This is a genomic window from Pseudomonas sp. HMSC065H01, from assembly GCF_001815235.1.
GTDB lineage: Bacteria > Pseudomonadota > Gammaproteobacteria > Pseudomonadales > Pseudomonadaceae > Pseudomonas > Pseudomonas aeruginosa.
Genome location: NZ_KV819873.1, coordinates 1 through 43,521 on the forward strand (window position 1 = coordinate 1; position 43,521 = coordinate 43,521).

Sequence of the window (43,521 nt, forward strand, 5' to 3'; positions counted from 1 at the left end):
CGCGCCTGCGACTGGCGGCCAGCCTCGGTCGCTTGGGGCTTCAAATGATCTGAAGCCGGATTACAGATATTTTCAAGAAGAGTCGAACTGTCCCTTTGCTCTCCTAACGCGCTGGCGACCAGAACCCAGAGACCTCTGTCCCCCACGAAAAAGCCCGGCTCGATGGCCGGGCTCTTTCGCTGCGGGTCGTCCTCAATCGGCGACGTGGATCACCACCCGGCCGCGCTTCGGACAGGTTTCCATGTAGCGGTGCGCCTCGACCACCTGGTCGAACTCGAATACCCGGTCGACCACCGGCTTGAGCAGGCGATCGCGGGTCAGTTGCTCGATGTGCGCGAGGGCCTTGCTCACCGACTCGTCGTTGCGTTCCAGGCCCATCTCCGGATGACCGGTGAAATCCATCAGGCAGTGGCGGTAGAACTGCAGGTGCTTCTTGAACGCAGCGCAGGCCGGGAACGCCGACTCGTTGCCGCCGTTGCAGCCATACAGCACCAGCTTGCCGCGGGTGGCGGAGACATCGCCGAGCAGGGTCATCTGCGGGCCGCCCAATTCGTCGAGGATGACATTGACGCCCTTGCCCTCGGTGAAGCGCTCGACTTCCAGGACCAGGTCCTGCTCGTCGGTCACCACCACCTTGTCGGCGCCCTGCTCGCGGAGGAACTCGCGCTCCTCGGCGGACTTGGTGGAAGCGATCACCCGCGCGCCGAGAGCCTTGGCCAACTGGATCGAGACCGGTCCGTACATGCGCGCCGCCTCGGTGATCAGCACGGTCTGCCCGGCCTTCAACCCGGCCAGGTCGACCAGGCCGAAATAGGCCACCAGCAGGCCGGTGTAGTAGACGCTGGCCTCCACCGGGGTGAGTACCTCGGGGTAGACCGCCAGGGCCGCGCGTGGCATCAGCACCACGTCGCCATAGGCCGGATAATGATCGGGGGTATGGGCGGGGAAACTGGCCACGCGGGAACCCAGCGGCAGGTCGCCGACGCCGGCGCCGACCGCCAGCACCTCGCCGGCCAGTTCGAAGCCGAGACCGGACGGCAGCGCAGCCTGCTCCGGGGCCAGGTTCTGACGCCAGAGCACATCCTTCCAGCTCACGCCGATCGCCTGGACACGCACCAGGACTTCCCCTGCGGCCGGCGCCGGGGTCGGCAGCTCTTCGCATTTGAGGACCTCTGGCGGGCCAAACTGATGAAAACGGATCACTCGGGACATCGCAAACCTCTGCAGTGCATCACGGGGTGAATAACCTCATGGGTTGTGACTGTATCCGCCCATGCCTGACAAAACCACCCGTCGTTATTGATAATGGCTATGCCTGTCAGTGATCCTATGCCCCTCCGGCACCTCGCCAGGCCCCGCCCCGTCTCGCACGCAAGGCTTGACGGCGAGCCCCCGCGGTTGCAGCCTCTAGCCCCTGGAAACGAGGAACGCCATGAACCGAAACGACCTGCGCCGCGTCGATCTGAACCTGCTGATCGTGTTCGAGACTCTGATGCACGAACGCAGCGTGACCCGCGCCGCAGAGAAACTGTTCCTCGGCCAGCCGGCCATCAGCGCCGCGCTGTCGCGCCTGCGCACGCTGTTCGACGACCCGCTGTTCGTCCGTACCGGACGCAGCATGGAGCCCACCGCGCGAGCCCAGGAAATCTTCGCCCACCTGTCGCCGGCGCTGGACTCCATCTCCACCGCCATGAGCCGCGCCAGCGAGTTCGATCCGGCGACCAGCACCGCGGTGTTCCGCATCGGCCTTTCCGACGACGTCGAGTTCGGCCTGTTGCCGCCCCTGCTCCGCCGCCTGCGCGCGGAGGCGCCGGGGATCGTCCTCGTCGTGCGCCGCGCCAACTATCTATTGATGCCGAACCTGCTGGCCTCGGGGGAGATCTCGGTGGGCGTCAGCTACACCGACGAACTGCCGGCCAACGCCAAGCGCAAGACCGTGCGCCGCAGCAAGCCGAAGATCCTCCGCGCCGACTCCGCGCCCGGCCAACTGACCCTCGACGACTACTGCGCGCGACCGCACGCGCTGGTGTCCTTCGCCGGCGACCTCAGCGGCTTCGTCGACGAGGAACTGGAGAAATTCGGCCGCAAGCGCAAGGTGGTCCTGGCGGTGCCGCAGTTCAACGGCCTCGGCACCCTCCTGGCCGGCACCGACATCATCGCCACCGTGCCCGACTACGCCGCCCAGGCGCTGATCGCCGCCGGCGGCCTACGCGCCGAGGACCCACCGTTCGAGACCCGGGCCTTCGAACTGTCGATGGCTTGGCGCGGCGCCCAGGACAACGATCCGGCCGAACGCTGGCTGCGCTCGCGGATCAGCATGTTCATCGGCGATCCGGACAGTCTCTGAGCCCTCCGGCAGCTACCCGCACGAGGCGTCGCAACGGGAAAATCGATCGCGCGCCGCGGGTGTGCGGCTTATTCCATCGAAAGCACTGTCCATAACCATCGACTGTTACAGAAAACGAAAAACCATGTATCACTGTTCGTGATAATCAAAATCTCGTCGTTCGATTAGTTCCCTGCCGGAGCAGCCCGCAGACTTCGCCAATCCCGAAAAACCGACTGGCGGAGTCAAGCATGGAACAGTCATCCCACTTCTCCTGGCGCTACCCCCTCGCACTCGCGGCCGTACTGGTCCTGAGCGCCTGCGGCAAGGCCCCGGAAACCACCCAAGGCATGGCGGCGCCCAAGGTCAGCGTCGCCGAAGTCATCGAACAACCGCTGAACGAGTGGGACGAATTCACCGGCCGCCTGGAGGCCCCGGAGTCGGTGGAGCTGCGCCCGCGGGTGTCGGGCTACATCGACCGCGTGGCCTTCCATGAAGGCGCACTGGTGAAGAAAGGCGACCTGCTGTTCCAGATCGACCCGCGCCCGTTCGAGGCCGAGGTCAAGCGCCTCGAAGCCCAGCTGCAACAGGCCCGCGCGGCCCAGGCGCGGAGCGTCAACGAAGCCCAGCGCGGCGAACGCCTGCGCGCCAGCAACGCGATCTCCGCGGAACTCGCCGACGCCCGCACCACCGCCGCCCAGGAAGCCAAGGCGGCGGTCGCCGCGACCCAGGCGCAACTGGACGCGGCGCGCCTGAACCTGAGCTTCACCCGGATCACCGCGCCGATCGACGGTCGCGTCAGCCGCGCCGAGGTCACCGCCGGCAACCTGGTCAACTCCGGGGAAACCCTGCTCACCACCCTGGTCAGCACCGACAAGGTCTACGCCTACTTCGACGCCGACGAACGCGTGTTCCTCAAGTACGTCGAGCTGGCCCGCCAGGCCGGTCGCGACACGCGCAGCGAGAGCCCGGTCTACCTCGGCCTGAGCAGCGAGGACGGCAACCCGCACCTGGGCCGGCTGGACTTCCTCGACAACCAGGTCAACCCGCGTACCGGCACCATCCGCGGCCGCGCCGTGTTCGACAACGCCAAGGGCGAGTTCACCCCGGGCCTCTACGTGCGCCTGAAGCTGGTCGGCAGCAAGACCTACGCCGCCACCCTGATCAAGGACGAAGCGGTCGGCACCGACCTGGGCAAGAAGTTCGTGCTGGTCCTGGATGGCGACAACAAGACCGTCTACCGCACCGTCGAGATGGGACCGAAGCTGGAGGGCCTGCGCATCGTCCGCAGCGGCCTGAGCAAGGGCGACCGGATCGTCGTGAATGGCCTGCAGCGGGTCCGCCCGGGCATGCAGGTGGATCCGCAGAAGGTCGAGATGGCCAGCGCCGACACCCTGGCCACCCTCGCGCGCCTGCGGCAGTCGGTCGGCGACAGCGAACCACCGAAGGTGGCGGCGTCCAAGGACAACGCCACTCGCAACGAGCCGCGCGGCTGAGCGCGGCGATAGGAAGAACCGATGAATTTCTCCCAATTCTTCATCCAGCGGCCGATCTTCGCCGCGGTGCTGTCGCTGCTGATCCTGATTGGCGGCGCCATCTCCCTGTTCCAGCTACCCATCAGCGAATACCCGGAAGTGGTGCCGCCGACCGTCGTGGTCCGCGCCAACTTCCCCGGCGCCAACCCGAAAGTCATCGGCGAGACCGTCGCCTCTCCCCTTGAACAGGCGATCACCGGGGTGGAGAACATGCTCTACATGTCCTCCCAGTCGACCTCCGACGGCAAGCTGACCCTGACCATCACCTTCGCCCTCGGCACCGACCTGGACAACGCCCAGGTGCAGGTGCAGAACCGCGTCACCCGGACCGAGCCGAAGCTCCCGGAAGAAGTGACCCGGCTCGGCATCACCGTCGACAAGGCCTCGCCCGACCTGACCATGGTCGTGCACCTGACCTCGCCGGATAACCGCTACGACATGCTCTACCTGTCGAACTACGCGGTGCTCAACGTGAAGGACGAACTGGCCCGCCTCGACGGCGTCGGCGACGTCCAGTTGTTCGGCCTCGGTGACTATTCGCTGCGCGTCTGGCTGGATCCGAACAAGGTCGCCTCGCGCAACCTCACCGCCACCGACGTGGTCAACGCCATCCGCGAGCAGAACCGCCAGGTCGCCGCCGGCACCCTGGGCGCGCCGCCGGCGCCGAGCGACACCAGCTTCCAGTTGTCGATCAACACCCAGGGTCGCCTGGTCACCGAGGAAGAGTTCGAGAACATCATCATCCGCGCCGGCGCCAACGGCGAGATCACCCGTCTGCGCGACATCGCCCGGGTCGAGCTGGGCTCCAACCAGTACGCCCTGCGTTCGCTGCTGAACAACAAGCCGGCGGTGGCGATCCCGATCTTCCAGCGTCCCGGCTCGAACGCCATCGAGATCTCCAACCTGGTGCGGGAGAAGATGGCCGAGCTGAAGCACAGCTTCCCGCAGGGCATGGACTACTCCATCGTCTACGACCCGACCATCTTCGTCCGCGGCTCCATCGAGGCGGTGGTGCACACCCTGTTCGAAGCCCTGGTGCTGGTGGTGCTGGTGGTGATCCTGTTCCTGCAGACCTGGCGCGCCTCGATCATCCCGCTGGCCGCGGTGCCGGTGTCGCTGATCGGCACCTTCGCGGTGATGCACATGCTCGGCTTCTCGCTCAACGCGCTGTCGCTGTTCGGCCTGGTGCTGGCCATCGGCATCGTGGTGGACGACGCCATCGTGGTGGTGGAGAACGTCGAGCGCAACATCGGCCTCGGCCTCAAGCCGGTGGAAGCCACCAAGCGTGCCATGCGCGAAGTGACCGGGCCGATCATCGCCACGGCGCTGGTGCTCTGCGCGGTGTTCATCCCGACCGCGTTCATCTCCGGCCTCACCGGGCAGTTCTACCGCCAGTTCGCCCTGACCATCGCGATCTCCACGGTGATCTCGGCGTTCAACTCGCTGACCCTGTCGCCAGCGCTGGCGGCGGTCCTGCTCAAGGGCCACCACGAGCCGAAGGACCGCTTCTCGGTGTTCCTCGACAAGCTCCTCGGCAGTTGGCTGTTCCGTCCGTTCAACCGTTTCTTCGACCGCGCCAGCCATGGCTACGTCGGCACGGTGAACCGGGTCCTGCGCGGCAGCTCGATCGCCCTGCTGGTCTACGGCGGGCTGATGGTGCTGACCTACTTCGGCTTCTCCAGCACGCCGACCGGTTTCGTCCCGCAGCAGGACAAGCAGTACCTGGTGGCCTTCGCCCAGTTGCCCGACGCGGCCAGCCTGGACCGTACCGAGGCGGTGATCAAGCAGATGTCCGAGATCGCCCTGGCGCAGCCCGGCGTGGCGGACTCGGTGGCCTTCCCCGGCCTGTCGATCAACGGCTTCACCAACAGCCCGAACAGCGGCATCGTGTTCACCCCGCTGAAGCCGTTCGACGAGCGCAAGGACCCGAGCCAGTCGGCCGGTGCCATCGCCGCCGCGCTGAACGCCAAGTACGCCGACATCCAGGACGCCTACATCGCGATCTTCCCGCCGCCGCCGGTACAGGGGCTGGGGACCATCGGCGGCTTCCGCCTGCAGATCGAGGACCGTGGCAACCAGGGCTACGAGGAGCTGTTCAAGCAGACCCAGAACATCATCACCAAGGCCCGTGCGCTGCCTGAGCTGGAACCCAGCTCGGTGTTCTCCAGCTACCAGGTCAACGTGCCGCAGATCGACGCCGACATCGACCGCGAGAAGGCCAAGACCCACGGCGTGGCGATCAGCGACATCTTCGACACCCTGCAGGTCTACCTCGGCTCGCTGTACGCGAACGACTTCAACCGCTTCGGCCGTACCTATCAGGTCAACGTCCAGGCCGAGCAGCAGTTCCGCCTCGAACCCGAGCAGATCGGCCAGCTGAAGGTGCGCAACAACCTCGGCGAGATGGTCCCGCTGGCGTCCTTCATCAAGGTCAGCGACACCTCCGGTCCGGACCGTGTGATGCACTACAACGGCTTCATCACCGCCGAACTCAACGGCGCCCCGGCCGCGGGCTACAGCTCCGGCCAGGCGCAGGCGGCGATCGAGAAGCTGCTGAAGGAGGAACTGCCCAACGGCATGACCTACGAGTGGACCGAGCTGACCTACCAGCAGATCCTCGCCGGCAATACCGCGCTGTTCGTCTTCCCGCTCTGCGTGCTGCTGGCCTTCCTCGTGCTGGCCGCCCAGTACGAGAGCTGGAGCCTGCCGCTGGCGGTGATCCTGATCGTGCCGATGACCCTGCTGTCGGCGATCACCGGGGTGATCCTGGCCGGCAGCGACAACAACATCTTTACCCAGATCGGCCTGATCGTTCTGGTGGGGCTGGCGTGCAAGAACGCGATCCTGATCGTCGAGTTCGCCAAGGACAAGCAGGAGGAAGGCATGGACCGCGTCGCCGCGGTGCTGGAAGCCTGCCGCCTGCGCCTGCGGCCGATCCTGATGACGTCCATCGCCTTCATCATGGGCGTGGTGCCGCTGGTGATCTCCACCGGCGCCGGCGCCGAGATGCGCCATGCGATGGGCGTGGCGGTGTTCTCCGGGATGATCGGGGTGACCTTCTTCGGCCTGCTGCTGACGCCGGTGTTCTACGTCCTCATCCGCCGCTTCGTGGAGAACCGCGAAGCGCGCCGCGCCGCCAACGACAAAGGCCTGCCAGAGGTGCATGCATGATTCACGCGCAGTCGATCCGGAGCGGGCTCGCGTCCGCCCTGGGTCTGTTCAGTCTGCTGGCGCTCAGCGCCTGCACGGTGGGTCCGGACTACCGGACCCCCGACACCGCGGCGGCGAAGATCGACGCCACGGCGAGCAAGCCCTACGACCGCAGCCGCTTCGAAAGCCTGTGGTGGAAACAGTTCGACGATCCGACCCTGAACCAGTTGGTCGAACAGTCGCTGAGCGGCAACCGCGACCTGCGCGTGGCCTTCGCCCGCCTGCGCGCCGCCCGCGCCCTGCGCGACGACGTGGCCAACGATCGCTTCCCGGTGGTCACCAGCCGCGCCAGCGCCGACATCGGCAAGGGCCAGCAACCGGGAGTGACCGAGGACCGGGTCAACAGCGAGCGCTACGACCTTGGCCTGGATAGCGCCTGGGAGCTTGACCTGTTCGGGCGCATCCGCCGTCAGCTGGAGTCCAGCGACGCCCTCAGCGAAGCAGCCGAGGCCGACCTGCAGCAACTGCAGGTCAGCCTGATCGCCGAGCTGGTGGACGCCTACGGCCAGCTGCGCGGCGCGCAACTGCGCGAGAAGATTGCCCTGAGCAACCTGGAGAACCAGAAGGAGTCGCGCCAGCTCACCGAGCAACTGCGCGACGCCGGGGTCGGTGCCGAACTCGACGTACTGCGCGCCGATGCGCGCCTGGCGGCCACCGCCGCCAGCGTGCCGCAACTGCAGGCGGAAGCCGAGCGCGCCAGGCACCGTATCGCCACCCTCCTCGGCCAACGGCCGGAAGAGTTGACAGTGGACCTTTCGCCGCGCGACCTGCCGGCGATCACCAAGGCCCTGCCGATCGGCGATCCCGGCGAACTGCTGCGCCGCCGGCCGGACATCCGCGCCGCCGAACGGCGCCTGGCCGCCAGCACCGCCGACGTCGGCGTGGCCACCGCCGACCTGTTCCCGCGGGTCAGCCTCAGCGGCTTCCTCGGCTTCACCGCCGGGCGGGGCTCGCAGATCGGCTCAAGCGCCGCCCGCGCCTGGAGCGTCGGCCCGAGCATCAGTTGGGCCGCCTTCGACCTCGGCAGCGTGCGTGCCCGCCTGCGAGGCGCCAAGGCCGACGCCGACGCCGCGCTGGCCAGCTACGAACAGCAGGTGCTGCTGGCCCTGGAAGAATCGGCGAATGCCTTCAGCGACTATGGCAAGCGCCAGGAGCGCCTGGTCTCGCTGGTCCGCCAGTCGGAAGCCAGCCGCGCCGCCGCGCAACAGGCGGCGATCCGCTACCGCGAAGGCACCACCGATTTCCTGGTGCTGCTGGACGCCGAACGCGAGCAACTCTCCGCCGAAGATGCCCAGGCCCAGGCCGAGGTCGAGCTGTACCGCGGCATCGTGGCGATCTACCGCTCCCTCGGCGGTGGCTGGCAACCCAGCGCCTGAACCGGCTATCCCCCGGCCGATGGAAATCGGCCACTCCAGCCCCGCGATTGCAGCTCCTGGTCGCGGGGCTTTTTTATGCGCAGCGCGGGGGCTCGGTCGAGCCCCACGTCGTTTCTCGGCGATGGCGTAGAGGCTCGGCGGCCATTGCCGCGGGCTATTCCCGCCGCTCCGGCTGCGCGGAGTGGATATACAGGGTGTAGGTATCCGCCGGCCGGGGCGCGCCCGCCAGGTCGAGGGCATGACCGATGGCGCCGCGATGGTAGGTGCCATGGTTGACGATATGGAAGAGGATCTCCTGGCGCGTCATGCCGCCGTCGCGGCCATCGGCGAAGCGGAAGCGCAGCCATTCGCCGCGACGCTCCAGCGGCAGCTCGGCGACATAGCCGGCGAACCAGGCGGCCGAATCTTCCAGCCGGCGACGCAGGACGTCGTAGCCAGGCACCACCTCGCTGTTGGTCTGTTGGTGGGGCGCCGGCTCGCCCAGCAGGCGCGCCCTGAACAGTTCCTCGACGATCGCCATGTGATTGAGCTGTTGCAAGGCGAAGGCCAGCGAGGCCGGGAACGCCTCGGCGTCGATCCGGGCGATGGCATCGAGGGTGCGGCGGTCGGACCAGGCCTTGTAATTGAAGGACTCGACCAGCAGGTCGACTTGCAGGGTGGGTCGGGACATGTGGCGGGCTTCCGTGTCCATTCGCTGAGGGAGCCGGATCATAGCCCGGAGACAGCGCTCAGCGCTCGCCCTGCAACCCTTCCAGGCGTGCATCGCAGAGGTCGCGCAGGCGGTCGCGGAGGGTGCGCCCGGCGCTGTCCAGCTCGGGCCGCGCGTAGAGCGCCAGCTCCAGGCCAGCGATGGGCGGGAAGCCGGACTGCGCGCCAAGCAGGCGATGCTCGGGCCCGACGCAGCCCAGCGGCAGCAGGCTGACCCCCAGTCCGGCGCCGACCGCGGCCACCAGGCTGGCCAGGCTGGCGCTGGAATAGCCGATGCGCCAGCGACGCCCGATGCTCTCCAGGGCATGGATCATCTCCTGGCGATACAGCGCGCCGACCGGGAACACCACCAGCGGCACCGGCTCCTCCGGCGAACCCTCGCCGAACGGCCGCGCGGCGCTGCCGAACCAGCCCAGCGGCTCGGCCCAGCGTGCATGGCAGTCGCTGTCGGCCCCCCACTGCTTGACCAGCAGCAGGTCCAGCTCGCCGCTGCGATAGAGGCGCAGCAGGTGATGGCTGAGACCGCTCTCGACCTCCAGGCGCAGTCGCGGACGCTCTTCGGTGAAGCGCGTCAGCACCGGCATCAGCACTTCACCGGCGAGGTCTTCCGGCACGCCGAGGCGCAGCACGCCGTCGCCATGGGCCGGGCTGAGGGCCTCGCTGGCCTCGTCCGAGAGCCGCAGCAGGCGCCGCGCGTAGCCAAGCAGACGCTCGCCTTCCTCGGTCGGCAAAACCTGCCGCTGGCTGCGGTCGAGCAGGCGGCAACCGAGGTTCTGTTCGAGGCGGATGACCTGCTGGCTGACGGTGGACTGGGTCAGGTGCAGGTGTTCGCCGGCGCGGGTGAAGTTGCCGGTGTCGACAACGCTGACGAAGGTACGGAGCAGGACCAGATCGAGCATGCACACTCCCACTGAAAGGCATTACATCATTTAATTTCAGCATACATGACATCGACGCCATACTTTTCGCCAACGCCTATCGGAGCCCATCGACATGTCCCTGGCCAATCTATGCAGGAGCGGAGCCATGCTGGTCTGCGCAGCATTCAGCGGAGGCGCCGGCGCGAGCGACGCCGGAGCATTGCTCGAAGCCGCGCGTCGCGGCGATACCGCGCAGGTCGCCAGCCTGCTCGAACGCAAGGTCGAGGTCGACGCGCCCAGCGCCGACGGTAGCACCCCGCTGCTGCTGGCCACCGCCAACGACCACCTGGCGGTGGCGCGCCAGTTGATCGAGGCCGGCGCCGACGTCAACCGGCAGAACAGCCGGCTCGACAGCCCGTATCTGCTGGCCGGCGCCGAGGGCCGCCTGGAAATCCTGCGCCTGACCCTGCTCCACGGCGCCGACCTGAAGAGTACCAACCGCTATGGCGGCACCGCGCTGATCCCGGCCTGCGAACGCGGCCATGTGGAAGTGGTGAAGACGCTGCTGCAAGCCGGGGTCGATCCCAACCATGTCAACAAGCTCGGCTGGACCGGGCTGCTCGAGGCGATCCTGCTGAGTGACGGTGGTCCGCGCCACCAGGAGATCGTGCGCCTGCTGATCGACGCCGGCGCCGACGTCAACCTGGCCGATGCCGACGGCGTCAGCCCGCTGGCCCACGCCCGCCAGCGCGGCCAGGGCGGGATCGAGCGGCTGCTGCTGGCCGCCGGCGCCCAATGAAAGCGAAGGAGAAAGACATGTCCGATGAAATCTTCATGCGCGAGGCCATCGCCCTCGCCCGCGCCAACGTCGAGGCCGGCGGCCGCCCGTTCGGCGCCGTGCTGGTGCGCGACGGGCGGGTCCTGGCCCGCGGCGTCAACCAGATCCACGAGACCCACGATCCCAGCGCCCACGCCGAACTGCAGGCGATCCGCCAGGCCAGTCAGGCGCTCGGCAGCCCGCGTCTGGACGGTTGTGTGATCTACGCCAGCGGCCATCCCTGCCCGATGTGTCTGGCCGCCATGCATCTCTGCGGCATCCAGGCGGCCTGGTTCGCCTATTCCAACGAGGACGGCGAAGCGTTCGGCCTGTCCACGGCCACGCTCTACGCCGAGATGGCGCGCCCGCCACAGCGGCAAAGCCTGCCGCTACGCGCCCTGCGTCCTGCCGGCGAAGAGGGTCTGTACCGGCAATGGCGGCAACGCCAGGCATGAGCGCGCGAATCCCTTCCGGCGGCCAGGCCGCCAGCGGCGTCGGCGCGGCGGAGGTCAGTTGGGTCGGCCTGCTGGTGATCTTCTGCCTCGGCATCAACCTGCGACCGATCCTCACCGGCATCGGCCCGCTGCTCGAGGAAATCACCGCCGGCACCGGTCTCGGCTTCCAGGGCGCGTCGCTGCTGACGGTGTTGCCGGTGCTCTGCATGGGCCTGGTGGCGCTGTTCCTGCCCTGGCTCGGGCGCTGGCTGGCCGAGCACCGCGGCATCGTCTGCGGACTGCTGGCCATCGCCGCGGCCTGCCTCTGGCGCCTGGAACTGGATAGCGGGCTGGCGCTGATCGCCAGCGCCGCGCTGGCCGGCAGCGGCGTGGCGATCATCCAGGCGCTGGTACCGGGCGTGGTCAAGCGCTGGTTCCCGAGGCGGGTCCCGGCGGCGATGGGCCTCTACTCGGCCTCGCTGATGGCCGGCGGCGGAACCGCGGCGGTGCTCAGCCCGCGGATCGCCGAACACTTCTCCAACTGGCAGGCCGGCCTCGGCGCCTGGGCCGTACCGGCCCTGCTGGCGCTGCTGCTGTGGATGTTCGCGCGGCCAAGGGAGGTGCTGCCGAGCGCTGGCGAGGGGCCGGTCCGGCACTTCTTCGGCAATCGCCGTGGCTGGCTGCTGGCGGTGTATTTCGGGCTGATCAACGGCGGCTACACCAGCATGGTGGCCTGGTTGCCGGTGTACTACCGCCAGCTCGGCTGGAGCGCCCAGGACAGCGGCGGGCTGGTCGGGATCATGACCATCTTCCAGGTGCTCGCCGCGCTCAGCGTGCCGCTGCTGATTCGCCGCCGCCTCGACCGCCGGCCCTGGCTGCTGGCCGCGCTGCTGGTCCAGCTCGGCGGCTTCTGCGGCCTGCTGCTGATGCCGCTGCAGCACGCGGCGCTGTGGGTGGCGTTGATCGGCTACGGCCTGGGCGCCTGCTTCGCCCTCAGCCTGACCCTGACCCTCGACCACCTCCACGAGCCGCGTGCGGCGGGAAGCCTGGCGGCCTTCGTGCAAGGCATCGGCTTCATCATCACCGGCATCGTGCCCTACCTGACCGGCTGGCTGCGCGACGTCACCGGCAGCTTCCAGGCCTCCTGGCTGCTGCTCGCGGCGAGCGTGGTGGCGATGTTGCTGGTGACCCTGCGCTTCGCCCCGTCCGGCTATGCCCGGGCCATGGGCGAGACGCGCGACTGAGCGGCGGACCTCCGCGCCCGCCATTGCAGGCGCGGGTGGCGCTTCAGTAATGGGTGGCGATATAGATGCGGTAGCTGATGATGGCCAGCATGCAGATCACCCCGACCCACATGAGGAACAGGCCGAACGGCGTGTCGCGCTTGGTGAAACCCGTGCCGATGAAGAGCATGCCCAGCACGATGATTGCGAAAGTGACGCCGTAGGAATCCATGTTTACCCTCGTTGGCCGCGTTCCTGACATACTTGTCAGTCTAGCTCCAAGCCCGCTAGAACTACGTTGATATTTATCAGCCTGCGGTCAATTTCGGACAAATTCATCGAACTTGAGGAAACGCCTGGCTGCGAGCGGCAAGGTCGCGCAAGATCGCCTGGATCTCGCCGAAGTCCGGCCGCTCGCTCACCCGTGGCAGCGCGCAACGTCGCTGCAACTCGACCAGCGCCGCACGTAGCGAGGCCTGCCCCGGCGGCGCCTCGCTGCGCTCGAGCAACTCTTCCAGCAGGCAGGCGAAGGCACGTACTTCCAGGCGCCGCAGGGCGCCGGCGAGCACGGCGTCGTCCGGGAGAAAGGACGCGGCGCCGAAATCGCCCAGCAGGCAGGCGCCATCCTCGCGCCAGAGGATGTTATGCGCATAGAAGTCGCCATGGCTGATGCCGCGTCCATGCAGATGGGCCATCAACGCGGCGAGCGAGGCCGCCAGGCGCAGCGCCGTGGCCAGCTCGAAGCGCAGTCCCGGCGGATAGACGTCGCGGGTACAGGACTCCAGGCTCGGCGGCCCCGCCAGGTTGCGATAGGCGTCGTCGAGCAGCTCCAGCACCAGCCCGTCGCGCCCTTGCGGATGCCCGGCGAGCTGGCCGAGCACCTCGATCAATTGCGCATGGCGCCCCGCCGCCAGGCAGGCGGCCATCTCGCTGGCGGGGGTGCCATCGCTGGTCACTTCGCCCTTGAACAGCTTCAGCGCCACCGTGCGCGTCGAGCCGTCCGGCTGGTGCCAGCCGGCGCGATGGATGACCCCGGAGGCTCCTTCGCCGATCAAACCGTCCAGGCTCAGCTCGCTCCAGTCCAGCGCAGCGATGCCGCTGTCGGCCAGCGCCGGCAGACGGCACAACGGGTTGCCGGCGTAGGCCAGCCAGGCCAGGCGCGGCAGCGTCGCCAGCCAGGCCGGCAGGCGCTGGAAACGGTTGGCGGCGATCCGCAGCAGTTCCAGGCCTTCGCAAGCGGCCATGCTCTCGGGCAAGGCCTCCAGGCGGTTGCCGGCCAGCATCAGCTTCTGCAACGGCCGGCGACCCAGTTCCTCGGGCAGCGTGGCAATCCGGTTGTCGGTGAGGATCAGCCAGCGCAGCGCTGGCGGCAGGGCCGCGGCCGGCACCCGCTCGATGCGGTTGGACTTGAAGCCGACCATGCTCAGCGCCGGACAGTCCCCCACCGCCGCCGGCAATTCGGCGAAGTCGTTGGCGGAACAGAACAGCACCTTGAGACGATGCAGCCGCCCGAGGTCGTCCGGCAGGCTGTCCAGGGCGTTGCCGCTGAGGTTGAGCACCTCCAGGGAGTCGGCCAGCTCGAAGATTTCCCGGGGGAACTCGCGCAGGCCGCAGGACAGGTCCAGGCGCGTGGCGCCGGCCAGTTCGCCGCTGCGCAGTTGCTGCAAGGTGTGCATGGTTCGACGGACTCCGGCCAGGGCGGATGGAAAGCCGCGCATGATAGCCAAGGCGTTGCGGAACGCGCACCCTCGCCGTGCTAGAGTGGCCGCCCCGAATCGACAGGACCACAGAGAATGGAACTCTCCCCCGCCGAACGCCAACTCCTGCTGGCCCATCGCCTGGCCGTGTTCGACGGCTGCGTGGTGTACGACGCCCAACCGCCGGTGTCCGCCGAACACGTCCAGCGTCTTGCCGAAGGCCTGGCCGGACCGATTCCAGAAGACCTGCTACGCCTCTGGCGCACCTGTTTCGGCGGGCGCCTCGGCTATGACCTGGAAGTCGACTACGACGGCCACCGCCACCCGTTCTCTTTCAGCGAACTGTTCTATCCGGACAGCGACGGCTACCACGACCTCTGGGGCTGGATCGAACACGAGCGCGAGCTGGCGGCGGAAGCCGCGGCAGAAGAAGGCCGCGACTGGAACGGCAAGCTGGCCTACCTGCCGTTCGGTGGCTTCGAGTACCTGGAGCGCCTCTACGTCTGCGTCGAACCCGGCCCCGAGCATGGCGCGGTAATCGCCTGGAGCCACGGCCTGCCGCCGGCCTGGGCCGGACGCCTGCACCAGGATTCGGTGACGCGCCTGGCCGACGATGTCGGCGGGCTGTTCCGCCTGTTGTCCTTCGAACAGGATCCGTTCGATGCCGAGAACGCCTGCGGCGTGGCCGACGAGCTACTGGAAGCGCTGGACGCCCTGGAGGCCGCTGGGGAGCCCGGCAAGGCGCTGAAGGGCCGCCTGGAAGTCCTGCTGCGCCAGCGCATCCTCGACTGGCGGCCGGCCCTCGCCGACGGCAGCCTGGCCGCCGAGCCAAGGCTGCGTCAACTGGCCCTGGCCGAAGCTGCGCAAGACGGCGACATCGACCTGCTGCAACGCCTGCGCGATGCCGGCTGCGACTTCGCCGAAACCTTGCGCGGACGCGGCGGTGTGCTGGAGGCCTGCCTCGCCCGCGGGCGCCTGGAGGCCGCCAGATGGCTGCTCGACCAGGGCGTCGCGGTGCACCAGGACAGCCTGCAGATTGGCGCCGCGCACCTCGATGCGGTCCTGGCCGAACGCCTGTTGCGGCTCGGCGCGATCTCCGACCCGAATACGGTGCTCCTCGCCCTGCAATACGGCGACGCCGACGCCGCGCGGATCATGGCGCGACCGCTGCTGGAGGAGTCGCCGGCGAGGGCCAGCGCCCTGCGTCTGGCCCTCGCCAGCCGCGCCGAGCGCGAGCGCAGCGACGCCAGGCGGGTCAGGTCGGGAAAGATGGGCAGCAACCGCAGTCCCGACGACTACCTGGCCCTGGCCGAGCGCCTGGAGCGCTTCCTCGCCGAGCTGCCAGGCTGAGGCTCAACCCTCCGGTCCCTGCACCTCGATGAAGGAACCGTCGGCCAGCCGCTCGAACGCCCGTCCCGGCGGCGCGTCGAGCAGCGGCAGGATGCTGTCGTCGGCGTTCAGCACCGAGCCCAGGCTGACGTAGGCGGTGGTCCCGGCGGTATTCATGTAGTCGTCCGACTCGTCGCCGGCCATCAGTCGCCAGCCGCTGTCGTTTTCCTCTTCCGGCGCCTCGCGGTAGAGGTAGCCGACCGCCTTCCCCTCGTCTATCACCCGGCGCGTCACGAAGCAGCGCCGGGCATAGCGCGAGATCGGCGTTTCCCGCGGGTCGTGCTCGGTGTTGATGATGTGCCGCGCCTCGAAGACGATGCGCTCGCCCAGCGACAGGTCGCGGATGTATTGCGGATAGTTGTCCAGGCGGCCGCTGAAGGCGCCATCCGCCTCGATGCCCTCGACCGTCACCCAGAGCCGCTCGGCGCGCGGCGCATCGGGGTTGTCGGTATCGAAGGCGAAGATCAGCTTGACGCTTTCCCCGGCGGCGACCCGGTCGATGGTCTCCGCGTCCGGTTTGTAGAAGGTGTAGGGATGGCGGACAGCGATCGCACTGGCGTCCACCAAGGTCCACGAGGCCATGTCGACTCCCGCTTGGCTGGCTACGCGGCGCCCGTAGCCTGGGCTGCCACGGGCACGCCGGTGCCCGGGCGGCATGGGTGGAATGGCGTGGCCGAGGTTCGGGTCGCGGCGCCCACCGGCAGGTCGAAGCCATGCCCGGCCAGGAACCGCCCTTCGGCCCGCCTACCCAGAGGAAAGTAGCAGCGCCGCCGCGCAGCCGCCAGCAACGGGCTGTCGCAGAGCGCCGCCCCGGACGGGGCGGCGGCGCGCCTTCAGAGGACTTGCAGCGGGTATTCGACGATCAGGCGGACTTCGTCGAGGTCCGACTCGAAGCTATCGGAGCGCACGGTGGCCTGGCGCACGCGGAACGCCAGGTCCTTGGCCGCGCCACCCTGCACCACGTACTTGACCTCCACGTCGCGTTCCCAGCGGCCCTGGTTGGTCAGCGGGTTGCCGTTGGCGTCGGTGCGCATGTAGACGCTGTTGGCATTCGAATAATCGGCGTCCCAGCCCTTGCCATAGCGGGTCATGAAGCTCAGCCCCGGCACGCCGAAGGCGGCCATGTCGAGGTCGTAGCGGAGCATCAGCGAGCGTTCCTTGGGCGAGTTGAAGTCGCTGTACTGGATCGAGTTGTCCAGGTAGATGGAGTCGGTCTGGCGCAGGTAGTCGAAGTCGTCGTCGCCGTTGTTGCGCTGGTACGACAGCAGCACCTGGTGCGGACCGTAGGCGAAGCCGCCGCGCACGCTCCAGATGTCGTTGTCGAGTTCGCCCATCACCTGCCTGCCCTGGTCCTTGACCTTGTAGTAGTTGGCGCCGCCGAGCAGGGACAGCTTGTCGTCCAGCGGATAGTTGAAGCTGGTGCCGGCGTAGTACTGGTCCCAGGCGTCCTTCTGGCGGCTGCCGTAGAGGCTGACGCTCCAGTGCTCGGTGGCCTGGTAGTCGCCGCCGGCGTAGGCGACCCACGGCGAGTCGATGCGCCGGCCGGTGTAGAAGCTGTAGAAGTCGTCGCTGCCGCTGGTGCTGTTCGGCTGGGTCATCGAGTTCAGCTTGCCGGCCTGCAGGGTCAGGCCCTTCGCCAGGCTGTCGTTGACCAGGGTGAAGCCACGGAAGCTGGAGGGGAACAGCCGGCTGTTGCCGTACTGGATCACCGGGGTTTCCGGGAACACGTCGCCGACCCGCAGCACGGTGCCGTACCAGCGCAGCTTGACCGCGCCGCCGGCTCGCGAATAGTCGTCCTGCGGCCGCCCCTGGTCGTCATAGGGCAGCAGGTCGACGCTACCGCCGGCGCCGGAACGCCCGCCGCCGCTGTCCAGGCGCACGCCGAGCTGGGCGAAGGCGTCGATGCCGACGCCCAGCGTGCCCTGGGTGAAGCCCGAGGAAAAGTTGGCCATGAAGCCCTGCACCCACTCCTCGGTGTAGCCGCCGCCCGCCGGGCTCGATTGGCCCTTGCGGAAGTCGCGGTTGAAGTAGAAGTTGCGCAGCAGCAGGTTGACCTCGCTGCCCTCGATGAAACCTTCCTTGCTCCGCTCGGCGTTCTCCTCGGCGACGGCCGAGGCCATCAGTCCGGCGCCCAGCAGCAGTGGAAGCGTCCACAGTCGTTTCTTTCCATCCCCTTGCATGGCGATTGCTCCAGATCGGTTCATGTCTGTTTTTCTTCTGCGGCCATGCCTTGCGGCGCTGGCTGTGCGTGAACTTCTGGTCGATCGCGCCCCCGCGCAGTCCTGCCGCAACCGGCATTGACCGTGGGGCTGATTCTGGAACCGGGGAAATGACGCAGACATGAGGCGGGGATTACTTTTCCGCAATCTTAACTCGCACTTAATGCGCTTCGCGCAGACTCCTCCGCCATGCAACGGAGCATCGCCGAAGTTATCGGAAACGTAATTTTCCACTCACCCTCGGGTAATCCGTCCGCTCTTACTCTTTGCTCAAACGGGACGAATACCTCGCCCCGGCGACGAGCCAACCCGAGAGGTTTGCCATGAAGATCATCCCGATGCTGCTGGCCGCCCTGCTGGCGACCGGCGCCGCCACTACCCAGGCCCAGGACGGCAGCGAACGCTCCTGGCAGTACAACGCCGAATTCCGCGCCGCGCAGAAAGAACTGCGCGAAAAGCGCCTGCAGAAGCAACAACTGGAAGCGCAAGCGCAGAAGACCGACCGCAGCAAATGCGCCGAGCGCAAGAACGGCAACGGCTGAGCAGCCTTTCACCGAGCAATACACTTGTCCTTTTTGGGTTGCTCCTTTGGACAAGTCCTGAGGCGCCAGTCATGGCGCCTTTTTTTATCCGCCGTCGCGCCTGGCGGAAGAAGGCGGCATGGTCGCCAGCGACCAGCCGCCCTCCCCGTTTCCCGCCTTACTCCTGCAATGCCCGCGGCCGCTGGCTGCGGCGCTCGGCGGCGGGCGCCGGGCTGGACTGGAGCTGGAAGTCGAAATCCAGTTCGGCGAAGCGTCCGCCCTCCACGCCGCGGTCGCGGGCCGCGGCGGGGTCGTCGTTGAAGCGCAGGTCGCCGATCAGCCCATCGCGGGTGGCATAGGCGAAGTCGTCCCACAGGTAGCGGTCGCCCGCCAGGTTGATCTGGGTGGTCAGGTGGCGATGGCCGGGCGCCGAGACGAAGAAGTGAATGTGCGCCGGCCGCTGGCCGTGGCGGCCGAGGCGGTCGAGCAGTTCCTGGGTCGGGCCGTCGCTCGGGCAACCGTAGCCGGACGGCACGATGCTGCGCGCACGGTAGCGGCCGTCGGCGTCGGTGCGGATGCGCCGGCGCAGGTTGTATTCGGACTGGCTGCTGTCGAAGTAGGAATAGGTGCCTTGGGTATTGGCGTGCCAGACATCGACGATGGCCCCGGCCAGCGGCTGGCCATCGGGACCGCTGACGCGGCCCTGGAGGAACATCACGGTGCCGGCGTCGCGGCCGTCGTCCATCCGTGCCTCGCCGTCGCTCAGCGGCGCGCCGGCGACGTACAGCGGCCCTTCGATGGTGCGCGGCGTGCCGCCGGTGAGGCCGGCCTCGGCGTCCTGGGCGTCGAGCAGCAGGTCCAGGTAATGCTCCAGGCCCAGCCCGGCGGCCAGCAGGCCGGCCTCCTGGCGGCTGCCCAGGCGGTTCAGGTAGTCCACCGCTTTCCAGAATTCGTCGGGCGTGACCTGCATTTCTTCGATCAGCTTCGCCGTGTCGTCGAGGATGCGCCGCACCAGGGCCTTGGTGCGCGGATCGCCGCGTTCGTTGAGCTGGCCGCTGGCCTCTTCGAAGAAGCGCTGGACATCGGCAGTCTGGGAAATCTTCACGGTCATGGCGTTTGCCTCTGCTTGTTGTTGTCGGGCGTGGGAAGGGAATCTCAGCGGTCGTCGGCATGGATCGACGAGGGATGCCGGCAAAGCCCGTCGATCTCGATGTCCATGTAGGGAAACAGCGGCAGCCGGGTCAGGGTGTCGTGCAGCGCCTCGACGCTGGGCAGGTCGAACAGGCTGTAGTTGGCGTAGTGCCCGGCGATCCGCCAGAGGTGCCGCCAGCTGCCCCCGCGCTGGAGGCGCTGGGCCATTTCCTTCTCCTCGGCCTTGAGCCGCTCGGCCTGTTGCGGGTCCATGTCGACGGGCAACTTCACGGTCATCTTCACGTGGAACAGCATCGGTCGTTTCTCCTCTGTCTGCGGGACGGCTTCAGCGCCGGCGGAAGCGCGCCAGGCGCTCCTCGTCGAGCGCCAGGCCGAGACCCGGCGCACGCGGCACGTGCAAGTTGAAATCCTGGTAGCGCGGCGACTCGAGGAGGATGTCCTCGGTCAGCAGCAACGGGCCGAACAGTTCGCTGTGCCAGGCCAGGCGGTCGAGGGTGACGAAGGCGTGGGCGGCGGCCAGGGTGCCGATGCCGCCCTCGAGCATGGTCCCGCCGTACAGGCCGATCCCGGCCGCCTCGGCGATCGCCGCGCTACGCAGCACCGCGCGCGGTCCGCCGTTCTTGGCGATCTTCAGGGCGAACACCGGGGCGGCGCCCTCGCGAGCCAGGTGGAAGGCATCCTCGACGCTCTCGATGGCCTCGTCGGCCATGATCGGCGCGCCGCCGCGGCTGCTCAGGCGCGCCAGGCCGACGCGGTTGTGGCGGGCGATGGGCTGTTCGATCAGGGCGATGCCGTTGTCGCCGAGCGTCGCGCAGGCACGCTGGGCAACGCCTTCGTCCCAGGCCTGGTTGACGTCCACCCGCACGCTGGCGCGCTCGCCGAGGGCGCGCTTGATGGCGATCGCGTGGGCCACGTCGGCATCCACCTCACCGGCGCCGATCTTCAGCTTGAAGTGCCGGTGGCGGCGCAGGTCGAGCATCCGCCCGGCTTCCTCGATGTCGCGGCCGGTGTCGCCGCTGGCCAGGGTCCAGGCCACCTCCAGGCTGTCGTGCAGGCGGCCGCCGAGCAGTTCGCTGACGGCCAGGCCGAGGCGCTTGCCATGGGCGTCGAGCAAGGCGGTCTCGACCGCCGAGCGGGCGAAGGTGTTGCCCCTGATGTGTCGGTCCAGGCGCTGCATCGCGGCATTCACGTTGTCCGCCGGCTGGCCCAGCAGCAACGGGGCGAAATGCGCGTCGAGATTGCTCTTGATGCTCTCCGGGCTCTCGCTGCCGTAGGCCAGGCCACCGATGGTGGTGGCTTCGCCGAGGCCCTCGATGCCATCGCTGCAACGCAGGCGGAGGATCACCAGGGTCTGCCGGTTCATGGTGTGCATGGCCAGCTTGTGCGGGCGGATGGTCGGCAGGTCGACGATGATCGACTCGAGGCTTTGGATCACGGCTTGGCTCATTCTCGGGGGTCCACCAGGGTTGCGGTCGGGTTTTCGACGGTTCGCCGCTCAAGGCTCGCTCGATACCGAGCGGGTTTCGCCGTTGTCTCAACCAAGCATCCATCGCCTTCTTCACTGGGGTCCAATATCATCTTCCTCTCGAACCATACCCTGGAGGTATCATGGAGCTTCGTCACCTGCGCTACTTCCAGGCGCTGGCCCGGACCCTCAACTTCACCCGCGCCGCCGAGCAGTTGCACATCGCCCAGCCACCGCTGAGCCGGCAGATCCAGCAACTCGAGGAAATGCTCGGGGTGGCCCTGCTGGAGCGCGGCCGGCCGCTGCGCCTGACCGAAGCCGGGCGCTTCTTCCACGAACAGAGCGCGACGCTCCTGGACCAACTGGAAAGCATCTGCGACAGCACCCGGCGGATCGGCCAGGGCCAGCGCCAGTGGTTCGGCATCGGCTTCGTGCCCTCGGCGCTGTATGGCGTGCTGCCGGAGCTGATCCGCCACCTGCGCGGCGACCCGGAGCTGGAGCTGGGCCTGCTGGAGATGACCACCCTGCAACAGGTCGAGGCGCTGAAGAGCGGGCGTATCGACATCGGTTTCGGACGCATCCGCATCGACGACCCGGCGATCCGCCAGAGCGTGCTCAGCGAAGAGCCGCTGGTCGCCGCCCTGCCCGCCGGGCACACGTTGCTCGGCCAGCCGCTGAGCCTGGAGCGCCTGTCGCGCGAGCCGTTCGTGCTCTACCCCGGCCAGCCGCGGCCGAGCTACGCCGACCACGTGCTGGCGCTGTTCGCCACCCACGGCCTGAGCCTGCGCGTGACGCAATGGGCCAACGAGATGCAGACCGCCATCGGCCTGGTCGCCGCCGGACTCGGCGCGACCCTGGTGCCGGCCTCGGTGCAGTTGCAGCACCGCGACGACGTCGCCTACCAGGCCCTGGCCGACGCCTCCCTGACCTCGCCGATCATCGTCAGCCGGCGCCAGGGCGACGGCTCCCCGCACCTGCGGCGCTGCCTGGCGCTGATCGGCCGCGAGGACGCCTGAACGCCCTCTCAGGAGCGCCGCGCAGCGCGGCGCTGGGTCATGCTCGGGGTTTCCTCGAAGCGCTTGCGGTAGTCCACGGAGAAGCGTCCGAGGTGGCTGAAGCCCCAGCCCAGGGCGATCGTCGAGATGCTGCGGGCGCCGCCGCTGGCGAGGATCTCCTCGCGCACCGCGGCGAGCCGGTAGTGCTTCAGGTAGCTCATCGGCGACACCCCGAAGTAGCGACGGAAGCCCTCGAACAGCTTGAACCGCGAGACCCCGGCGGCGCGTTCCACGTCCTCCAGGCTCAGGGTCTCGCGGGCGTTGGCCTGGAGAAACTCGCGGGCGCGCAGCAGGTAGTGCGGCGGGCGCCCGCCAAGGCCCTGCTGCAGGGCCTCGCTGTAGTTGTTCGGCTGGGCCAGGATCAGTCCCTTGATCAGCGCGCGTTCCAGGTCGCTGCTGAAAAACGCCTGGGCGTAGAGTTCGCTGCGCGCCATCTCCTCGCTGATGTGCCGCACGGTGCGCCACCAGGACGCGGAGGCGCCATCCAGGGCATCCATCTCCGGATCGAAGCGCAAGGGCGTATCGATCGGCCGCTGCAACATCTCCTCCAGGACCTTGCGCATCGCCGTGCGGCCGATCACCACCTGCAACTTGCGGCAGTCCCCGGCGATGCTCAGCTCCTGGCGCTCGTTGGGCGCGATGATCACCCCGCGGCGGACGTCGGAGAGCAGGCGCAGCCCGCCCCGACACAGCTCCTGCTCGCCGCTGAGCGGCAGGCTCAGGCTGTAGGCGTTGAACGCCGCGGCATCCTCGACGGTGATGGTGACGTCGGTGCCGTAGCCGATGTAGCCGAGGGTGGTGCACATCGACTTCAGCACGTTGCCGTGGTGCTGGAACTGCACCAGTCCCGGGCTCGCCGCTTCGAGCCGGTGCGGCCCGCAGACCTTCGACATCCAGGAACGGGCGGCGGCCAGGTCCAGGTGGTCGGCATGGAGATCGCCACGATCGGCGACGGGATGGGTCCTCATCATGGTTCGGCACTCGACACGGCAAGGCTGGGGGTGCGCTCTGCTGGCGCTCTGTTTTCAGCAAAATGCAAGGCATATGCCGGCGCAAGGCCGGCTCCCCGCATCCTCCACTATCCGGATAGCGTTCGCCGACTTTCCGGACAAAGCGTCCGCCGCAAGCGCCGCTCGAACCTCGGCCGAGCCCTCCGCGAGCCCCCCGGCCGCTCCTCGGCGGCTGCGGATTTTCGGGATGCGCATCGTCGACTAAGCGGATAGCCCGCCCCCGCTCGCGGCCGTTGAATGGGTCACCCATAACGACAACGCACAAGGGTGAGAACGCATGAACGCTACCCGCAGAAGCCTCGAACAGTGGCGCGACTATGTCGGCGGCTGCCTCGACTTCCGTCCCGAGGAAGGCATCTTCCGCATCGCCCGGGACATGTTCACCGAACCGGAGCTGTTCGACCTGGAGATGGAGCTGATCTTCGAAAAGAACTGGATCTACGCCTGCCACGAAAGCGAACTGGCCAGGCCCCACGACTTCGTCACCCTGCGCGCCGGACGCCAGCCGCTGATCGTCACCCGCGACGGCAACGGCCAGTTGCACGCGCTGGTCAACGCCTGCCAGCATCGCGGCGCGACCCTGGTGCGGGTCGGCAAGGGCAACCAGTCGACCTTCACCTGTCCGTTCCATGCCTGGTGCTACAAGAACGACGGCCGGCTGGTGAAGGTCAAGGCGCCGGGCGAATACCCGGAAGGCTTCGACAAGGCCACCCGTGGCCTGAAGAAAGCGCGCATCCAGAGCTACAGGGGCTTCGTCTTCGTCAGCCTGGACGTCGCCGGCGAGGACGACCTGGTGGACTTCCTCGGCGACGCCCGGGTGTTCCTCGACATGCTGGTGGCGCAGTCTCCCAGCGGCGAGCTGGAAGTGTTGCCCGGCACCTCCACCTACACCTACGAAGGCAACTGGAAGCTGCAGAACGAGAATGGCCTGGACGGCTATCACGTCAGCACAGTGCACTACAACTACGTAGCCACCGTGCAGCACCGCCAGCAGGTCGAGGCCGAGCGCGGCGGCGTGGCCGCCACCCTCGACTACAGCAAGCTCGGCGCCGGCGACGCGGCCACCGACGACGGCTGGTTCTCCTTCGCCAACGGCCACAGCGTGCTCTTCAGCGAGATGCCCAACCCCGCCGTACGCCCCGGCTACGCCAGCGTGATGCCGCGGCTGGTGGCGGAATACGGCCAGGCCCGCGCCGAGTGGATGATGCATCGCCTGCGCAACCTCAATCTCTACCCCAGCCTGTTCGTCATCGACCAGATCAGCTCGCAGCTGCGCATCGTCCGCCCGCTGGCCTGGAACCGTACCGAGATCGTCAGCCAGTGCATCGGCGTCAAGGGCGAGTCGGACGCCGACCGGGAGAACCGGATCCGCCAGTTCGAGGACTTCTTCAACGTCTCCGGGATGGGCACGCCCGACGACCTGGTGGAGTTCCGCGAAGCCCAGCGTGGCTTCCAAGCCCGCCTGGAGCGCTGGAGCGACATCTCCCGCGGCCACGGCAAGTGGCTCGAAGGCGCGACGCCGAACAGCCAGGCGCTGGGTATCGCGCCGCTGCTGACCGGCACCGAGATCACCCACGAAGGCCTCTACGTCAACCAGCACGCGCATTGGCGGCGCTTCCTCCTCGACGGCCTGGAGCGCCTGGCCCTGCGCGCGAAGGAGGTGACCCCATGAACGCCGGACTGCAGTACCGCGTCGAACAGTTCCTCTACCGCCACGCCGAACTCTGCGATGCCCAGGACTGGGACGGCTACCTCGCGCAGTTCGACGAACAGTGCGAGTTCCACCTGCCGCAGTGGGAGTCCGAGCACCGCTACACCCGCGATCCGAAGCGCGAGATGTCGCTGATCTACTACCCCAGCCGTGCCGGCCTGGAAGACCGGGTGTTCCGTATCCGCACCGGCAAGGCCGCGTCCACCGTGCCGATGCCGCGCACCCTGCACCAGATCGGCAACGTGCGCATCGCCGAGGAAGGCGAAGGCCTGCTGCGAGTGCGGGTCAACTGGCAGACCCTGTTCCAGCGCCTGGACCAGACCGGCAGCTTCTTCGGCCATACCACCTACCGCCTGAAACCCCATGGCGAGACCTGGCTGATCGCGCGCAAGCACATCGTCCTGCTCAACGACCGGATCGACTCGGTCCTCGACTTCTACCACCTCTGAACGGCGGGCCCCGTCACGATGAATCACAAAGTCGCCCTCAGCTTCGCCGACGGCAAGACCCTGTTCCTGCCCGTCGGCCACGACGACCTGCTCCTCGACGCCGCCCTGCGCCACGGCATCAACCTGCCGCTGGACTGCCGCGAAGGGGTCTGCGGCACCTGCATGGGCCGCTGCGAGGCGGGCAGCTACAGCCTGGACTACGCCGACGAGGACACCCTCTCCGCCGCCGACCTGGAGCAGCGCAAGGTGCTCGCCTGCCAGACCCGGGTGCGCTCCGACGCGGCCTTCTACTTCGACTTCGCCTCGACCCTCTGCCATGCCGCCGCGGCCCAGGCGCACAGCGGCGTGGTGCGCGAACTGCGCCTGCTCTCCGAGGACACCGCGCTGCTCCGCCTCGACGCCGGCGCCGCGGGCCGCCAGCTGGACTTCCTGCCCGGCCAGTACGCGCGCCTGCAAGTACCCGGCAGCGACTGCCGGCGCGCCTACTCCTTCGCCAACCGGCCGAATCCGCAGAACCACCTGCAGTTCCTTATCCGCCTGCTCCCGGGCGGCGCCATGAGCGACTACCTGCGCCAAGGGTGCAGGGTCGGCGACGAGATCCGCTTCGAGGCGCCGCTGGGCACCTTCTACCTGCGCCAGGTGGAGCGCCCGTTGCTGCTGGTGGCCGGCGGCACCGGCCTGTCGGCGTTCCTCGGCATGCTCGACGAACTGGCCGAGCGCGGTTGCGAGCGGCCGGTGCATCTCTACTACGGGGTACGCCGCGCCGCCGATCTCTGCGAATTGCAACGGATCGCCGGCTACGCCGAGCGGCTTCCCGGCTTCCGCTTCGCCCCGGTGCTCAGCGAGGCGGACGCCGACTGGGATGGCCGGCGCGGCTACCTGCACGAGCATTTCGACGCCGCCCGCTTGCGCGACGAAGCTTTCGACCTCTACCTGTGCGGGCCGCCGCCGATGGTCGAGGCGGTCCGCCAGTGGCTGCGCGAGCGCTCCCTGGAGCATCTGCGGCTGTACCTGGAGAAGTTCACCGAAAGCGGCGACTGAAGCGCTCAGCCGAGGTCGCCGCCAGCTACCGGCAGGGTCACGCCGGTAATGTAGGACGCCTCGTCGGAGGCGAGGAAGAGGATCGCCGCGACCTGTTCGTCGATGCTGCCGTAGCGCTTCATCAGGCTGCTGTCGAGGGTCTGCTCGACGATCTGTCGATACCAGCGCCGCTCCTCCTCGCTCTGCGCCGCGGCGTTGCGCGGAATCCTTCGCGGCGGCGCGTCGGTGCCGCCCGGCGCCACCGCGTTGACGCGGATGCCCTGGTCGGCGGTCTCGAACGCCAGGCAGGCGGTCAGCGCGTTCACCCCGCCCTTGGCGGCGCCATAGGGCACCCGGTTGACCCCGCGGGTGGCAACCGACGAGACGTTGACGATCGCCCCGCTGCCCTGCCCCAGCATCGCCGGCAGCGCCGCTCGGCAACACCACAAGGTGGGCAGCAGCGAACGCCGCAGCTCGGCCTCGATCTCGTCCTCGGCGTAGTGTTGGTAGGGCTTCGCCCAGAGGGTGCCGCCGACGTTGTTGACCAGGATGTCCAGCCGGCCGAAACGCTCCAGGGTCCGCTCCAGTACCCGCTGGCATTCGGCGTAGCGCTCCAGGTCGGCGGTCAGGCACAGGCAGGCGTCGCCGGCCAGTTCGTGGACCAGCTCGGAGCGGTCCACCGCCACCACCCGCGCGCCTTCCTCCAGCAGGCGCCGGACCACGCCCAGGCCGATGCCCTGGGCGGCGCCGCTGACCAGGGCGACCTTGTCGCGGAATCTGTCGTTCATGGGAGTCTCCTTGGCTCGCTCGGGTTCAGGCCGCGCTGGCGGCGAACTTTTCGTAGTAGAAATTCGCCGGGCGCACGCCCTGCTCGCGCAGGTAGCGCTCGACCGCCTCGACCATCGGCGGCGGCCCGCACAGGTAGATGTCGACGTCGCCCTCGTGCAGGTGCTGCGCGGCGATGTGCTCGGTCACGTAGCCCTTGCGCGGATAGTCGCTGTCGGCGCTGGCCACGCAGGCGCTCCAGGTGAAGCCGGGAATCCGTTCGGCGAACGCCTCCAGGCGCTCGAGCCCGACTAGGTCGACGTCGTGGGTCACCCCGTAGACCAGGTGCAGCGGGTGCGCGCTGCCCTGTTCGGCGATCCGTTCGAGCATCGCGGTGAACGGCGCCAGGCCGGTGCCGCCGGCCAGCATCAGCAGTGGCCGGTGAATCTCGCGCAGGTAGAAACTGCCCAGCGGGCCGTCCATCGCCAGGCTGTCGCCGGCCCTGGCCGTGCCACTGAGGAAGCCGCTCATCAGCCCGCCGGGGACGTTGCGGATCAGGAAGCTGACCTCGCCGTCCTTCGCCAGCGAGCTGAAGGAGTAGGCGCGGCGCTGCTCGCTGCCGGGTACCTGGAGGTTGACGTACTGCCCGGGCAGGAACGCCAGGCTGGCCAGCGCCTCGCCGCGCAGCGACAGGCCGATGGTGCTCGGCGACAGTTGCCGGACTTCGCTGATGCGCGCCTCGTAGCGCGCCTGGCCGGTCCTGCACAGGGTCGAGGACGCCGGCACGCGCAGCACGCAGTCGCTTTCGGCGCGCATCTGGCAGGTCAGCACGTAGCCGCGGGCGGCTTCCTCGGCGCTGAGGGCATCGTCGATGTAGTCCTGGCCCAGCGCATAGCGCCCGGCCTCGGCCAGGCACTTGCAGGTGCCGCAGGCGCCGTCGCGGCAGTCCAGGGGGATGTTGATGCCCTGGCGGTAGGCCGCGTCGGCCACGGTCTCGCCGGGCGCGGCATGGATGAAGCGGGTCACCCCGTCTTCGAAGTTGAGTGCGATCCGATGGTTCATGGCATGTCCCTCGACAGCCCGCCGGCGCGGGCGTCAGACGTGGTAGACGTCGATCAGCTGGCGAACGTAGTCGTTCTTCAGGATCACTTTCTTGGCCTTGATCAGCGGACTCTCGCCGCGTACGTCGAGGTCGTAGAAGGTGGTGCCGAAGTAGCTGTCCACGGTCTTGTAGCGATAGCTCAGGGTGTGCCAGTTGCAGCGCACGCGGCAGATGCCGTCGTCCTCGCCGAGCAGTTCGATGTTGCTCAGGTTGTGCGAGGTGCGGGTGTCCGGCAGGGTCGCGCTGGAGCGCTCGGTGCGGATGCGGAATACCCGGTCCTCCAGGCCGCCGCGGTTGCCGTACCAGATCAGCGAGATTTCCCGCTGCGGGTCCTCGGTGAGCTGGTCGCGGTCGTCCCAGGACGGCATCCAGAAACTGGCGTCCGCGGCGTACAACGCCAGCCAGGCGTCCCAATCCTTGTCGTCGAGATAGCGCGCCTCGCGGTAGAGGAAATCGCGCAGGGCGTCGTAGCCCAGGCTCATGACGCCACCTCCCGCAGCGCCACGCGCTGCGTTCGTTCGCGCTCCAGGGCGGCGAGCAGCGCCTCCTGCCAGTAGCGATGCTGCAATACGAACAGCCCTTCGTCCTCGGTGCGCACGCCGCTCAGGCGCGGCCGCAGGTCGATGGCCGCGGCCGCCGCGTCGGCGCCCTCTATCCAGTGTTCGGCGCCGCGCGACAGGTCGTTCCAGCCGACCACGCTGCCCTGGTAGCCCTGCTGGCAGGAACGGAACTCCTCCAGGTCGTCCGGGGTGGCCATGCCGCTGACGTTGAAGAAGTCCTCGTACTGGCGGATGCGCCGGGCGCGCGCCTCGGCGCTCTCGCCTTTCGGCGCGATGCAGTAGATGGTGATTTCCGTACGGTCCACCGACAGCGGCCGGGCGATGCGGATCTGCGAGCTGAACTGGTCCATCAGGTAGACGTTGGGGTACAGGCAGAGGTTGCGCGAGTTCTCGATCATCCAGTCGGCGCGGGCCTCGCCGAAGTCGCGGGCAAGCTCGGCGCGGCGCTCGAAGGCCGGCCGGTCCTCGGGGTTGGCCCAGCGACTCCAGAGCAGCATGTGGCCATGCTCGAACGAGTAGAAGCCGCCGCCCTGCCGGGCCCAGCCCGCGGCGCTCATGGTCCGCAGCGGGTCCGCGGCGTCGCGCTGCTGGCGCTGGCTCTGGGTCGCCGCGTAGTTCCAGTGCACCGAACTGACGTGATAGCCGTCGGCGCCGTTCTCGGCGGTGAGCTTCCAGTTGCCTTCGTAGACATAGCTGGAAGAGCCGCGCAGCACCTCGAGGCCTTCCGGCGACTGGTCGACGATCATGTCGATGATCTTCGCCGACTCGCCCAGGTGCTCGGCCAGCGGCCTGACATCGGGGTTGAGGCTGCCGAACAGGAAGCCACGGTAGGACTCGAAGCGCGCCACCCGGGTCAGGTCGTGCGAGCCCTCGCAGTTGAAGCCCTGCGGGTAACCGGCCTCGGCCGGGTCCTTGACCTTGAGCAGCTTGCCGGAGTTGTTGAAGGTCCAGCCGTGGAACGGACAGGTATAGCTGCTGCGATTGCCGCTCTTGTGCCGGCAGAGCATCGCGCCACGGTGGCTGCAGGCGTTGATGAAGGCGTTGAGCTGGCCGTCGCGGTTGCGCGCGATGACGATCGACTGGCGGCCGATCTGGGTGGTCAGGTAGTCGTTGACTCCGGCAACCTGGCTTTCGTGGGCGAGATAGACCCAGTTGCCCTCGAAGATGTGCTTCATCTCCAGTTCGAACAGGCGTGGATCGGTGAACATCTCCCGCTTGCAGCGGTAGACGCCGCGCTCGGGGTCTTCCTCGAGCAGAGAACGCAAGTAATCGCTACCCAGGGACATGGCCGGGGCCTCCGTTGTTATTGTTCAGGCCCGGTCAGGTTAGGTAGCGCGTGCTGCTGGGGATATCCGTTGCCTGCGGATCGCTGGCCGATTCCTGCACGCCGTGGCGGTCGGCGCTAGGCGCGCCGGCGCAGGGTTTCCGAAGGCAGCTCGCCGAACTGCCGGCGATATTGCTCGGCGAAGCGGCCGAGGTGGGCGAAACCGAAGTCCAGGGCCAGTTCGGTGAGGTTGCGTACCCGGCAGCCGGGGTCTTCCAGGCAGGCGCGGATGCGCTCCAGGCGCAGCCGGCGAATGTATTGCCGAGGGCTCTCGCCAAGCTGGCGCTCGAACAGCGCGTACAGCGAACGGGTGCTCATGTGCGCCTGCTCGGCCAGCGCCGCGACCTCGATCTCGCTCTGCAGATGGCGGCGGATGTAGGCATCGAGGCGGGCGAAGACGACCTGCGCATCGCCGGGGTCCTCGCGGCTGACGTTGGTCTTCAGCAGGGTCAGCAGCTTGCTGCCGAGGATCTGCTCGAAGTGGCTGTCGACCCGCGCCAGCCGCTCGCCGGACTCGGCCTCGCGGCAGACCAGGGCGAGCAGGCCGACGAAGCCTTCCAGCTGGTCCAGGCGATAGCGATGTTCGAGGAAACGCACGCCGCGCGCCGGATGGCTCCAGCGCTGCTCGGCGCAGATCGCTTCGAGCAGCGCGCAGGGCAGCTTGACGATGAATTTCTCGCAGTCCGCCGAATAGGTCAGGTCGACCGGATCGTCCGGGTTGATCAGCAACAGCTCGCCCGGCGCCAGGGCGTGTTCCTGCCCGCCGCCGCGCCACAGGCAGTGGCCGCGCAGGAGGATCTGCAGGTGGAAGATGCTCTCCAGCGCCGGCGAGGTGACCCGTACCGCCGCGCCGTAGCTGATCCGGCACAGGTCGAGGCTGGCGAAGGTGCGGTGGTCGAGGCTGGCTTGCGGCCTGCCGGCGGCCGGCAGGCGTATGCAGTGCGTACCGACGTGCCGGTTGACATAGCCGGACACCGCATAGGGGTCGGCACGTTCGAACACCCGGCTGCGCTCGCTGAGCAAGGAGGCATTCATGGGCAGGACACTCAGGCTGCTATCGTTGTTGTTATCGCCGCGCGGCACCAAGCGCCGGGCGCGGAACGTCCACCCACACTACGCAAGCCCTCCGCCGGCGACAATCCGGGCCGGCAATCGCGTGCGGTAATCGAACGGAATCCGTCCAACGGCCAACGAAAAAGGGCCGCCAGGGTTTCCCCTGCCGGCCCGCTTGCGCGCCCGCTTCAGCCGGCCGCCGGCGTCTCCTCGCGCGGTCCGGCGTCGCGCCCGTGGGTCCAGCGATAGAGCACCGGCAGCACCAGCAGGGTCAGCATGGTCGAGGACAGGATGCCGCCGATCACCACCGTCGCCAGCGGCCGCTGCACCTCGGCGCCGGTGCCGGTGGCCAGGGCCATCGGCACGAAACCGAGGGACGCCACCAGGGCGGTCATCAGCACCGGACGCAGGCGGGTGATGGCGCCCTCCCACACCGCCTGGTCGAGGCTGCGTCCTTCCTGCAACAGGTTGCGGATGAAGGAGATCATCACCAGGCCGTTGAGCACCGCCACCCCGGACAGGGCGATGAAACCCACCGCCGCCGAGATCGACAGCGGTATCCCGCGCAGCCACAGGGCCAGCACCCCGCCGGTGAGGGCGAAGGGGATGCCGGTGAACACCAGCAGGCCGTCCTTGACGTTGTTGAACATGGCGAAGAGCAAGGTGAACACCAGCAGCAGCGCCACCGGCACCACTACCTGCAAGCGCTTGGCGGCGGACTGCAACTGTTCGAACTGGCCGCCCCAGGTGGTCCAGTAGCCGGCCGGGATCTTCACCCCGTCCTGCAGCTTCTGTTGCGCTTCCAGCACGAACGAGCCGATGTCGCGGCCGCGCACGTTGGCGCTGACCACGATGCGCCGCTTGCCGTTCTCCCGGCTGATCTGGTTCGGTCCCGGCGAGAGGACGAGGCGCGCCACGTCCGACAGCGGGATGAAGTCGATCCGCGCCAGGTTGTTCGGCGGCAGCGGGATCAGCAGGTTGGACAGTGCCGGCAGGTCGGCGCGCAGGGTTTCCGGCAGGCGGATGACGATGTCGAAGCGGCGGTCGCCCTCGAACAGGGTACCGGCGTTGCGTCCGCCGAGGGCGGTGGCCACGGTGTCCTGGATGTCGCCGACATTGAGGCCGAAGCGTGCCGCCTTGTCGCGGTCGATGTCCACCGTCAGCACCGGCAGGCCGGTGGTCTGCTCGACCTTCACCTCGGAGGCGCCGTCGATGCCTTGCAGCACCTTGGAGATCTTCTCCGCGGTGTCGTTGAGCACCTGCATGTCGTCGCCGAAGACCTTCACCGCGACGTCGCTGCGCACCCCGGAGATCAGTTCGTTGAAGCGCAACTGGATCGGCTGGGAGAACTCGTAGACGCTGCCCGGCACCTCAAGGGCCGCGGCCTGCAATTCTTCCAGCAGCGCCTCCCGCGACTTCTTCGGGTCCGGCCACTGGCTCTGCGGCTTGAGCATCACGTAGCTGTCGGAGGCGTTCGGCGGCATCAGGTCGGAGGCGATCTCGGCGGTCCCGGTGCGGGCGAAGACCCGCTCGATCTCCGGGAACTTGCCCATCAGCTTCCTCTCCAGGGTCTGCTGCATCTCGACCGACTGGGTCAGGCTGGTGCCCGGCACCCGCAGGCCCTGCATGGCGAAGTCGCCCTCGCTGAGGCTGGGAATGAACTCGCTGCCCATCCGCGAGGCCACCAGCCCGGTGAGCAGGATCGCGCCGAGGGCGCCGCCGACCACCAGCGCGCGGTGCCCGAGCACCCAGCGCAGCGCCGGTTCGTAGGCCAGACGCGCGCGGCGCATGACGAAGTTCTCCTCCTCCTTGACCTTGCCGGTGATGAACAGCGCGATCGCCGCCGGGACGAAGGTCACCGAGAGGATCATCGCGCCGAGCAGCGCGGTGACCACGGTGAACGCCATCGGGTGGAACATCTTCCCCTCGACCCCGGTGAGGGCGAAGATCGGCAGGTACACCACCATGATGATGATCTGGCCGAAGACCAGCGCCCGGCGCGCCTCCCTGGACGCGGCGAAGACCTCGTGGAAACGTTCCGCGCGGGTCAGCTGGCGGCCGTGGTGGGCCTGGGCGTGGGCCAGGCGGCGGATGGCGTTCTCGACGATCACCACGGCGCCGTCGACGATGATGCCGAAGTCCAGCGCGCCGAGGCTCATCAGGTTGGCGCTGACCCTGTTGCCGACCATCCCGGTGAAGGTGAACAGCATCGACAGCGGGATGATGGTGGCGGTGATCAACGCCGCGCGGATGTTGCCGAGGAACAGGAAGAGCACCGCGATCACCAGCGCCGCGCCTTCCACCAGGTTCTTCTTCACCGTGGCCACGGCCTTGTCCACCAGGGTGGTGCGGTCGTAGACGGTGATCGCCTTGACCCCCTTGGGCAGGGTCCGGTTGATCTCCTCCAGGCGCTGGCCGACCGCCTGGGCCACTTCCCGGCTGTTCTCGCCGATCAGCATGAACACCGTGCCGAGCACCACTTCGCGGCCGTTCTCGGTGGCCGCGCCGGTGCGCAGCTCCTTGCCCAGGCCGACCTCGGCGACGTCGCGGATACGGATCGGCACGCCGTCGACGTTGGAAACGATGATCCCGCGGATATCGTCCATGTCCTTGACCTGGCCCGGCGCGCGGATCAGCAACTGCTCGCCGCGCCGCTCGATGTAGCCGGCGCCGACGTTCTCGTTGTTGCGCAGCACGGCGTTCTGCAGGTCGCCGAGGGTCAGCTTGTAGGCCGCGAGCTTCTTCGGATCCGGGGCGATGAGGAATTGCTTGGCGTAGCCGCCGATGGTGTTGATCTCGGCCACGCCCTTCACGTTGCGCAACTGCGGACGGATGATCCAGTCCTGGATGGTGCGCAGGTCAGTGGGGGTGTAGGCGCTGCCGTCCTCCTTGGTCGCGCCCTCCTCGGCCTCAACCGTCCACAGGTAGATCTCGCCGAGACCGGTGGAGATCGGCCCGAGGGTCGGCGAGATGTCTTCCGGCAGTTGCTCGCGCGCCGTGCTCAGGCGTTCGTTGACCTGCTGGCGGGCGAAGTAGATATCGGTGCCCTCCTCGAAGATCACCGTCACCTGGGAAATCCCCGGCCGCGACAGCGAACGGGTTTCCTGCAAACCCGGCAGGCCGGCCATGACGGTCTCCACCGGGTAGGTGATCCGCTGCTCCACTTCCAGCGGCGAGTAGCCGGGGGCGGCGGTATTGATCTGCACCTGGACGTTGGTGATGTCCGGGACCGCGTCGATGGACAGCTTCTGGTAGCTGCCGATGCCGACCCCGGCCATCCCCAGCACCGCCAGCAGGACCAGCCAGCGTTGCTCGATGGCGAATTGGATGATGCGTTCGAACATGCGAAGACTCCTGGAGCGGGACTCAGTGACCGTGTTCCGCCGAGCCCTTGCCCAGTTCGGATTTGAGGATGAAGCTGCCGCTGGCGGCGACCTGGCTGCCGGCGCGCAGGCCCTCGAGGACCTCGACGCGCTGGCCGTCGCTGATGCCCAGCTTGACCGGCTGGACCACGAAGCCATCGGCCACGCGGACGAACACCACGTCCTCGCCGTCGACGTTCTGCACCGCGCCGTCGGCGACCGTCAGGACTTCCTTGCGGGTCGCCTCGGCCACCTGCACGGAAACGAACAGGCCCGGGCGCCAGGTGCTCTCGGGGTTGCTCAGGGTGACCCGGGCGGTGGCCGCGCGGGTCTGCTCGCCGAGCAGGTCGCCGATGTAGGACACGGTGCCCTCCACCTCGCTATTCAGCGCCTGGGCGAGCACCTTGACCTTGCTGCCGACGCGGACCTGGCCGAGCAGTTGCGCGGGCACGTTGAAGGTGGCCCAGACCGAGGACAGGTCGGACAGGGTGAAGACGTTGGCGGTGCCGTCCACCGGCTCGCCCTGGGTCAGGTGCTTTTCCACCAGCACCCCGGCGAACGGCGCGCGCAGCTCGTAGCGGTTGCCGCCCTGCAGGCTGGGATTGCCGCCGAGCGCGGCGATCTTCGCCCGCGCGTTGTTCAGCGCGATCTCGGCTTCCTGCAAACCCTGGCGGGCGAGCAGGAATTCCTGCTCGGCGGAAATGCCCTCCTTCCACAGCTGCTGCTCGCGCTTGTAGGTGCTCTGCGCCAGGCTCAGGCGGCGCTGGGCGGCGGCGAATTCGCTGCGCTGGTCGGACAACTGCGGGCTGCTGATCACCGCCAGCAGCTCGCCCTGCTTCACCGCCTGGCCAAGATTGGCCGGCACGCTGTCGACGATCCCCGGCAGGCGCGGGACGATATGCGCGGTGCGGTCCTCGTTGAAGCGGATCTCGCCGGGCAGCGAGACCACCTGGGCCAGGCTGATCGTCCGCGCCGTATCGAGGGTGATGCCGGCGGCCTCGATCTGCTCGGCATCCAGCTCCAGCTTGCCCTCCTCGCGGGTGAAGGCGAAGTCGTAGCCCTGCTTGCCGGCCATCAGCTTGAGGCGCGCGGTGAAGGCATGCGGCTCGGCGATCCCGGCATTGGCCACCAGGCCATCGCCGCTGGCCTTGAACAGCAGGTCCTCGACCTCGCCGGTGGCACGCTCGACGTCGGCGCCGAGGACCACCTCCTGCGGCGCCAGCGCCTTGCCGCCGCGCTCGACCCAGGCCTTGAGCGGGCTGCCGTCCTCCGGCACCAGCAGTTCCAGGGTCAGGTCGCCCTGGCGCAACAACATGCCGCCGCGCGGTCCGCTGCCCTCGCCCTCGGCGGCCGCTTCGCCGGCGCCGGCCGGCGCCTTCCCGCCCAGCTCCAGGTAGGCGCCGCCGCCCAGGCCGAGCAGTGCCAGTGCGGTCACCGCGATAATCGTCTTCTTGCCCATTCTGTTCTCCCGAACCGTTCGGGGGGCGCGCCGGCGGCCCGCCCCGGAAATCTCACTGGCCGAGGTGGCCGATGTCTTCGCCGAGCAGGCGCTCCATGCTCACCCGCGCCTGTGCCGCGGCGTCCAGCGCGCGCACGTACTGGGCACGGACGCCGACCAGGGTGCGCTGGGCATCGAGCACGTCGAGGAAGTTGAACTTGCCCATCTCGAAGCCGCGGGTCATCGAGTCCAGCGCGCTCTGTGCGCCGGGCAGCAGGTCGCGACGGACCAGCGCCAGCTCCTGTTCCGAGGTGCGCAACTGGTCGTAGGCCTGTACCGCTTCGCTGCGCAGGCGCAGCAGGGTCGCGCGCTGCAGGTCGCGGGCCTGGTCGGCGCGGCTCTGGGCGGCGTAGATGTTGCCCTGGTTGCGGTCGAACAGCGGCAGCGGCATCGACAGGCCGATCAGGTTGACCCGTTCGCCACGTCCGTCGCGGGCGGTCTGGTCGTACTTGCTGCCGATGCTGACCGTCAGGTTGGGGATGCGCTGGCGCTTCTCCAGGTCGACCTGGGCCTCGCCGCGCGCTACCTCCTGGGCCGCCAGGCGCAGGGTCGGCGACTCGTCGAGATGGCGCAGCAAGGCGCCACGGGTGATGCTCGCCGGCACCGCGTCGAGCGCGCCGCCGACCCTGGCGAAGCCTGGCTGCGGCTCGTCCCAGGTGCTCGACAGCTGCACATAGGTGCGCTGCTGCTCCAGCTCCGCCTGGCTCAGGTCGAGCTGGGCGTTGTCCGCCAGGACCTGGGCGCGAACCCGTTCCACCGAGGAGATGCTGCCGGCCTTGACCCGTCGGTCGGCGGCCTGCAGCGCGCGCCTGGCCAGGTCCAGGGAGGTCTTCGCCAGGCGCACCCGCTCCTGCGCGGTCAGCGCCGCGTAGTAGGCGCCGCGGACCTGGGCGCGCAGTTCGGCGCGACGGACTTCCAGTTGGGTCCAGGCGATCTCGCTGCCGCGTTTCGCCACCTCCACCCGCGCACCGCGCTTGCCGCCCAGCTCCAGCGGCTGGGCGATGCTGACGCTGGTCTGGCGATTGCCCTGGCGGGTGTCCTCGACGCTCCAGGACAGATCCGGGTTGGGGATCAGCCCGGCCTGCTGCCGCGCGCCGCTGGCGATCTCGGTCTCGCGCCCCACCGCCGCCAGCTCGGGGCTGCTCCGCAGGGCCCGCTCCAACGCCTGCTCGAGGCTGATCGAAGTACCGTTGAAACTCACCGGCGCCTCGTTCGCCAGGGCCGGCAGGCCCAGGCAGAGTCCCATCAGTAGCCAGCAGGCGCGTTTCCCCGCGCTGGCCAGTGGCCGAAGTATCGGCATGTTCCGCTCCTCGTCTGCTGATCGTCGTCGGCGACGGCGATCCATTACCGGCCCGGAACCACGCAACCGTTCATCGGCGATATCTCGCCGGCGATATTCGAAGTTGCACTTCCGGGATGCGGCAGATGTTAGGTAGCGGGGCTTATCGGCAAGGTGACGGAAGAATTACAAGTCGGTAATGAATATTCTCCACGGACAATTAGCGGTTACACTTCGGCAACCTTCGAAGAGACTGGCAATAGTTGGATGAAACATAGGGACAAAAGCAACATGCGCTTACAAAAGGCATTGCCCCTCACGCCCAGCGGTGCTTGCGCCGCGGACATTTCCAAAGTTCTCAGGCGGACTCCCGGGAGAACTACCCGGTCATTCGATAATTATCATCGAAGCAGCGCAACGATATGAAATTACATTTCCAGGATTCTATCCAGGCAACGCCCGCAATGTAACTTTATAGCAATGCACTTAAACATTTACTTGCAAATGAATCCATACTTTATATAGGGGCGAACATGCGCATCCTTATTATCGAAGATGAAGTCAAGACTGCCGACTACCTGCACCAGGGCCTGACCGAAAGCGGCTACATCGTCGACCGCGCCAACGATGGCATCGACGGCCTGCACATGGCCTTGCAACACCCTTACGAACTGGTGATCCTCGACGTCAACCTGCCCGGCATCGACGGCTGGGACCTGCTCCGCCGCCTGCGCGAACGCAGCAGCGCGCGGGTGATGATGCTCACCGGGCATGGCAGGCTGACCGACAAGGTGCGCGGCCTCGATCTCGGCGCCGACGACTTCATGGTCAAGCCGTTCCAGTTCCCCGAACTGCTGGCGCGGGTCCGCTCGCTGCTGCGCCGCCACGACCAGGCACCGATGCAGGACGTCCTGCGGGTCGCCGACCTGGAGCTGGACGCCAGCCGCCACAGGGCCTTCCGCGGCCGGGTGCGGATCAACCTGACGACCAAGGAGTTCGCCCTGCTGCACCTGCTGATGCGGCGCAACGGCGACGTCATCACCCGGACGCAGATCATCTCGCTGATCTGGGACATGAACTTCGACAACGACTCCAACGTGGTGGAAGTCGCCATCTGCCGCCTGCGGGCGAAGATCGACGACGGCTTCGACCTCAAGCTGATCCATACCATTCGCGGCGTCGGCTACGTCCTGGAAGCGCGCCGATGACGCCACCAGGCCGACTGTCGCTGCGCCTGGCCCTGCTGGTCGGCGCCCTCGGCGCGCTGCTGGCCCTGGCGCTCGGCGCAATGGCGCACTGGAACCTCAGCCGCGAGCTGGAAGCCCGCGAGCGGGAAAACCTGCAATTGAAGCTGGAGCAGATCCGCCACAGCCTGGAAGACGATCTCGACCTGCGCAGCGACCCGGCCGTACAGGCGCATGCCCTGCAGGACCAACTGGTGGCGCACAGCGGCCTGCACCTGAGCATTCTCGACAGCCGCAGCGGCCAGCCGCTGATGAGCTTCGGCGACCAGGCCGCGGCCAGCGTCGCGGCCAACCGCGCGCTTCTCGCCCGCTTGCAGGCGGACGCCCGCCAGCCGGTGTTCCAGAGCTGGAGCACCGGCAACGACCAGCGCCTGCTGAGCATCGGCGCTTCCATGCGCATGAAGAACGGCACCCCGGTACAGGTGTTGCTGAGCAGCGAGCGCAACGCCGACGAGCGCCTGCTCGACGGTTTCCTCCGCGCCACCCTGCTGGCCCTGCCCTTCCTCCTGCCATTGATCGCCCTGGCCGCCTGGTGGGTGGTGCGTGCCGGCCTCGAACCGTTGAACCGCTTCCGCCGGGTGGCCGCCCAGGTCAGCCCGCAGGATCTCTCCTACCGCATCCCCGAGCAGAACCTGCCGCGCGAGCTGGACAGCCTGGCCCGCAGCTTCAACCACATGCTCGGCCGCCTCGAGGATGGCGTACGCCAGCTCTCGCAGTTCTCCGACGACCTGGCCCACGAACTGCGCGCGCCGATCTGCAACCTGCTGGTGCGCAACCAGGTGCTGCTCAGCCAGCATCGCGACGGCGCGGCATACCGCGAAGCCCTGGAGTCCAATGCCGAGGAACTGGAGCGGCTGTCGCGGATCGTCACCGACATGCTGTTCCTGGTGCAGGTGGACAACCCGGCGATCCAGGCCCAGTTCGGCTGCGTCGCCCTGCACGAGCAGGCGGCCAAGGTCATCGACCTGTACGAGATGGTCGCCGAGGACAAGGGCGTCGAACTGCGCCTGTCCGGCAACGGCTTCGCCCACGGCGACAACCTGATGATCCAGCGCGCCATTTCCAACCTGGTGTCCAACGCCGTGCGCCACACCCCGCAAGGCGGGCGCATCGACGTGCGGATCGGGGAACGCGCGGGGCACACCGAGGTGAGGGTCAGCAACGACGGTCCGGGCATCCCGCCGGAGTACCTGCCGCACCTGTTCGAGCGCTTCTACCGCCGCGCCGGACGCCAGACTGGAGCCCAGGCCGGCACCGGCCTGGGACTGGCCATCGTGCAATCGATCATGGCCTACCACGGCGGCCGCGCCGAAGCGGAAAGCGTACCGCAGCAGAAGACCCACCTGCGCCTGCTGTTCCCTTCGACGGGCGCTGCCTGACGCCGGTTTCAGCAACCGGCGCGGCGCCGCCACAGCCGGTACTCGCCGCAGAAACCGGCGAGGAACAGCGCCAGGCCGAGCGCCAGCAGGGTCCAGGGCGTCCGCAGCGGGGCGCGCTGGAGCGGCGGTTCACCGTGCAGCAGGACGAAGCATTGCAGCAGCGCCCAGAACATCGCGGCGACGCCGCCAAGCATGGCCAGGCGGCACAACCAGCCGAGCCAGTAGCCTCGGCGCGAGGGCATTTCCGGAAACTTCCCCGACACGTATTCACCTCCACATCCGCCGCCGCACTCTAGCCGAGACGCGGACGGCGGTGTGTCATGCAAGCGCAATAGCGGGGAAAGGCATTCGTCAGGAACAGGCAGCGAGAAGAACTCAGGGCGAAGGCGGCAGGCCCTCTTCGACCCGGCCGAGCCGCTCGTCGGTCCGCTCGATGTCGGCGCTGTCCCAGCCGCCGCCCATTGCCGCGATCAACTGGACGCTGGCGGTCAGGCGGCTGCCAAGCAGGGTCAGCACGGTGCGTTCGTTGCTCAGCGCGGTGGCCTGGTTGGTGACCACGTCGGTGTAGTCGACGGTGCCGGCCTTGTACTGGTTCTCGGCCAGGCGCAGTGCCTCGCGGGCCGACTCCAGGGCTTCGCGCTGCACCCCGCTCTCCTCGTCGAGGACGCTCAATTGCACCAGGTAGTCCTCCACCTCGCGGAAACCGTCGAGCACGGTCTGCCGGTAGGTCGCCACGGTCTGGTCGTAGGTCGCCTCGGCCTGGTCCACCTGGGAGCCGATCAGGCCGCCGTCGAACAGGGTCATGGCGAACTGCGGGCCGATCGACCAGAAGCGGTTCGGCGTGCTGATCCAGTTGCTCAGGCTGCCGCTGCGGTAGCCGCCGGCGGCGCTCAGGGTGAGGTCGGGGAAATAGGCGGCCTTGGCCACGCCGATCTGGGCGTTGGCGGAAATCACCTTGCGTTCCGCCGAGGCGATGTCCGGCCGCCGCTCGAGCAATTGCGACGGCACCACTGCCGGCAGGTCCGGCAGCTTCGGCACGCTCGCCACCGGCGGCAGGTTGAATTGCGCCGGCGGCAGGCCGACCAGCACGGCGATGGCGTGCTCCAGCTGGGCACGCTGGTACTTCAGGTCGATGGCCTGGGCCTGGGTGCTTTTCAGCTGGGTGCGGGCCTGGGCCACGTCGGCCCTGGTGACGATGCCGGCGCGGTATTTGTTCTCGGCCACCTTCAGCGAACGCTCGTAGGCCGTCACCGTGTCGTTGAGCAGGCGGATCTGTTCGTCCATCACCCGCAGTTGCAGGTAGTTCTGCGCCAGTTGCGACTGCTGGCTGAGGCGCACCGCGGCGAGGTCGGCGGCGCTGGCATGCAGGCTCGCCTGGTTGGCCTCCAGTTGCCGGCGCAGCTTGCCCCAGAGGTCGACCTCCCAGCTGACACTGAGGTTGGTCGAGTAGCTGGTGCTGATCGCGCCAGAGCCGCCGCTGCTCACCGTCGAGCCTCCCGGCAGCAACACGGTGCTGTCGCCGCCGCCCTGGCCGCTGCGGGTCTTGCCCACGTTGCCGGTGATCGACGGGAAGAACGCCGCCCGCGCGCCGCGCACCAGCGCCTCGGCCTGGCGGAACTGCGCCACCGACTGGGCCAGGGTCTGGTTGGAACGTTCCAGGTGCATCTGCAGGTCGTTCAGGGTCTGGTCGCCGTACAGCTCCCACCAGGCGCCGCGCTGGAACACGTCGCGCGGCTCGGCGCGGCGCCAGCCTTCGGCTTCCTTGAATTCGGCGGGCACCGCCAGGTCCGGTCGCTGGTAGTCGGGGCCGATGGCGCAGCCGCCGAGGGCGGCGACCAGGGCCAGGGCGAGCAACGAGGGGGTGTGTTTCATAGGGGTGTCTCCAGCGCACCGTCCGTGCGTACGCCGCGTTTCTGGTTGACCCAGTGGCGCAGGCGGTCGAGATAGAGGTAGACCACCGGGGTGGTGTACAGGGTCAGCAACTGGCTGCCGATCAGCCCGCCGACGATGGTGATGCCCAGCGGCCGGCGCAGCGCGGCGTCGCCGCCGATGCCGAAGATCAGCGGCAAGGCGCCGAGCAAGGCGGCCAGGGTGGTCATCATGATCGGCCGGAAGCGCATCATGCAGGCCTCGAGGATCGCCTCGCGCGGGCTCAGGCCGTGGTTGCGCTCGGCCTCCAGGGCGAAGTCGATCATCATGATCGCGTTCTTCTTGACGATGCCGATCAGCAGGATGATGCCGATCAGCGCGATCAGGCTCAGCTCGCTGCGGCAGAGGATCAGCGCGAGCAGCGCGCCGACCCCGGCCGAAGGCAGGGTCGAGAGGATGGTCAGCGGGTGCACGTAGCTCTCGTAGAGGATGCCGAGGACGATGTACACCGCCAGCAGCGCCAGGAGGATCAGCCAGGGCATCTGGTTCTGCGTGTCCTGCACCGCGCCGGCGTTGCCCTCGAAGCTGGTCTGCACGTCCACCGGGATGTGCAGCGGCTCCAGGGCCTGCATGATGGCCTCGCGGGTCGGGCCGATCTGCGCGCCCGGTGCCAGGTTGAAGGACAGCGTGGTGGCGGCGAACTGGCCCTGATGGTTGACCTCCAGCGGTGCCCGGCTCGGTTCGTAGTGGCTGAACGCGGACAGCGGCACGCGCTGGCCGTCGTTGCCGATCACCTGGACCTGGCGGAGGATCTCCGGGCTCTGCTGGTACTGCTGGTCGACCTCCATCACCACCCGGTACTGGTTCAGCGGGTTGAAGATGGTCGACACCTGGCGCTGGCCGAAAGAGTCGTTGAGCACCGCGTCGACCATTTCCACGTTGATCCCCAGGGTCGCCGCGCGGTCGCGGTCGATCACCAGGCGGGTCTGCACGCCCTTGTCCTGGGAGTCGCTGTTGACGTCCACCAGCTGCGGCAGCTTGCGCATCGCCGCCTCGACCTTCGGCGCCCATTCGCGGAGCAGGGTCAGGTCGTCGCTGCGCAGGGTGAATTCGTACTGCGCGTTGCTGTCGCGGCCGCCCAGGCGCACGTCCTGGCCGGCGTTGAGATAGAGCGCCGCGCCGGGCACCTTGGCGATCCGCTCGCGCAGCCGGGTGAGGACCTTCTCCACCGGGTCGCGCTCGCCGATCGGCTTGAGAGTGACGAAGAACGAACCGGTGTTGCTCGACTGCCAACGGCCGCCACCGATGAAGCCGACTACGTTTTCCACCGCCGGATCGGAAGAGAGGATCTTGCGGTACTCGCCCATCTTCGCGCTCAGGGACTGGAACGAGATGCTCTGGTCGGCCACCGCGTAGCCGCGCAGGCGCCCGGAGTCCTGCTGCGGGAGGAAGCCCTTGGGCACCACCACGAACAACCAGAGGTTCATGGCGATGCAGGCCAGCATGATCACCACCATCAGCCGCGAGTGCTCCAGCGCCCAGCCCAGGCTGGCGCGGTAGCGCAGCATGAAGGCGGCGAAGAAGCGATCGCTGCGCCGCGCCAGGGAAGCGCCTTCGGGCCGTTTCAGCGGACGCAGCAGACGCGCGCAGAGCATCGGCGTGAGGGTCAGGGATACCACCAGGGACACCAGGATCGCCGCCGAGAGAGTCACCGCGAACTCGCGGAACAGCCGTCCGGTGAGGCCGCCCATGAGCAGCAGCGGGATGAACACCGCGACCAGCGAGAGCGTCATCGACAGCACGGTGAAACCGACCTGGCGGGCGCCGGTGATCGCCGCCTGGATCGGCGGATCGCCCTCCTCGATGCGTCGGGCGATGTTCTCCACCACCACGATGGCGTCGTCCACCA

At 68.1% G+C, this 43,521-nt stretch carries 36 protein-coding genes and 1 pseudogene; 15 read left to right on the forward strand and 22 right to left on the reverse strand.

The genetic code is table 11. The annotated features are described in order from the left end of the window. Nucleotides 1-192: 192 nt before the first annotated feature. The gene (gene mexS / locus HMPREF3014_RS12625) at nt 193-1,212 is read right to left on the reverse strand and encodes an oxidoreductase MexS (RefSeq protein ID WP_003103552.1); all 1,020 of its coding nucleotides are present in this window, start codon (nt 1,210-1,212) and stop codon (nt 193-195) included. Nucleotides 1,213-1,432: 220 nt separating this feature from the next. On the opposite strand from mexS, the gene mexT reads away from it, so the two are divergent. From mexT to oprN, 4 genes are all read left to right on the forward strand, one after another. Beyond that, nucleotides 1,433-2,347: a multidrug efflux system transcriptional regulator MexT gene (mexT, locus tag HMPREF3014_RS12630; RefSeq protein WP_003089829.1), complete on the forward strand. Its 915-nt coding sequence runs from the start codon at nt 1,433-1,435 to the stop codon at nt 2,345-2,347. A gap of 230 nt (nt 2,348-2,577) precedes the next feature. After that, the gene (mexE, locus tag HMPREF3014_RS12635) at nt 2,578-3,822 is read left to right on the forward strand and encodes a multidrug efflux RND transporter periplasmic adaptor subunit MexE (protein WP_003103549.1); all 1,245 of its coding nucleotides are present in this window, start codon (nt 2,578-2,580) and stop codon (nt 3,820-3,822) included. A 21-nt stretch (nt 3,823-3,843) separates the two neighbouring features. After that, nucleotides 3,844-7,032 (forward strand): multidrug efflux RND transporter permease subunit MexF, encoded by a 3,189-nt coding sequence (mexF, locus tag HMPREF3014_RS12640; RefSeq protein WP_003089834.1) that lies wholly within the window; start codon nt 3,844-3,846, stop codon nt 7,030-7,032. Next, nucleotides 7,029-8,447 (forward strand): multidrug efflux RND transporter outer membrane subunit OprN, encoded by a 1,419-nt coding sequence (gene oprN, locus HMPREF3014_RS12645; RefSeq protein WP_003113303.1) that lies wholly within the window; start codon nt 7,029-7,031, stop codon nt 8,445-8,447. The genes mexF and oprN overlap by 4 nt, the downstream gene beginning before the upstream one ends. A 154-nt stretch (nt 8,448-8,601) precedes the next feature. Here oprN and HMPREF3014_RS12650 read toward each other — a convergent pair whose 3' ends face one another. Beyond that, nucleotides 8,602-9,117 (reverse strand): DinB family protein, encoded by a 516-nt coding sequence (locus HMPREF3014_RS12650; protein ID WP_003089838.1) that lies wholly within the window; start codon nt 9,115-9,117, stop codon nt 8,602-8,604. A 58-nt stretch (nt 9,118-9,175) separates the two neighbouring features. Continuing rightward, nucleotides 9,176-10,054 carry a LysR substrate-binding domain-containing protein gene (locus HMPREF3014_RS12655; RefSeq protein WP_003116874.1) on the reverse strand — a complete coding sequence of 293 codons (879 nt, stop codon included), beginning with the start codon at nt 10,052-10,054 and terminating at the stop codon, nt 9,176-9,178. A gap of 127 nt (nt 10,055-10,181) precedes the next feature. On the opposite strand from HMPREF3014_RS12655, the gene HMPREF3014_RS12660 reads away from it, so the two are divergent. The 3 genes from HMPREF3014_RS12660 to HMPREF3014_RS12670 are packed head-to-tail and all read left to right on the forward strand — an operon-like array spanning nt 10,182 to nt 12,510. Continuing rightward, complete coding sequence (locus HMPREF3014_RS12660) at nt 10,182-10,814, forward strand: ankyrin repeat domain-containing protein (protein ID WP_003109549.1); 633 nt, start codon at nt 10,182-10,184, stop codon at nt 10,812-10,814. A gap of 17 nt (nt 10,815-10,831) precedes the next feature. Then, nucleotides 10,832-11,287, forward strand: a complete 456-nt coding sequence (locus HMPREF3014_RS12665) for a nucleoside deaminase (RefSeq protein ID WP_003116873.1) — start codon at nt 10,832-10,834, stop codon at nt 11,285-11,287. Further along, nucleotides 11,284-12,510 (forward strand): CynX/NimT family MFS transporter, encoded by a 1,227-nt coding sequence (locus tag HMPREF3014_RS12670; protein ID WP_009876530.1) that lies wholly within the window; start codon nt 11,284-11,286, stop codon nt 12,508-12,510. Before HMPREF3014_RS12665 ends, HMPREF3014_RS12670 begins: the two co-directional genes overlap by 4 nt. A gap of 43 nt (nt 12,511-12,553) precedes the next feature. Here the strand turns inward: HMPREF3014_RS12670 and HMPREF3014_RS12675 are convergent, their stop codons facing one another. Together HMPREF3014_RS12675 and HMPREF3014_RS12680 are read right to left on the reverse strand one after the other, a co-directional pair. Continuing rightward, entirely contained in the window at nt 12,554-12,721 is a 168-nt protein-coding gene (locus tag HMPREF3014_RS12675; protein ID WP_003089849.1) for a hypothetical protein, read from the reverse strand. Between the two features lie 103 nt (nt 12,722-12,824). After that, nucleotides 12,825-14,165: a leucine-rich repeat-containing protein kinase family protein gene (locus tag HMPREF3014_RS12680; protein WP_003162904.1), complete on the reverse strand. Its 1,341-nt coding sequence runs from the start codon at nt 14,163-14,165 to the stop codon at nt 12,825-12,827. Between the two features lie 117 nt (nt 14,166-14,282). Here HMPREF3014_RS12680 and HMPREF3014_RS12685 point away from each other — a divergent pair, with 117 nt between their 5' ends. After that, complete coding sequence (locus tag HMPREF3014_RS12685) at nt 14,283-15,536, forward strand: SMI1/KNR4 family protein (protein WP_003116870.1); 1,254 nt, start codon at nt 14,283-14,285, stop codon at nt 15,534-15,536. 3 nt (nt 15,537-15,539) lie between these two features. Here the strand turns inward: HMPREF3014_RS12685 and HMPREF3014_RS12690 are convergent, their stop codons facing one another. Then, nucleotides 15,540-16,157: an immunity protein Imm33 domain-containing protein gene (locus HMPREF3014_RS12690; RefSeq protein WP_003089860.1), complete on the reverse strand. Its 618-nt coding sequence runs from the start codon at nt 16,155-16,157 to the stop codon at nt 15,540-15,542. A gap of 251 nt (nt 16,158-16,408) precedes the next feature. Continuing rightward, complete coding sequence (locus HMPREF3014_RS12695) at nt 16,409-17,755, reverse strand: OprD family porin (RefSeq protein WP_003109544.1); 1,347 nt, start codon at nt 17,753-17,755, stop codon at nt 16,409-16,411. A 362-nt stretch (nt 17,756-18,117) separates the two neighbouring features. Between HMPREF3014_RS12695 and HMPREF3014_RS12700 the strand changes: the two genes are divergently transcribed. Further along, nucleotides 18,118-18,336, forward strand: coding sequence for a hypothetical protein (locus HMPREF3014_RS12700; RefSeq protein WP_003120082.1), 219 nt, complete (start codon nt 18,118-18,120; stop codon nt 18,334-18,336). A gap of 157 nt (nt 18,337-18,493) precedes the next feature. Here the strand turns inward: HMPREF3014_RS12700 and catA are convergent, their stop codons facing one another. From catA to HMPREF3014_RS12715, 3 genes are read right to left on the reverse strand one after another with little or no spacing between them, the layout of a single operon-like run. Next, the gene (gene catA, locus HMPREF3014_RS12705; RefSeq protein ID WP_003122649.1) at nt 18,494-19,426 is read right to left on the reverse strand and encodes a catechol 1,2-dioxygenase; all 933 of its coding nucleotides are present in this window, start codon (nt 19,424-19,426) and stop codon (nt 18,494-18,496) included. A gap of 44 nt (nt 19,427-19,470) precedes the next feature. Beyond that, nucleotides 19,471-19,761, reverse strand: coding sequence for a muconolactone Delta-isomerase (gene catC / locus HMPREF3014_RS12710; protein WP_023087458.1), 291 nt, complete (start codon nt 19,759-19,761; stop codon nt 19,471-19,473). 31 nt (nt 19,762-19,792) lie between these two features. After that, nucleotides 19,793-20,914, reverse strand: coding sequence for a muconate cycloisomerase family protein (locus HMPREF3014_RS12715; RefSeq protein WP_017001921.1), 1,122 nt, complete (start codon nt 20,912-20,914; stop codon nt 19,793-19,795). Nucleotides 20,915-21,075: 161 nt separating this feature from the next. Between HMPREF3014_RS12715 and HMPREF3014_RS12720 the strand changes: the two genes are divergently transcribed. Next, nucleotides 21,076-21,948, forward strand: coding sequence for a LysR family transcriptional regulator (locus tag HMPREF3014_RS12720; RefSeq protein WP_003116869.1), 873 nt, complete (start codon nt 21,076-21,078; stop codon nt 21,946-21,948). Between the two features lie 8 nt (nt 21,949-21,956). On the opposite strand, the gene HMPREF3014_RS12725 is transcribed toward HMPREF3014_RS12720, so the two are convergent. Next, nucleotides 21,957-22,958 (reverse strand): AraC family transcriptional regulator, encoded by a 1,002-nt coding sequence (locus HMPREF3014_RS12725; RefSeq protein ID WP_003113309.1) that lies wholly within the window; start codon nt 22,956-22,958, stop codon nt 21,957-21,959. A gap of 316 nt (nt 22,959-23,274) precedes the next feature. Between HMPREF3014_RS12725 and antA the strand changes: the two genes are divergently transcribed. Genes antA through antC form a run of 3 tightly spaced genes read left to right on the forward strand, consistent with a single transcriptional unit; the run spans nt 23,275 to nt 26,198 of the window. Beyond that, nucleotides 23,275-24,669 carry an anthranilate 1,2-dioxygenase large subunit gene (antA, locus tag HMPREF3014_RS12730; RefSeq protein WP_003113310.1) on the forward strand — a complete coding sequence of 465 codons (1,395 nt, stop codon included), beginning with the start codon at nt 23,275-23,277 and terminating at the stop codon, nt 24,667-24,669. Beyond that, entirely contained in the window at nt 24,666-25,157 is a 492-nt protein-coding gene (gene antB / locus HMPREF3014_RS12735) for an anthranilate 1,2-dioxygenase small subunit (protein ID WP_023087457.1), read from the forward strand. Before antA ends, antB begins: the two co-directional genes overlap by 4 nt. Nucleotides 25,158-25,175: 18 nt before the next feature. Then, complete coding sequence (antC, locus tag HMPREF3014_RS12740; protein ID WP_023087456.1) at nt 25,176-26,198, forward strand: anthranilate 1,2-dioxygenase electron transfer component AntC; 1,023 nt, start codon at nt 25,176-25,178, stop codon at nt 26,196-26,198. A gap of 5 nt (nt 26,199-26,203) precedes the next feature. Here antC and HMPREF3014_RS12745 read toward each other — a convergent pair whose 3' ends face one another. The 8 genes from HMPREF3014_RS12745 to HMPREF3014_RS12780 form a co-directional block, all read right to left on the reverse strand. Continuing rightward, nucleotides 26,204-26,965 carry a 1,6-dihydroxycyclohexa-2,4-diene-1-carboxylate dehydrogenase gene (locus tag HMPREF3014_RS12745; protein WP_003116862.1) on the reverse strand — a complete coding sequence of 254 codons (762 nt, stop codon included), beginning with the start codon at nt 26,963-26,965 and terminating at the stop codon, nt 26,204-26,206. Between the two features lie 25 nt (nt 26,966-26,990). Further along, entirely contained in the window at nt 26,991-28,004 is a 1,014-nt protein-coding gene (gene benC, locus HMPREF3014_RS12750; RefSeq protein ID WP_003109537.1) for a benzoate 1,2-dioxygenase electron transfer component BenC, read from the reverse strand. 33 nt (nt 28,005-28,037) lie between these two features. Then, nucleotides 28,038-28,526 carry a benzoate 1,2-dioxygenase small subunit gene (benB, locus tag HMPREF3014_RS12755; RefSeq protein WP_003113314.1) on the reverse strand — a complete coding sequence of 163 codons (489 nt, stop codon included), beginning with the start codon at nt 28,524-28,526 and terminating at the stop codon, nt 28,038-28,040. Continuing rightward, a complete protein-coding gene (gene benA, locus HMPREF3014_RS12760; RefSeq protein ID WP_003113315.1) occupies nt 28,523-29,890 on the reverse strand; it encodes a benzoate 1,2-dioxygenase large subunit in 1,368 nt (455 codons plus the stop codon). Before benA ends, benB begins: the two co-directional genes overlap by 4 nt. Nucleotides 29,891-30,006: 116 nt before the next feature. Next, nucleotides 30,007-30,963 (reverse strand): AraC family transcriptional regulator, encoded by a 957-nt coding sequence (locus HMPREF3014_RS12765; RefSeq protein WP_003109534.1) that lies wholly within the window; start codon nt 30,961-30,963, stop codon nt 30,007-30,009. A gap of 206 nt (nt 30,964-31,169) precedes the next feature. Continuing rightward, nucleotides 31,170-34,325 (reverse strand): efflux RND transporter permease subunit, encoded by a 3,156-nt coding sequence (locus HMPREF3014_RS12770; protein ID WP_010793061.1) that lies wholly within the window; start codon nt 34,323-34,325, stop codon nt 31,170-31,172. 22 nt (nt 34,326-34,347) lie between these two features. After that, the gene (locus HMPREF3014_RS12775; protein ID WP_023087455.1) at nt 34,348-35,802 is read right to left on the reverse strand and encodes an efflux RND transporter periplasmic adaptor subunit; all 1,455 of its coding nucleotides are present in this window, start codon (nt 35,800-35,802) and stop codon (nt 34,348-34,350) included. A gap of 52 nt (nt 35,803-35,854) precedes the next feature. Next, entirely contained in the window at nt 35,855-37,141 is a 1,287-nt protein-coding gene (locus tag HMPREF3014_RS12780) for a TolC family protein (protein ID WP_023087454.1), read from the reverse strand. 512 nt (nt 37,142-37,653) lie between these two features. On the opposite strand from HMPREF3014_RS12780, the gene HMPREF3014_RS12785 reads away from it, so the two are divergent. Both HMPREF3014_RS12785 and HMPREF3014_RS12790 read left to right on the forward strand, forming a co-directional pair. Beyond that, entirely contained in the window at nt 37,654-38,328 is a 675-nt protein-coding gene (locus HMPREF3014_RS12785) for a heavy metal response regulator transcription factor (RefSeq protein WP_003089900.1), read from the forward strand. Continuing rightward, the gene (locus HMPREF3014_RS12790) at nt 38,325-39,743 is read left to right on the forward strand and encodes a sensor histidine kinase (RefSeq protein ID WP_023087453.1); all 1,419 of its coding nucleotides are present in this window, start codon (nt 38,325-38,327) and stop codon (nt 39,741-39,743) included. Before HMPREF3014_RS12785 ends, HMPREF3014_RS12790 begins: the two co-directional genes overlap by 4 nt. A gap of 8 nt (nt 39,744-39,751) precedes the next feature. Here the strand turns inward: HMPREF3014_RS12790 and HMPREF3014_RS12795 are convergent, their stop codons facing one another. From HMPREF3014_RS12795 to muxC, 3 genes and pseudogenes are all read right to left on the reverse strand, one after another. Continuing rightward, a complete protein-coding gene (locus HMPREF3014_RS12795; RefSeq protein WP_003113319.1) occupies nt 39,752-39,985 on the reverse strand; it encodes a hypothetical protein in 234 nt (77 codons plus the stop codon). A gap of 133 nt (nt 39,986-40,118) precedes the next feature. Then, nucleotides 40,119-41,615: a multidrug efflux RND transporter outer membrane subunit OpmB gene (opmB, locus tag HMPREF3014_RS12800; protein WP_003089909.1), complete on the reverse strand. Its 1,497-nt coding sequence runs from the start codon at nt 41,613-41,615 to the stop codon at nt 40,119-40,121. Further along, nucleotides 41,612-43,521 (reverse strand): annotated as a pseudogene (gene muxC, locus HMPREF3014_RS12805) (multidrug efflux RND transporter permease subunit MuxC); the annotation flags it as partial. The gene opmB and the pseudogene muxC, both read right to left, overlap by 4 nt.

What these genes read in the sequence shown, in the direction of transcription:
- mexS (WP_003103552.1), bottom strand. Translation starts at nt 1,212, where the DNA reads ATGTCCCGAGTGATCCGTTTTCATCAGTTTGGCCCGCCAGAGGTCCTC.
- mexT (WP_003089829.1), top strand. Translation starts at nt 1,433, where the DNA reads ATGAACCGAAACGACCTGCGCCGCGTCGATCTGAACCTGCTGATCGTG.
- mexE (WP_003103549.1), top strand. Translation starts at nt 2,578, where the DNA reads ATGGAACAGTCATCCCACTTCTCCTGGCGCTACCCCCTCGCACTCGCG.
- mexF (WP_003089834.1), top strand. Translation starts at nt 3,844, where the DNA reads ATGAATTTCTCCCAATTCTTCATCCAGCGGCCGATCTTCGCCGCGGTG.
- oprN (WP_003113303.1), top strand. Translation starts at nt 7,029, where the DNA reads ATGATTCACGCGCAGTCGATCCGGAGCGGGCTCGCGTCCGCCCTGGGT.
- HMPREF3014_RS12650 (WP_003089838.1), bottom strand. Translation starts at nt 9,117, where the DNA reads ATGTCCCGACCCACCCTGCAAGTCGACCTGCTGGTCGAGTCCTTCAAT.
- HMPREF3014_RS12655 (WP_003116874.1), bottom strand. Translation starts at nt 10,054, where the DNA reads ATGCTCGATCTGGTCCTGCTCCGTACCTTCGTCAGCGTTGTCGACACC.
- HMPREF3014_RS12660 (WP_003109549.1), top strand. Translation starts at nt 10,182, where the DNA reads ATGCTGGTCTGCGCAGCATTCAGCGGAGGCGCCGGCGCGAGCGACGCC.
- HMPREF3014_RS12665 (WP_003116873.1), top strand. Translation starts at nt 10,832, where the DNA reads ATGTCCGATGAAATCTTCATGCGCGAGGCCATCGCCCTCGCCCGCGCC.
- HMPREF3014_RS12670 (WP_009876530.1), top strand. Translation starts at nt 11,284, where the DNA reads ATGAGCGCGCGAATCCCTTCCGGCGGCCAGGCCGCCAGCGGCGTCGGC.
- HMPREF3014_RS12675 (WP_003089849.1), bottom strand. Translation starts at nt 12,721, where the DNA reads ATGGATTCCTACGGCGTCACTTTCGCAATCATCGTGCTGGGCATGCTC.
- HMPREF3014_RS12680 (WP_003162904.1), bottom strand. Translation starts at nt 14,165, where the DNA reads ATGCACACCTTGCAGCAACTGCGCAGCGGCGAACTGGCCGGCGCCACG.
- HMPREF3014_RS12685 (WP_003116870.1), top strand. Translation starts at nt 14,283, where the DNA reads ATGGAACTCTCCCCCGCCGAACGCCAACTCCTGCTGGCCCATCGCCTG.
- HMPREF3014_RS12690 (WP_003089860.1), bottom strand. Translation starts at nt 16,157, where the DNA reads ATGGCCTCGTGGACCTTGGTGGACGCCAGTGCGATCGCTGTCCGCCAT.
- HMPREF3014_RS12695 (WP_003109544.1), bottom strand. Translation starts at nt 17,755, where the DNA reads ATGCAAGGGGATGGAAAGAAACGACTGTGGACGCTTCCACTGCTGCTG.
- HMPREF3014_RS12700 (WP_003120082.1), top strand. Translation starts at nt 18,118, where the DNA reads ATGAAGATCATCCCGATGCTGCTGGCCGCCCTGCTGGCGACCGGCGCC.
- catA (WP_003122649.1), bottom strand. Translation starts at nt 19,426, where the DNA reads ATGACCGTGAAGATTTCCCAGACTGCCGATGTCCAGCGCTTCTTCGAA.
- catC (WP_023087458.1), bottom strand. Translation starts at nt 19,761, where the DNA reads ATGCTGTTCCACGTGAAGATGACCGTGAAGTTGCCCGTCGACATGGAC.
- HMPREF3014_RS12715 (WP_017001921.1), bottom strand. Translation starts at nt 20,914, where the DNA reads ATGAGCCAAGCCGTGATCCAAAGCCTCGAGTCGATCATCGTCGACCTG.
- HMPREF3014_RS12720 (WP_003116869.1), top strand. Translation starts at nt 21,076, where the DNA reads ATGGAGCTTCGTCACCTGCGCTACTTCCAGGCGCTGGCCCGGACCCTC.
- HMPREF3014_RS12725 (WP_003113309.1), bottom strand. Translation starts at nt 22,958, where the DNA reads ATGATGAGGACCCATCCCGTCGCCGATCGTGGCGATCTCCATGCCGAC.
- antA (WP_003113310.1), top strand. Translation starts at nt 23,275, where the DNA reads ATGAACGCTACCCGCAGAAGCCTCGAACAGTGGCGCGACTATGTCGGC.
- antB (WP_023087457.1), top strand. Translation starts at nt 24,666, where the DNA reads ATGAACGCCGGACTGCAGTACCGCGTCGAACAGTTCCTCTACCGCCAC.
- antC (WP_023087456.1), top strand. Translation starts at nt 25,176, where the DNA reads ATGAATCACAAAGTCGCCCTCAGCTTCGCCGACGGCAAGACCCTGTTC.
- HMPREF3014_RS12745 (WP_003116862.1), bottom strand. Translation starts at nt 26,965, where the DNA reads ATGAACGACAGATTCCGCGACAAGGTCGCCCTGGTCAGCGGCGCCGCC.
- benC (WP_003109537.1), bottom strand. Translation starts at nt 28,004, where the DNA reads ATGAACCATCGGATCGCACTCAACTTCGAAGACGGGGTGACCCGCTTC.
- benB (WP_003113314.1), bottom strand. Translation starts at nt 28,526, where the DNA reads ATGAGCCTGGGCTACGACGCCCTGCGCGATTTCCTCTACCGCGAGGCG.
- benA (WP_003113315.1), bottom strand. Translation starts at nt 29,890, where the DNA reads ATGTCCCTGGGTAGCGATTACTTGCGTTCTCTGCTCGAGGAAGACCCC.
- HMPREF3014_RS12765 (WP_003109534.1), bottom strand. Translation starts at nt 30,963, where the DNA reads ATGAATGCCTCCTTGCTCAGCGAGCGCAGCCGGGTGTTCGAACGTGCC.
- HMPREF3014_RS12770 (WP_010793061.1), bottom strand. Translation starts at nt 34,325, where the DNA reads ATGTTCGAACGCATCATCCAATTCGCCATCGAGCAACGCTGGCTGGTC.
- HMPREF3014_RS12775 (WP_023087455.1), bottom strand. Translation starts at nt 35,802, where the DNA reads ATGGGCAAGAAGACGATTATCGCGGTGACCGCACTGGCACTGCTCGGC.
- HMPREF3014_RS12780 (WP_023087454.1), bottom strand. Translation starts at nt 37,141, where the DNA reads ATGCCGATACTTCGGCCACTGGCCAGCGCGGGGAAACGCGCCTGCTGG.
- HMPREF3014_RS12785 (WP_003089900.1), top strand. Translation starts at nt 37,654, where the DNA reads ATGCGCATCCTTATTATCGAAGATGAAGTCAAGACTGCCGACTACCTG.
- HMPREF3014_RS12790 (WP_023087453.1), top strand. Translation starts at nt 38,325, where the DNA reads ATGACGCCACCAGGCCGACTGTCGCTGCGCCTGGCCCTGCTGGTCGGC.
- HMPREF3014_RS12795 (WP_003113319.1), bottom strand. Translation starts at nt 39,985, where the DNA reads ATGCCCTCGCGCCGAGGCTACTGGCTCGGCTGGTTGTGCCGCCTGGCC.
- opmB (WP_003089909.1), bottom strand. Translation starts at nt 41,615, where the DNA reads ATGAAACACACCCCCTCGTTGCTCGCCCTGGCCCTGGTCGCCGCCCTC.